General features: G+C 43.8%; 61 protein-coding genes (2 of these 61 only partly in view). 36 read left to right on the top strand and 25 right to left on the bottom strand.

The window, feature by feature from the left end:
• Together LEP1GSC050_RS14715 and LEP1GSC050_RS14710 are read left to right on the top strand one after the other, a co-directional pair.
• On the top strand, positions 1-652 hold the 3' portion of the coding sequence (locus tag LEP1GSC050_RS14715) for a class I SAM-dependent methyltransferase (protein WP_010571977.1). It extends 23 nt beyond the left edge of the window; 652 of the gene's 675 nt are visible here — the last part of the coding sequence; its start codon lies beyond the left edge, outside the window; it ends in the stop codon at positions 650-652.
• Between the two features lie 109 nt (positions 653-761).
• Positions 762-1,304: an HdeD family acid-resistance protein gene (locus LEP1GSC050_RS14710; RefSeq protein ID WP_010571976.1), complete on the top strand. Its 543-nt coding sequence runs from the start codon at positions 762-764 to the stop codon at positions 1,302-1,304.
• A gap of 29 nt (positions 1,305-1,333) precedes the next feature.
• On the opposite strand, the gene LEP1GSC050_RS14705 is transcribed toward LEP1GSC050_RS14710, so the two are convergent.
• Positions 1,334-2,980, bottom strand: a complete 1,647-nt coding sequence (locus tag LEP1GSC050_RS14705; RefSeq protein ID WP_010571975.1) for a helix-turn-helix domain-containing protein — start codon at positions 2,978-2,980, stop codon at positions 1,334-1,336.
• Between the two features lie 462 nt (positions 2,981-3,442).
• Between LEP1GSC050_RS14705 and LEP1GSC050_RS14700 the strand changes: the two genes are divergently transcribed.
• The 5 genes from LEP1GSC050_RS14700 to LEP1GSC050_RS14680 all read left to right on the top strand — a co-directional run bounded on the left by LEP1GSC050_RS14700 (position 3,443) and on the right by LEP1GSC050_RS14680 (position 10,444).
• Positions 3,443-3,775: a hypothetical protein gene (locus LEP1GSC050_RS14700; RefSeq protein WP_020987668.1), complete on the top strand. Its 333-nt coding sequence runs from the start codon at positions 3,443-3,445 to the stop codon at positions 3,773-3,775.
• Positions 3,776-3,909: 134 nt separating this feature from the next.
• Positions 3,910-7,131 carry an efflux RND transporter permease subunit gene (locus tag LEP1GSC050_RS14695; RefSeq protein ID WP_010571973.1) on the top strand — a complete coding sequence of 1,074 codons (3,222 nt, stop codon included), beginning with the start codon at positions 3,910-3,912 and terminating at the stop codon, positions 7,129-7,131.
• Between the two features lie 5 nt (positions 7,132-7,136).
• Complete coding sequence (locus LEP1GSC050_RS14690) at positions 7,137-8,495, top strand: TolC family protein (protein WP_010571972.1); 1,359 nt, start codon at positions 7,137-7,139, stop codon at positions 8,493-8,495.
• Positions 8,496-8,505: 10 nt separating this feature from the next.
• Positions 8,506-8,916, top strand: a complete 411-nt coding sequence (locus tag LEP1GSC050_RS14685) for a hypothetical protein (protein WP_010571971.1) — start codon at positions 8,506-8,508, stop codon at positions 8,914-8,916.
• Positions 8,917-8,977: 61 nt separating this feature from the next.
• On the top strand, positions 8,978-10,444 hold the full coding sequence (locus LEP1GSC050_RS14680; protein WP_010571970.1) for a porin: 1,467 nt from the start codon (positions 8,978-8,980) through the stop codon (positions 10,442-10,444).
• 160 nt (positions 10,445-10,604) lie between these two features.
• On the opposite strand, the gene LEP1GSC050_RS14675 is transcribed toward LEP1GSC050_RS14680, so the two are convergent.
• Both LEP1GSC050_RS14675 and LEP1GSC050_RS14670 read right to left on the bottom strand, forming a co-directional pair.
• Positions 10,605-11,120, bottom strand: coding sequence for a DUF4442 domain-containing protein (locus LEP1GSC050_RS14675; protein ID WP_010571969.1), 516 nt, complete (start codon positions 11,118-11,120; stop codon positions 10,605-10,607).
• The gene (locus LEP1GSC050_RS14670; protein ID WP_010571968.1) at positions 11,117-11,635 is read right to left on the bottom strand and encodes a MarR family winged helix-turn-helix transcriptional regulator; all 519 of its coding nucleotides are present in this window, start codon (positions 11,633-11,635) and stop codon (positions 11,117-11,119) included. Before LEP1GSC050_RS14670 ends, LEP1GSC050_RS14675 begins: the two co-directional genes overlap by 4 nt.
• A gap of 109 nt (positions 11,636-11,744) precedes the next feature.
• Between LEP1GSC050_RS14670 and LEP1GSC050_RS14665 the strand changes: the two genes are divergently transcribed.
• The 3 genes from LEP1GSC050_RS14665 (at position 11,745) to LEP1GSC050_RS14655 (ending at position 14,365) form a co-directional block, all read left to right on the top strand.
• Complete coding sequence (locus tag LEP1GSC050_RS14665; RefSeq protein ID WP_020987388.1) at positions 11,745-12,896, top strand: hypothetical protein; 1,152 nt, start codon at positions 11,745-11,747, stop codon at positions 12,894-12,896.
• Between the two features lie 156 nt (positions 12,897-13,052).
• Positions 13,053-13,769, top strand: coding sequence for an MIP/aquaporin family protein (locus LEP1GSC050_RS14660; protein WP_010571964.1), 717 nt, complete (start codon positions 13,053-13,055; stop codon positions 13,767-13,769).
• Between the two features lie 47 nt (positions 13,770-13,816).
• Positions 13,817-14,365: a DinB family protein gene (locus LEP1GSC050_RS14655; RefSeq protein ID WP_010571963.1), complete on the top strand. Its 549-nt coding sequence runs from the start codon at positions 13,817-13,819 to the stop codon at positions 14,363-14,365.
• A 4-nt stretch (positions 14,366-14,369) separates the two neighbouring features.
• Here LEP1GSC050_RS14655 and LEP1GSC050_RS14650 read toward each other — a convergent pair whose 3' ends face one another.
• Positions 14,370-14,549 carry a KTSC domain-containing protein gene (locus tag LEP1GSC050_RS14650; protein WP_232225732.1) on the bottom strand — a complete coding sequence of 60 codons (180 nt, stop codon included), beginning with the start codon at positions 14,547-14,549 and terminating at the stop codon, positions 14,370-14,372.
• A gap of 107 nt (positions 14,550-14,656) precedes the next feature.
• Here LEP1GSC050_RS14650 and LEP1GSC050_RS14645 point away from each other — a divergent pair, with 107 nt between their 5' ends.
• A complete protein-coding gene (locus LEP1GSC050_RS14645; RefSeq protein ID WP_010571961.1) occupies positions 14,657-16,690 on the top strand; it encodes a PP2C family protein-serine/threonine phosphatase in 2,034 nt (677 codons plus the stop codon).
• 115 nt (positions 16,691-16,805) lie between these two features.
• Positions 16,806-18,038 (top strand): TCR/Tet family MFS transporter, encoded by a 1,233-nt coding sequence (locus LEP1GSC050_RS14640; RefSeq protein ID WP_010571960.1) that lies wholly within the window; start codon positions 16,806-16,808, stop codon positions 18,036-18,038.
• A 58-nt stretch (positions 18,039-18,096) separates the two neighbouring features.
• Here LEP1GSC050_RS14640 and LEP1GSC050_RS14635 read toward each other — a convergent pair whose 3' ends face one another.
• Positions 18,097-18,747, bottom strand: a complete 651-nt coding sequence (locus tag LEP1GSC050_RS14635; protein WP_010571959.1) for a hypothetical protein — start codon at positions 18,745-18,747, stop codon at positions 18,097-18,099.
• A 143-nt stretch (positions 18,748-18,890) separates the two neighbouring features.
• Between LEP1GSC050_RS14635 and LEP1GSC050_RS14630 the strand changes: the two genes are divergently transcribed.
• The 10 genes from LEP1GSC050_RS14630 to LEP1GSC050_RS14585 all read left to right on the top strand — a co-directional run bounded on the left by LEP1GSC050_RS14630 (position 18,891) and on the right by LEP1GSC050_RS14585 (position 29,573).
• The gene (locus LEP1GSC050_RS14630; protein WP_010571958.1) at positions 18,891-19,895 is read left to right on the top strand and encodes a hypothetical protein; all 1,005 of its coding nucleotides are present in this window, start codon (positions 18,891-18,893) and stop codon (positions 19,893-19,895) included.
• 403 nt (positions 19,896-20,298) lie between these two features.
• Positions 20,299-21,699, top strand: a complete 1,401-nt coding sequence (locus LEP1GSC050_RS14625) for an imelysin family protein (RefSeq protein ID WP_010571957.1) — start codon at positions 20,299-20,301, stop codon at positions 21,697-21,699.
• A 46-nt stretch (positions 21,700-21,745) separates the two neighbouring features.
• Positions 21,746-23,341 carry a di-heme oxidoreductase family protein gene (locus LEP1GSC050_RS14620; protein WP_020987672.1) on the top strand — a complete coding sequence of 532 codons (1,596 nt, stop codon included), beginning with the start codon at positions 21,746-21,748 and terminating at the stop codon, positions 23,339-23,341.
• Positions 23,342-23,455: 114 nt separating this feature from the next.
• Entirely contained in the window at positions 23,456-24,586 is a 1,131-nt protein-coding gene (locus tag LEP1GSC050_RS14615) for an imelysin family protein (RefSeq protein ID WP_020987303.1), read from the top strand.
• Positions 24,587-24,693: 107 nt separating this feature from the next.
• Complete coding sequence (locus LEP1GSC050_RS14610; RefSeq protein WP_010571953.1) at positions 24,694-25,110, top strand: MAPEG family protein; 417 nt, start codon at positions 24,694-24,696, stop codon at positions 25,108-25,110.
• An 809-nt stretch (positions 25,111-25,919) separates the two neighbouring features.
• A complete protein-coding gene (locus LEP1GSC050_RS14605; RefSeq protein WP_040911376.1) occupies positions 25,920-26,642 on the top strand; it encodes a phosphate signaling complex PhoU family protein in 723 nt (240 codons plus the stop codon).
• 177 nt (positions 26,643-26,819) lie between these two features.
• A complete protein-coding gene (locus tag LEP1GSC050_RS14600; protein WP_010571950.1) occupies positions 26,820-27,299 on the top strand; it encodes a group II truncated hemoglobin in 480 nt (159 codons plus the stop codon).
• A gap of 1 nt (position 27,300) precedes the next feature.
• On the top strand, positions 27,301-28,311 hold the full coding sequence (locus LEP1GSC050_RS14595; RefSeq protein ID WP_010571949.1) for a bestrophin family protein: 1,011 nt from the start codon (positions 27,301-27,303) through the stop codon (positions 28,309-28,311).
• A 138-nt stretch (positions 28,312-28,449) separates the two neighbouring features.
• On the top strand, positions 28,450-29,079 hold the full coding sequence (locus LEP1GSC050_RS14590) for a CDGSH iron-sulfur domain-containing protein (protein ID WP_010571948.1): 630 nt from the start codon (positions 28,450-28,452) through the stop codon (positions 29,077-29,079).
• Between the two features lie 128 nt (positions 29,080-29,207).
• On the top strand, positions 29,208-29,573 hold the full coding sequence (locus LEP1GSC050_RS14585; RefSeq protein WP_040911374.1) for a winged helix-turn-helix transcriptional regulator: 366 nt from the start codon (positions 29,208-29,210) through the stop codon (positions 29,571-29,573).
• A gap of 29 nt (positions 29,574-29,602) precedes the next feature.
• On the opposite strand, the gene LEP1GSC050_RS14580 is transcribed toward LEP1GSC050_RS14585, so the two are convergent.
• Entirely contained in the window at positions 29,603-30,271 is a 669-nt protein-coding gene (locus LEP1GSC050_RS14580; protein WP_010571946.1) for a hypothetical protein, read from the bottom strand.
• Positions 30,268-30,969 (bottom strand): alpha/beta hydrolase, encoded by a 702-nt coding sequence (locus LEP1GSC050_RS14575; RefSeq protein WP_010571945.1) that lies wholly within the window; start codon positions 30,967-30,969, stop codon positions 30,268-30,270. The genes LEP1GSC050_RS14580 and LEP1GSC050_RS14575 overlap by 4 nt, the downstream gene beginning before the upstream one ends.
• Positions 30,970-31,319: 350 nt before the next feature.
• Between LEP1GSC050_RS14575 and LEP1GSC050_RS14570 the strand changes: the two genes are divergently transcribed.
• From LEP1GSC050_RS14570 to LEP1GSC050_RS14545, 6 genes are all read left to right on the top strand, one after another.
• Positions 31,320-32,087, top strand: coding sequence for a glucose 1-dehydrogenase (locus LEP1GSC050_RS14570; protein WP_010571944.1), 768 nt, complete (start codon positions 31,320-31,322; stop codon positions 32,085-32,087).
• 4 nt (positions 32,088-32,091) lie between these two features.
• Entirely contained in the window at positions 32,092-33,255 is a 1,164-nt protein-coding gene (locus tag LEP1GSC050_RS14565) for a thiolase domain-containing protein (RefSeq protein ID WP_010571943.1), read from the top strand.
• A gap of 1 nt (position 33,256) precedes the next feature.
• On the top strand, positions 33,257-33,616 hold the full coding sequence (locus LEP1GSC050_RS14560) for a Zn-ribbon domain-containing OB-fold protein (protein WP_010571942.1): 360 nt from the start codon (positions 33,257-33,259) through the stop codon (positions 33,614-33,616).
• A 184-nt stretch (positions 33,617-33,800) separates the two neighbouring features.
• Complete coding sequence (locus tag LEP1GSC050_RS14555) at positions 33,801-34,214, top strand: c-type cytochrome (protein ID WP_010571941.1); 414 nt, start codon at positions 33,801-33,803, stop codon at positions 34,212-34,214.
• 90 nt (positions 34,215-34,304) lie between these two features.
• Positions 34,305-34,514, top strand: a complete 210-nt coding sequence (locus LEP1GSC050_RS14550) for a hypothetical protein (RefSeq protein WP_010571940.1) — start codon at positions 34,305-34,307, stop codon at positions 34,512-34,514.
• A 96-nt stretch (positions 34,515-34,610) separates the two neighbouring features.
• On the top strand, positions 34,611-34,949 hold the full coding sequence (locus LEP1GSC050_RS14545) for an STAS domain-containing protein (RefSeq protein ID WP_010571939.1): 339 nt from the start codon (positions 34,611-34,613) through the stop codon (positions 34,947-34,949).
• 58 nt (positions 34,950-35,007) lie between these two features.
• Here LEP1GSC050_RS14545 and kdsB read toward each other — a convergent pair whose 3' ends face one another.
• Genes kdsB through LEP1GSC050_RS14510 form a run of 7 tightly spaced genes read right to left on the bottom strand, consistent with a single transcriptional unit; the run spans position 35,008 to position 40,121 of the window.
• Positions 35,008-35,748: a 3-deoxy-manno-octulosonate cytidylyltransferase gene (kdsB, locus tag LEP1GSC050_RS14540; protein ID WP_010571938.1), complete on the bottom strand. Its 741-nt coding sequence runs from the start codon at positions 35,746-35,748 to the stop codon at positions 35,008-35,010.
• The gene (locus tag LEP1GSC050_RS14535; RefSeq protein ID WP_010571937.1) at positions 35,748-36,272 is read right to left on the bottom strand and encodes a flagellar basal body-associated FliL family protein; all 525 of its coding nucleotides are present in this window, start codon (positions 36,270-36,272) and stop codon (positions 35,748-35,750) included. Before LEP1GSC050_RS14535 ends, kdsB begins: the two co-directional genes overlap by 1 nt.
• A gap of 23 nt (positions 36,273-36,295) precedes the next feature.
• A complete protein-coding gene (gene motB / locus LEP1GSC050_RS14530) occupies positions 36,296-37,123 on the bottom strand; it encodes a flagellar motor protein MotB (protein ID WP_020987212.1) in 828 nt (275 codons plus the stop codon).
• A 33-nt stretch (positions 37,124-37,156) separates the two neighbouring features.
• Positions 37,157-37,939, bottom strand: coding sequence for a motility protein A (locus LEP1GSC050_RS14525; RefSeq protein WP_010571936.1), 783 nt, complete (start codon positions 37,937-37,939; stop codon positions 37,157-37,159).
• A 6-nt stretch (positions 37,940-37,945) separates the two neighbouring features.
• Positions 37,946-38,170, bottom strand: a complete 225-nt coding sequence (locus LEP1GSC050_RS14520; protein WP_010571935.1) for a flagellar FlbD family protein — start codon at positions 38,168-38,170, stop codon at positions 37,946-37,948.
• Positions 38,167-39,270, bottom strand: coding sequence for a glycosyltransferase (locus LEP1GSC050_RS14515; protein ID WP_010571934.1), 1,104 nt, complete (start codon positions 39,268-39,270; stop codon positions 38,167-38,169). The genes LEP1GSC050_RS14520 and LEP1GSC050_RS14515 overlap by 4 nt, the downstream gene beginning before the upstream one ends.
• Before the next feature lie 47 nt (positions 39,271-39,317).
• Entirely contained in the window at positions 39,318-40,121 is an 804-nt protein-coding gene (locus LEP1GSC050_RS14510) for an MlaD family protein (RefSeq protein ID WP_040911738.1), read from the bottom strand.
• A 147-nt stretch (positions 40,122-40,268) separates the two neighbouring features.
• On the opposite strand from LEP1GSC050_RS14510, the gene LEP1GSC050_RS14505 reads away from it, so the two are divergent.
• Genes LEP1GSC050_RS14505 through ftsZ form a run of 3 tightly spaced genes read left to right on the top strand, consistent with a single transcriptional unit; the run spans position 40,269 to position 43,494 of the window.
• A complete protein-coding gene (locus LEP1GSC050_RS14505; protein ID WP_010571932.1) occupies positions 40,269-41,012 on the top strand; it encodes a cell division protein FtsQ/DivIB in 744 nt (247 codons plus the stop codon).
• A gap of 4 nt (positions 41,013-41,016) precedes the next feature.
• Positions 41,017-42,243 (top strand): cell division protein FtsA, encoded by a 1,227-nt coding sequence (gene ftsA / locus LEP1GSC050_RS14500; RefSeq protein WP_010571931.1) that lies wholly within the window; start codon positions 41,017-41,019, stop codon positions 42,241-42,243.
• Between the two features lie 48 nt (positions 42,244-42,291).
• Complete coding sequence (gene ftsZ / locus LEP1GSC050_RS14495) at positions 42,292-43,494, top strand: cell division protein FtsZ (protein WP_010571930.1); 1,203 nt, start codon at positions 42,292-42,294, stop codon at positions 43,492-43,494.
• Between the two features lie 8 nt (positions 43,495-43,502).
• On the opposite strand, the gene LEP1GSC050_RS14490 is transcribed toward ftsZ, so the two are convergent.
• From LEP1GSC050_RS14490 to LEP1GSC050_RS14470, 5 genes are all read right to left on the bottom strand, one after another.
• Positions 43,503-44,579 carry a lipoprotein LipL41 gene (locus tag LEP1GSC050_RS14490; RefSeq protein WP_010571929.1) on the bottom strand — a complete coding sequence of 359 codons (1,077 nt, stop codon included), beginning with the start codon at positions 44,577-44,579 and terminating at the stop codon, positions 43,503-43,505.
• A 184-nt stretch (positions 44,580-44,763) separates the two neighbouring features.
• The gene (locus LEP1GSC050_RS14485) at positions 44,764-45,594 is read right to left on the bottom strand and encodes a bile acid:sodium symporter (RefSeq protein ID WP_010571928.1); all 831 of its coding nucleotides are present in this window, start codon (positions 45,592-45,594) and stop codon (positions 44,764-44,766) included.
• A gap of 24 nt (positions 45,595-45,618) precedes the next feature.
• On the bottom strand, positions 45,619-46,155 hold the full coding sequence (locus tag LEP1GSC050_RS14480; RefSeq protein ID WP_020987293.1) for a hypothetical protein: 537 nt from the start codon (positions 46,153-46,155) through the stop codon (positions 45,619-45,621).
• 9 nt (positions 46,156-46,164) lie between these two features.
• Positions 46,165-46,914 (bottom strand): type I methionyl aminopeptidase, encoded by a 750-nt coding sequence (map, locus tag LEP1GSC050_RS14475; protein WP_020987747.1) that lies wholly within the window; start codon positions 46,912-46,914, stop codon positions 46,165-46,167.
• A 121-nt stretch (positions 46,915-47,035) separates the two neighbouring features.
• Positions 47,036-47,704, bottom strand: a complete 669-nt coding sequence (locus tag LEP1GSC050_RS14470; RefSeq protein ID WP_010571925.1) for a low molecular weight phosphatase family protein — start codon at positions 47,702-47,704, stop codon at positions 47,036-47,038.
• Between the two features lie 263 nt (positions 47,705-47,967).
• On the opposite strand from LEP1GSC050_RS14470, the gene LEP1GSC050_RS14465 reads away from it, so the two are divergent.
• Positions 47,968-48,798, top strand: a complete 831-nt coding sequence (locus LEP1GSC050_RS14465) for an SDR family NAD(P)-dependent oxidoreductase (protein WP_010571924.1) — start codon at positions 47,968-47,970, stop codon at positions 48,796-48,798.
• Here the strand turns inward: LEP1GSC050_RS14465 and LEP1GSC050_RS14460 are convergent.
• From LEP1GSC050_RS14460 to LEP1GSC050_RS14435, 6 genes are all read right to left on the bottom strand, one after another.
• Positions 48,795-49,547 carry an amidohydrolase family protein gene (locus LEP1GSC050_RS14460; protein ID WP_010571923.1) on the bottom strand — a complete coding sequence of 251 codons (753 nt, stop codon included), beginning with the start codon at positions 49,545-49,547 and terminating at the stop codon, positions 48,795-48,797. The two genes, LEP1GSC050_RS14465 and LEP1GSC050_RS14460, sit on opposite strands and share 4 nt — an antisense overlap.
• Positions 49,548-49,717: 170 nt before the next feature.
• Complete coding sequence (locus LEP1GSC050_RS14455) at positions 49,718-50,146, bottom strand: DUF3995 domain-containing protein (protein WP_010571922.1); 429 nt, start codon at positions 50,144-50,146, stop codon at positions 49,718-49,720.
• 96 nt (positions 50,147-50,242) lie between these two features.
• Complete coding sequence (gene bla, locus LEP1GSC050_RS14450) at positions 50,243-50,950, bottom strand: subclass B1 metallo-beta-lactamase (protein WP_010571921.1); 708 nt, start codon at positions 50,948-50,950, stop codon at positions 50,243-50,245.
• On the bottom strand, positions 50,947-51,303 hold the full coding sequence (locus tag LEP1GSC050_RS14445; RefSeq protein ID WP_010571920.1) for an MORN repeat-containing protein: 357 nt from the start codon (positions 51,301-51,303) through the stop codon (positions 50,947-50,949). The genes bla and LEP1GSC050_RS14445 overlap by 4 nt, the downstream gene beginning before the upstream one ends.
• Before the next feature lie 95 nt (positions 51,304-51,398).
• Entirely contained in the window at positions 51,399-51,857 is a 459-nt protein-coding gene (locus tag LEP1GSC050_RS14440; protein ID WP_010571919.1) for a hypothetical protein, read from the bottom strand.
• Positions 51,858-51,948: 91 nt separating this feature from the next.
• Positions 51,949-53,112, bottom strand: coding sequence for an Acg family FMN-binding oxidoreductase (locus LEP1GSC050_RS14435; RefSeq protein WP_010571918.1), 1,164 nt, complete (start codon positions 53,110-53,112; stop codon positions 51,949-51,951).
• A 137-nt stretch (positions 53,113-53,249) separates the two neighbouring features.
• Between LEP1GSC050_RS14435 and sppA the strand changes: the two genes are divergently transcribed.
• The 4 genes in view from sppA to LEP1GSC050_RS14415 are tightly spaced (at most 27 nt apart) and all read left to right on the top strand, a layout consistent with a single transcriptional unit that may run on beyond the window.
• The gene (sppA, locus tag LEP1GSC050_RS14430) at positions 53,250-54,212 is read left to right on the top strand and encodes a signal peptide peptidase SppA (protein WP_010571917.1); all 963 of its coding nucleotides are present in this window, start codon (positions 53,250-53,252) and stop codon (positions 54,210-54,212) included.
• A 6-nt stretch (positions 54,213-54,218) separates the two neighbouring features.
• Complete coding sequence (locus LEP1GSC050_RS14425; RefSeq protein ID WP_010571916.1) at positions 54,219-54,821, top strand: hypothetical protein; 603 nt, start codon at positions 54,219-54,221, stop codon at positions 54,819-54,821.
• Positions 54,822-54,848: 27 nt separating this feature from the next.
• A complete protein-coding gene (gene surE / locus LEP1GSC050_RS14420) occupies positions 54,849-55,601 on the top strand; it encodes a 5'/3'-nucleotidase SurE (RefSeq protein WP_010571915.1) in 753 nt (250 codons plus the stop codon).
• Between the two features lie 7 nt (positions 55,602-55,608).
• On the top strand, positions 55,609-56,035 hold the 5' portion of the coding sequence (locus LEP1GSC050_RS14415; RefSeq protein WP_010571914.1) for a tetratricopeptide repeat protein. The gene runs 290 nt beyond the window's last position; only the first 427 of its 717 coding nucleotides appear in the window; the start codon lies at positions 55,609-55,611; its stop codon lies off the right edge, out of view.

Genomic DNA, 56,035 nt, shown 5'->3' with positions numbered 1-56,035 from the left:
ACGTGAACGAGCAAAGGCCTACGACGAGCGAATCGTAAGAATGATCCCGTTTTACGACGAGGTTAAGGAATTAGTGGCAACGCTTCTTTTAGAATTCGTAAAGGAAAATTCTAAGATACTTTGTGCAGGATGCGGAACAGGAGCGGACTTTCAAAAATTATTGGAAGTCGCGCCCGATCGATATTCTATTACCGGCGTAGATCCTTCTCCGGAAATGATTTCCCAAGCCAAAGTAAAATACCCTTCTCTGCACTTAGAATGTTGCACCGTTCAGAATCTGCCGATTAATATCTCTTATTCGGGAGCAACATTGTTGTTCGTCCTGCATTTTCTTTCCGACGATGGGACCAAACTTTCCCTATTGCAAGAAATTGCTAAAAGACTTACGCCGGGAAGTTTATTTGTATTATTCGACCTCTACGACCCTATACCTCATAATGGAGATTTCATTTTCCGAACCGTAGAATCTTATTTAAAAAATTTTAAAGAATGGAAATCGAGCGAGCTAAAATTGTATATGAAACGAGTCAAACAACTACCTAGAATTTCCGGACCTCGTTATCAGGAATTATTGCATGAGGCGGGATTCTCAAATGCACAACAAGTCTTTCAAGTAATGCACGTTTGTGGCTGGGTTGCTTTCAAGAGTTAGAGTGACAATTATCAACCATTCAATTATATCGTAACACCGAAATTATAATAGCCTCGACATTAATATTTGGAATGATTCAATCATTCTAAATTCATATAGGAAGGTAAGGATGAATTCCTTAAAACCGAAAGCAGCTAAGCATTGGTGGATTCATGTAATAGTAGGAATCCTTTGGATAGGCGTCGGCATTGTTACTTTATTTTTTCCGATCCAAAGTTATTTTGGCTTGAGCATGGCATTTTCAATGATACTAGCGATGACAGGCCTATTTCAGATTTCCTTCGCAATATCAAACCGAAATCGGTTCTCCGGCTGGGGTTGGAGTCTCGCATTAGGAATTCTAGATATAATTGTCGGATCCGTCCTGCTCTTCCACCCCGAAATAACCGCGATCACGCTTCCTTTTATTCTAGGTTTTTGGTTGGTGTTCCGGGGAGTCACTTTAATTTCTTTTGCTCTCGAAGTGCGCTCCATTCAATCCTATCCTTGGGGCTGGCTATTATTTAGCGGAATCGCAACCATTCTGTTTGCATTAGGAATACTCTTCTTTCCGCTGCTCGGGATGTTCACGATCCTCATATGGGCAGGCGCAGGGTTCATGATTGCAGGTTTCGGAAATATGTATCTAGGATGGAAGGAGTGGAAAGCATAACTCTTCGAACGAGTCCTATCAACGTTTTATTATGACGGTTCTTTAAGTGAATCTTCCCGATTAATTCTTTGTCCATTGAACTGACGATATCCGTTAGGGCTAAAGCCGGTTAATTTTTTAAATTCTAGATTAAATGCCGATTTGGAGCTAAAACCGGACTTAACGCGAACTTCCGTAATCGACAATTTCGGGGCGAGAAGGAGTAATTTTTTCGCCTCTTCTATTCTATATTGGTTCATTAAAGTCGGAAAATTCGTCTTAAATTCCACGTTTATGATTTCGGAAAGTTGATGGATTCCGATTCCTAATTCCTTGGCTAAATGTTCTTCCTTCAGCGAATTTTTTAAAAATATTTTATCCTCTTGAATCATCGTGAGAATACGGGAAACTAAACTACCCACTTCTAACGAGGAAACCGTACTCTTTCGATTTCCGGACTTGGCAGGTTCGGAATAAAAGTATCCCTCTGCACTGAACGAATATAGACAAAAACTCGAAAGAAGCGAGTGAAAAGGGGCGAAGAAAACGACCGAGAATATCGCGATTTCGTTATAAGGATAAAAATCGAAATGGTAAAGCGATTTAGCCAGATTTAACAGAAAGAAAATGACCCAAGAAAATAAATAAACGATTACTGTCGGTTTTCCTGAACCAAATATCGATCTATGCGATTTTATAAAAAAATAAATCGCAAGAGTCGAAGAGCCTGCTAAAATTAAAATTCGATATTCGAATACCGGCTCCGATAAAGGAATCAGTAAGAAAGAAAGCCCGAAGAGTAGACCCAATAAAGAGATCCAATTTGCCTTTTGTTTTCCGTCCCAAATTCTTTCAACCGACAGAAGAAACGGAAATAAGGAAATATAGGAGGCGGTCTGAAAAAGAAAATATGGATATTCTACTATTCTTCCGCTTACTCCCCAAAATAAAGCGAACGATTTTATATGCAAAAAGTAAAAGAAGAATATGGAGATTAGAATATGCATGTGAAGGGCAGGGAAAACCGCCTTTTTACGTCTAAGCCAATAAACCGTTCCTAAAACCAAAGCCAATATTGTTAAAAGAAAAATGAAAATCACCGAGGTGCCGCGTACCGACTCCTCCTTTTCCATCCTACTTTGATCCAACACTTTAACTGGAAAGTTTGCATAGGTAATGTCCTCAGTAGAATAGAAATAGTAGTAAAATGTCTTAGTTTCTCCCGATCGCAAGTGAATCGGAAAAGAAGGAAAACTTGGAATAAAGTACCCTTGAAAATTCTTATCTTCGCTCTGAAGATAGAAGTCTCGTTCGAATTGGCCTTCGGACGAAAAAGCGCAGAATTCGATTCGAGAAAGATTGGTGGAGAAAAAAGTTAGTTGTTTATCGACGTCATTGCCCGTTTCATTTTTAAAAGTAAACCTCAGCCAATTCCCGAAATTAGTTCTGCGCACTCTTAGGGTATTAGGAATCGGATTCGTGTGCCATTCCAATTTACGTACTTTTTCCAATCCTCGATCGGAACAACCGACTACTGTAGTCCCTCTATATCTGTACTCCGCTTGAGAACTTATATTCAACGTGTCGGGAGTACTTGCAGTAATAGAAATCGGATCTGCCGTTATTATCTTAGGAAACAGCAATGAAAGAAGTGCGGAAACGAGTATAAGAGAAGGGGAATAGTTTCGAATCTTCATATTTTATTTGGCTCTATTAAAAGCGATAAACTCAAACCATTAGGACATCCGGAAAAACCCGAAAAAATCGGAATAATATTGCTCTCTTGATATTTAAAGCGGAACGGACGTCAAACAAAAATGCACATTTCGGTTATGGAGATGTCGCTTAGCAAAATAAAGAAAGAAAAGAGAGCCGAAAATACGTTTTTGATAAAAATTCCATCGGCGTACAACTAACTCGCAAAGATCAAACTGAATTTTTCTTCTCTCTATATCTAAAGACCGATCGAAATCTGAATATTCCTTATTAGAAAACGTGATATATAATGAGAGATCGATAGAATATAAAATCTTATTAATATATCAGGTCCAACTTTTTAAATATGGACAACTTTTTCGACGGTTTTGGGCATGAAAATACAAACTCACTTGACATTAGGAGAATCAAATAAAACGAAGATGCTAAGGTTCGACAAGTCGATGGAAAAATTTATTGGCAGGCTATTGAGATGCAGCGCGGTTACGCTAGTCTTATGCCTATCGATTAATATCGCTCTCGCAAAACCGTTTGCTCAAAAAGAGAAATTTCGTGCCGAAACTGAAACGGAAGATTCTATAGAAGTACGCGAAGAACATCCCGAACAGGAGCAGTCTAGTTTTTCTCTGTCAGGCTTGGTTCCGGCGGAGTACATCAATTATCCGATTTTAATCTACGAATTTTCATATATAATAGACGCCTCTTCATCTTCCATATATACCGTTCTTCTTTTCCCTTCCCTATTAAATATCCCTCCACCTTCCTACAAAGCATAAAAGATTCAAGTATAACGCGTAGAGCGCTTCGAAACTTTATTCTAATTTAGAATTAAGATTTACTGGCTTAGCTTTCCACATTCAAGAGAAGCTCGAAGCATATAAAAATACGAGATCATGGGACGAGGTACCCGATGAGCCAAAAGAATAAAAATATTCAAACCCTTCATATAGGGAATGAAAGCTTGCCTGTCAATGACATCGCTCCCGATTCCTATGCGGATGCCGTTAAGCAGGTTAATCAGGCAGGTATTGCCGCATTTTCGGTAAAGAATCCTCACTTAATGATCGTGGGTTGCATTATCGTTCTCGTTTTAGGAGTTTTAGCCTTATTTCAGATGCCGCGGGATCTCCTACCCCCATCCAAACAGCCTGCGGTTCAAATACTAGACGTTTATTGGGGCATGCCGACTTCCAGTACTGAAACTATTTTAACTTGGAAGTTCGAGAGATATACGGGTCAGGCCCCCGGATTGATCCACCAAGAATCGAAGTCTTATCCGGGCGTAAGCGTGGTTAATAATTTCTTCGACGAAGATTCCACATCGAGACCGGAAGCCATGGGCTCCACGGTGGGTTATATTATGTCGGTGCTTCGGAGACTTCCGCCGGGCGCGATGCCTCCGATCGTTCTGCCGTTCGACCCGATGGGTTCTACTCCGGTTTGTCTTGTAGCGGTGAGCGGAGATTTCGAAGTTAACGAACTTTATGATAGAGGTCAATACGACGTTCGCCGTGCCTTGCAAGGAACTCCAGGAACCATAGCTCCTACCGTCATGGGCGGAGCCGAAAAGCAGGTCATCATCGAATTAGATCCGCTTAAACTCAAACAGTACGATATGTCTGCGGCAGAAGCGATGGATAAGATCGGACGATTAAATACGTTTATTCCTGCCGGTGACGTTAAGATCGGCGACTTCGATTATCCGATCTATACTAACGGGGTTGCAGACAGCATCCAAGCCTTCGATGACTTCCCTCTCCGAAGCAGAGAGGGTGTATCCGTTTTCGTCAAAGACGTTGGCAAAACCAAGGAATCTAGCATTGTTCAAACCGAAATGGTCACATTGAATGGCAAGGAAATCGTCTACGTTCCTGTCTTGCGCCAACAAGGAGCCAACACGTTAGCCGTCGTTGATTCGGCGAGAGAAGCGATGAAAAATCTGGAAAAGGAAATTAAAGGCCTTAAATTGAACATCGTCGCCGACACTACCGTCTTCATTCGTAAAGCGGTCGAAACCGTGGGCGAAGAAGCCATGTTCGGAGGTGGCTTGGCTGCCTTGATGGTCTTTCTTTTTCTTGGCAATCCTCGTGCGACCTTCGCAACGCTACTTTCTCTTCCTTTTTCCACTCTGTTCGTGTTGATGGGCTTAAAAGCTACCGGATCAACTATCAATATAATGACGTTAGGAGGGATGGCCCTTTCTATAGGTTTGCTAGTAGACAACTCGATCGTCGCAATCGAAAACATTATGCGGCATCTTGCGGAAGATAAGGATCCGAATAGGATTCGAGTAGTCGTTAAGGCGGCACAGGAAGTTACTCCACCGATCATTGCGGTAACTCTTTGCAATGTTGTCGTACTATTTCCGATCCTACTTACAAAGGGAGTAGTAAACGTTCTCTTCGGAGCGATTGCAAAAACCGTAATGCTTGCGATAACGGGTTCCTTACTCTCCGAAACGGCAATCATTCCCCTCTTTGCAAGTCGCTTCCTTACAGGAGAAGCGCCCAAACTTCCGAAGTTTTTCCAAGTAATCCAGGACTTAATAGCCGGCTTAACTGAAATTTATGGAAGAGCGCTTGAAAAAGTAATGACTAAGACTAGGGCAGTCGTAATCGGAATTTGCATTTTGTTCACGATAGGCGCCGCGGCGTTACCGTTTATTGGAACGGAACTTTTTCCGCGAGCCGATGCTGGTAGCTTCGTTTTACACCTAAGATTTCCATCCGGACTTCGAATCGAGGAAACAAGTGAGAAAGCCAAGCAGGTTGAAGCGAAACTCAAGGAATGGATCAAAGGGGACTTGGAAATGGTGCTTTCCGATTCAGGATTGTATCAGGGATTTCCGGCCGCCTTTTCACAAAACGGCGGAACACAAGACGTTACGATGACCGTGGAGCTAAAGGAAAATCGAAAAAAAACTTCTCAGTACTATGCGCGAATTCTTAGGGAAAAACTGCCGCATGAATTTCCAAACGTCGATCTAGGCATAGAATTGGGCGGACTTCTTTCTTCTTCCTTGAATGGAGGAGCGCAGGCACCGATAAACGTTCAAGTTAAAGGCTCAAATGCCGGAAAAGCATATGAAATCGCCAAAAGCTTACTGCCGGACATCAAGACCGTCAAAGGAGCAACCGATGTCCGTATTTTAGAAAGTTTTGATACTCCCTCGATCGAAGTGAACATAAATAGAAAGAAGGCTGACGCGCAAGGAGTCCTTACCGACGAAATCGTTCAGAATATCGTAAGCGCCCTAGCGGGAAGTATCGTTTACAAGCCTACGATCTGGGTCGATCCGAAAAGCGGTATCGACTATGCGTTAGGAGTCCGTTTCCCTGAAGAAAAATTTCAAACGATGAAGGACTTTGAAAGCATTCCGGTAACCGGCAAATTTCAAGAGAGAGCAATCCCGCTTTCTCAACTTTCCGACATCGAGCAAACCAAAGGCCCGACCGTCTTAAGTCGAGTAAATATGAAACGAACCGTAAACATCATGCTGGATTCTCAGGACCGTGATGTTGGAAACGTTTCTTCCGATATTGAAAATATCATAAGAAACGTTAAAGTACCGGACGGATATAAGATCGCAATCACTGGAGAAATCGAGAAGATGCGGGACGCTCTTTCTCAGCTCGGAGGCGGATTCTTTCTTTCTGCATTCCTAGTTTACATGATTCTCGTAGTGCAATTTAGATCCTTCATGCTTCCGGGGATCATGATGCTCACGGTACCGTTAGGAATGGTCGGAATCGTCTTAATGTTCTCCATTACGGGAACATACTATAGTCTTCAAGCTGGGATCGGTACTATTTTTCTCATCGGTATCGCAGTCTCCAACGGAGTTCTCTTAATCGAGTTCATTCTCCACATGATTGAGCACGAAAAGATGAATCTTGACGAAGGAATTATAGCCGGAGCAAAGGCACGATTACGGCCCATTATGATGACTTCGTTGGCTTCAATGTTAGGCTTAACTCCTATGGCAATCGGTTTCGGAAAAGGAGCAGAAGCGAATATCCCTCTCGGTAGAGCGGTTATCGGAGGTCAATTTCTTGCAACTCTGCTTACGCTATTCGTTTTACCGACCGTCTTCAGATATCTTTATCGAAAATTTTATGTGAACGGAAATTAACTCCTATGAAATTTTCAGGGGGAAATATGGATTTTATATCAAAAAAAGTAATAAAAATAATAATAATATTCACTCTCTTCTTTTCTTCAGTTCTATACTCCGAGTCCGAAACAATACTTTCGATCGAAGATCTGATGTTAAAGGCCGAGAAAACCAGTCCCGATGTGGCGGCCAAGATTTTCCAAGCCAAGCAGGCGGAGGAGACAATCGGCGTCGCAAAATCCGCGTATATGCCGACTGCATATGCTTCGGGTATGATCACTTCCGGTCTACCCGGCTCGTTCGGAGAGCCGGGGGTTATGGTACCGAGAGGCGTAATGGTTTCTCCATTTCATGCAGGTCCGTCTGCCGGTATTTGGGGACAATACACTCTCTATGATTGGGGCAGAAGAGCAAATGACGTAAAGTTCGCGGAAAGCCAGGCAAAAGAACGAAAAGAAGAGATTCGACTGACTCGAATAGAAGTGTTGGATACATCAGTCAGAAGTTACTACTCCTGCGCTAGAAATAGAAGCATGATGGAATTATGGTCCGGCCTAACCGAGGATTTGGAAACGATCCGCCGGGAAGTCCTAAGATTCGTAAGAAACGGACAAAAATCAATAGTTGATAGATACTTAATAGAATCACAAGTCGAACAAATCAAAACGCAAACTAGCGACTATGAGCTAAGATTAAAAAAGGGAAGAGAGGAGTTAGGTTTATTAGTCCAGGAAGATTGGAATAATTTTTCCTGTCCGCCGATTCTTTCTATCAACCTAGGTAAATTACCCGAACAAGAATCCTCTGCTGCAAGACTTTCCGATCCCGCATTAGGAATAGGAAACGAATACGATAGCTCGCCGATCGTAAGCAGGGCAAAATTGGAACTGATTTCCGCCGAAGCAAAATTAGATCGTTCAAAAGCCGACTTTATGCCCGAACTTAAATCATCCTATTCGGTCGGCTCGTTCAAGGAAGCTCGTCTTGTTCCTTATCAAAATTATTCGGCCAACCTTTCCTTCGTCGTCCCAGTATTCGAAGGATTAAAGACGGTTAAGGAAGTGAAAGCCGCAGAGCACGACGTTTCCGCGAAGAGAAAAGAATTGGAGGCAGCAAGAAAGAAAGTCGCCGAATTAAACGTAGGTTTAGGAAAAACGATAGATTCTTCGGCGTTGAGAATCAAGCACCTCCGCACCGAGGTTGATCTTGCAAAGACCGCATATGAAGTCGCGAGAAGTCGCTACGCGAATTATCAAGGAACTTTGGTCGATTTTCGAGAAGCGTTTCGAAATCTTTTGCGAACCCAGGGCGAATTGATCGATGCTTACGCCGAGTATTTAATTTATACCAAGGCGAAAGACCTGGTTAACGGAAAAATATAAGGGAATACTGATGAATCATATTAGAATTATCGCTACTTTCAGTTTGATCCTCTTCTCATTGAATTTCGCTAATTGCATGAACGGAAATTCGGCTTATACAAACCAAAAGAATGCCAAAAAAATAATATTTCAAGTCGGAATGCTCAAATGCTTATCTTCGGGAGGACAAGCGAACGATTTAGCGAATGTCCAATCTTTAGTGACGGAAGTAATTTCACAAAATCCGACTCTCTCGCCTTCCGACGAATCGGATCAATATTTTAAAACTAGCGCAGTTCATAATTGCGAACTAGCAATACTAGCCGCATCGATCACAAGCTGCGACTTTAAGGATTTTATCGCGACGGATTACTTTTCGGGACACAGGATCTGCCACTTAACGCCGAGCAGGGAGTTTAGAATCGATCGAATGAACCATTAATGAATTCAAGATAGACGGGTTCTGCCCGTTTCTAATCGAAATCTTTTCGGAGTTTTTCGTTATGCGGAAATGGACGATTTTATTTTTTTTCTCGGCAATCTATATCGTATTATTCGTATCACCTCGATCGGCTCAAGAAACTCCTGCCGAAACTAAAACGAATTTATCCGGAAGAACGGAGTCAAAACTGGCGGAAACTTTCCTACCTGGAAAACTCCGAATTCAAGGAATGATACAAGTACGCGGTATTTCCGCTCAAAGAGATTCCAGTTTCTCGAACGGACACCGTGATTTCAATTCTGTTGATACTAATTTTCGGCGGGTTCGCCTTGGGACGGACTACCGAGCGCAAAATTGGGGATTTGCCTTAAATCTTCGTTTGGAAGATTTAATCAATTCCCCAAGCACGAAGGAACAGAAAAGTGCGAACGGAAATGTGACCGATGTATCGGTAAAGACCGACGGAGGCATTTTGCAGTCCGGATATTTTTGGTTTCAATTTCCCGCATCCTGGGTAAGAGGAACAATCGGACAATTTAAAACTCCGTTTCAAAGAGAACAATTGGCGAGCGCAAATCGGTTAGCAATACCCGAACGGGCATACGGAACATACCTTCTTCCCCGTTACGATATCGGAGGAATGATCGAGTTCGAACCCTTAAAGATGATATCGCAGGAACATTCAAAATATATAATTCTCTCCTTGGCAGCAACGAATGGAAAGGGTTCCAGCCTAAATGGAGTCGGAAATAAACAAGTTCTTACTTCCTATAATTCCACGGATACACCGCTATTAATTTCCCCTCAACTCTCCTGGAGAATCGAATTCAACCCGTTCGGTGGAATCGTTAAGGACGGTAAAGATACGGGCTGGACGGAGGGGGAGGAAATTTTTTACCGGGAAACGAAGCTATCCATCGGGTTCGCGGGAGTTAAAACGAAAGAGTTAGCGACGTTAAACCAATTAAACCCGCAGATTCGCGGAGTCTCGTCTCTTAATTTAGAAATTCAACAAACTACGCCTTCAAACGGGACTGGAATCGGCCCGCCTACAAAACCGATCGGGATTACGGGAGTTCCTTTAGATCAGACCGGAACCTTTCGTCCTTCCTTCGGATTCGGCGCTCACACTCTCGATTTCACATTCACCTCGCATGGATTTTATTCCTCAGGCGCCTATACTAGTAGCTATGGAGCCGCTTCTCTCGGCACAGTTTCTTACGTGGGAACACTGGGTTATTCCATACCGATAGGTGATACAATTCTTTTGCCGCTCGTACGATATGATCGCATCTGGGGTGATTTTAACGACGATCAAAAATTAGAGCCGTATGAAAACTTGCAAGCTTGGTGGTTTGGATTCGATTTATTCTTAAAAAGAAACGATCTCAAGATTCAAGTATTCTATAAGGAACAGCATGATTCGCTGGGAAAACATATATATACCGGCACACCGTACGACTCGCATGATGGTACATTATATCTACAATTTCAAGGAACCTTCGATGCTGAAATATCGACGAAATAATTTCAGCTTGAAATCATTATGCAAGCGTCCGAAATGCCGCGACTCTCAGGAACGAGCAATACCGCCGTGTAATTTCCAGTCTCGATCCATGTTTCCGCGAAAGCCTCGACAAAGTTTGCAAATTTCTCGTCGCTATTTCCGTTCGGAAGGTCTCTAATCCTTAACGATCTTTTTTTCGGGCTGCCAGTTTTTGTTCGTAAAATTCTTTACTCGCAGCATAAATCGATTTTTCGAATGTGGCAAAGACGGTCCCGTTTTCGTTCTCGTATTTTAGAGGAAGATCGAACGTCGTCTCTCCGTTCTGCGAAATCTTTTCCTTTGTTTCGGTGATTAGTTCTTCCGGTATAAGAAAGCGAGTCCTAATTTTTTCGGTGATAGGTCGAATAAACTTAATCTTTGCGGCCTTGTCCCAAACCACATAATCTTTTCCTAAAATCCACATCATCAAAAGCATAAAATAAGGATCGACCGAGCTATAAATGCTTCCCCCATAAACTGTACCGACCCTATTTAAAGTCCGCAACTTTAGGGAAAGCCCGACGTGTAATTCCTTGAAATCGGAGGATATAAATTCGATTTTACCCCCCGTGCACCAAATACAAGGCCAATAGTTCAATTTAAATCGAAGCCAACGGGACTCCCAAGATTCTTTACGGTCTGTTGGAAATAATTTCATGAAGAGATATTCTCCCTCTGTTCAAGTTTTAAAAGAAGCTTCTTTAACAATCTAGATAACTCGCCCTTCTCCTTCTCGGTCAATACGGTTAAGAGATCGGTTTCGGATTTCACATGTTCCTGAATGGCGCGGGAAATCGCCTCCTTTCCTTGATGCGTTAATCGAATCAAAACTCCTCTTCTATCGTCCGGGTCGAGATCCCTTACGACTAAACCCGAAGACTCCAAACGATCGATACGGTTGGTCATCGTTCCCGAGGTTATCATCAATGTAGAAAGAAGTTCCCCCGGAGATTTCCGGTAAGGTTTTCCACTGCGTAATAGTGCGGCTAAGACATCGAAGTCTTGGTACGTTAATCCATGTTTGTCAAAAATAGGTTTGTGAACGTCGGTAAAAATAATTTGCGATAACCGGTGTACACGGCCGATCAAAGCGATCGCGTCAACGTCTAAATCCGGTCGTTCCCTATTCCATTGTGCTCGGATAGTATCAACATGGTCCGTTTTTCCGCTCATTTTTCCTTTTTAGGGCAAAAGTATCTTGACGTCAAGGTAATTGAGCATTAAATCCCCCATATATCTTGATGTAAAGATACTTTATCTGAAGACAAATGAGGGATGAAAAATGAAACTCAGCGTTATTTTAAGCTTAGTCGGAACGATCCTTTGCATATTTTTAGCACCGATACAATCCTATATTTGGAACGGGGACCATTCCCCTACCGCCATCTTGAATATCCGATCCAATCTCAAAACTTTCTTAGATTTAGGAAAGATCCTATTTCCTAAATCCTCGGAATATTACATTTTTGGAAAACTTTTCCTGCCGGTATACGCGGGTATACTTTATGGACTTTATCGACTACATGCGATAAGAAGAATTTCCGAATCATCCGAACGAATTTATCGCGTACTCATGGTTTTATTCTGTATAGCCGCTTTCGGAAATTCTCTCGCCTATTGGGCCGCAGAATTTTGGGGGGAAATCTTTAGAACGATCGGATTCAGATGGATCGAAGCGCCTGCCATTTTCCTGTCTTTAGCTTGCTTTATTTTTTTAGGAAATTCTATAGGGAAAAAAGATAAGCTTCTCGGCATCTCGTTTCTGCTTCTTCCGATCTTTATGATAGGATCTACGTTTTTTTTCCGCTATCTTCCCCACGGCGCAATCCTGCCGGTTAGCCTACTCATTTCCGGATTACTTCTCTCCTCAAGCGAGGCTCCCTGGCTTATTAAGCTCCGAACCTTACTCCTTCATTTAAGTTCGAACCGATCGATTTTTCTACTCGTTTTAGCTGCACTCGTTTGCGCCGGCGCAATGCAACTATTGGAAAGAATGATCCCGATATCTGAGGGTAATAATCTGCCTGTTAAAATGGATTTTCGGCCCTTCTCCACAGTCGACGACGCTTTAACGGTCTTCACCGCGTACGGTCGAACGGGCATGCTTTTATATTTCTGGATCGATATGGTCGATATGATTTTTCCGATCCCCTTATTTTTAGCGATCGGAGCAATTACGTTCAGATTTTGTGCCGAAGCAGGGCTTACGACTTCCTTAAGTTTGATCCCCCTCGGATTTTTGGTTTTTGACCTATTGGAAAATTCCATAATACTGCTAGTTATATTCGAATTCCCGAATATAACTCCGGTAATTGCGGCCTTGGGCGGAACGATCACCGCTTACAAACTCGGATTCTTGTTCGCATCTTTTTTTCTTTTCGTAATTTCCCTTGTAGGTTTGAGTTTCTTTCGTGTTGGAAAAATCGATCCGTAAGCGATCATTTCCGCAACGAGCCGTCCGATTAAGGATCGACCTTGAACCGAGTATCGTGATTGTAAAAGATTATGGGATGGAAAGTAATGAAAACCAAATAATCCTGTTGCAGTATTGATTTACCTCTCCAAATTTGTATTCCTTCGGGGGACAAATATGCTCACTCCTTTTTTTGGGGAATTCTTAGGAACATTCGTTTTAATCCTGCTGGGCGACGGCGTCGTCGCAGGCGCCCTATTGGAACATTCCAAATCAAAAGATAGCGGTTGGATAGTGATCACAGCCGGATGGGCTTTTGCAGTGCTTTTGGGAATCTTAACCGCAAACGCCTTCGGTAGCGTCGACGCGCACTTGAACCCGGCAGTAACGTTGGCATTCGCCGTTCAATCGGGAGATTTCTCTAAGTTGATTACGTATGTTCCAGCTCAGGTGTTAGGCGCCTTCCTTGGATCAGTATTCGTATACGTTCATTATCTGCCGCATTGGAAAGAAACGAAAGACCCCATGCGGATTTTAGCCGTATTCTCGACTGAGCCCGCCATTAGACACAGGGTTGCGAATTTCACGAGCGAGTTTTTGGGCACATTCATATTAATCTTAGGCGTATACGCGATTTTCTCTCCGCAAATCAAAGGATTAACGTCTCATTTAGGAGCGTTCTTAGTTGGACTTTTAGTTTGGAGTATCGGACTTTCCATGGGCGGCACGACCGGATACGCAATCAATCCCGCCCGGGATTTCGGACCGAGGCTTGCGCATTTTCTACTACCAATTCCAGGAAAGGGTTCTTCAAGATGGGAATATGCGTGGTTACCCGTAGTCGCTCCACTCTGCGGCGGAGCTTTTGCGGGATTCCTACTTCGGCTTTTATGAACTCTGCCGCTCTTTATTTTTGATTATCTTCGATAGGGAAATTACTCATGTTGTTTCATAAAAATCTTATTAGTCTTTCTGAATATAACTTATGGATGAACGATAATATTTACGAATCAGCGGAAAAATTAAGCGACGAAATTCGGAAAAAGGATATGGGGGCTTTCTTCGGCTCCATTCATGGTACGTTAAATCATATTCTTTGGGCGGATAAAAATTGGTTGGGTAGATTCGTCGATGGAGGCTATGGGTCCGCGATTTTGGACCAGAACATCGCGTTCAAAGAACAATCTCAAAGTTCGAATCCTCACTATGAAATCTATTCGGATTTTTCAAAGCTCAAATCGGAAAGAAAGAGTTTAGACGAGAAATTGATTCGTTGGGTAAAGGAAGGTCTTTCCGAGGAAATTATCCGACAAGATCTCGAATACAAAAGTACGAAAGGCGTTCCGTTTTCCACTCCGATTTACGAAGTTCTAACCCATTTCTTTAATCATCAAACTCATCATCGAGGGCAGATCACTACTCTCTTGTTTCAAAACGGTATAGACCCGGGAATCACCGATTTCATATATTTCACTCGAATCAAAGGTTGATTCTCTATTTTATATATTGCCGCCAGAACTCCGCTTTGGACGGAGAAGACATGAACGCAACATACAGATCGAAAGAAATTTCCGAATAAATTAGAATCTCATTCGTGTGAAACTCGATTTCCAGAATCCGGGAATCCTTATCGTAACCGATTGCTTTAATTAATGGTGAAGTAACGAAATGCATTTCCAATGTTTGGTTCGCCGCCGAATATTCCGATTTTGATTCGCAAAGTTTTTTGCCTTAAAAAGAGTTAGACATCCTTTTAAAAACTCTGTACTTTGCGTAGTCTGGTGAACGTTTTTTTTATTATTTTTTCCATCTTTATTTTATTTCAAGGGAATACGTATGCCTCTCCTTCGCAAAGCGCGATCTTTGAAATGTCCGGTAGCGAAGATGAAGTCGTATCTTTAGAAGGAAATTGGCAGTTCGTTTACGGAAGTTTCGTCGATCCGAAGCAAGCGGCGGATTTTACGTCTTGGGGAACTCTCTCAATTCCGGAATCGTGGCAAGGCAAAACCGTCGGTAATAAAATCCTTCCTCGTGAAGGAATCGCAACCCTCAGATTGGTTCTCCATTTCTCTCCGAATTCTCTCGGAAAAGATTATCAATTGTTTCTACCCGATTTTGCTTCGGCGTACCGCCTCTATATCGACGGAAAATTGACGTATTCGTCCGGCTTACCAAGCGCTGAAGCGAAGCAAGAAATTCCTCGTCTGAAACCGACCTACATCTCGATTCGTCCGAATTCACACTCTGTCGAAATTCTTTTACAAGGTTCGAATTGGGTAAATAATTTCGGAGGTTTTTGGCAAGTGCCAAAAATCGGATCTGCGTCCGCAATGGAGCTGGAAAAAACGTTCGTTCAGTCAAGAGAAGCGTTTCTTTTCGGAGGTTTGCTTTTAATCGGCCTATATCATATAGGGTTGTTCCTGTTTCGACGCAAAGAATTGTCGATTTTATATTTCGCGATCTTCTGCTTTCTTTTATCGCTTCGAATCATCCTCGTAGGGAACAGACTTCTCCTGGATATTCTCCCCGAATTCGCCTGGGATTCCCTTTTCAGATTGGAATTTTTTTCATTTTATACCGCCGTCCCGATATTTCTTCTGTTCTTACATTCGTTGTTTCCGTTAAACACGCATCGATCGATCGTAATAGGTAGCATTGTTTTATCAGGAATTTATAATATTTCATTATTATTCCCAGTTTCTTTCTTTACGAAGATAATCGATCCTTTCCAGATCATAACGGCTTTTTGCATCGTATATACGATTGTAGCGGCAGGTATCGCCGCATACCGCAAGCAAGAGGATGCTATTCTTTTCTTAGGCGGATTTATTGCTTTCGGTATAACCGTCGGTGCGGATTTGATTTGGGATCGATTGAATATCCGAGGAGCGAATTTATCTCCGTACGGCTTACTGCTGTTTACTCTTTGCCAATCCTTAGTTTTATCCAGAAGAATAGCGAGAGCCTTCAGGAAATCGGAAGAATTGACCGAAAACCTTCAGATCTCCAACAACGCGCTAAATATACTAAAGGATAATCTGGAAGCATTGGTCCTCGAAAAAACCTCCGAACTTAATCGCTCATTAGATCATATTCGTAAAGATTTACTGGTCGCTCAAAGCATACAGAAAAAACTCTTCCCGGAAAATTCGGAAGCTTTCCGTGAAATAAGGTACTCGGTAAAATATCTTCCTAAAGACGAAGTAGGCGGCGATTTTTACGACTTATTCGAAATTTCTCCCGGAATCTTTCGCGTTTTCTTGGCCGACGCCACTGGCCACGGGGTCCAAGCCGCGTTAGTCACAATGGCAATCAAGGCGGAATACGAAGGAATTAAATATGGAGCAAAAGACCCGGCCTTTTGCCTGTATCTTTTGGATGATAAATTCCAAAGAAAATTCTCCTCTCTGGGAACGATTTTTTCTTCATTTATCGTGGATATTTATGCGAAGGAAGATCGTATCGTGTATGCGTCGGCCGGTCACCCCGATCAGATACTTCTGGTGTCGTCCGAGCTATCGCCTTTGCGCCGGACCGGACCGATCATCGGGCTTCGAAACAATAAAGGTTATGAAAACGCCGAGAGGTCGTTTCGCTCGGGAGACAGGCTATTTCTATTTTCCGACGGAGTTTTCGAGCAATTTAATTCTCAGAGAGAAGCCTGGGGAGAGCGCAGATTGCAACTTCGATTAAAGGAACTGTCGAAAGAGCCCATAGAAACTATTCCCGATATCGTTCTTCAAGATATCGAGGCTTGGTTAGGACAGACGCTTCCCCAAGACGATATCAGCCTCATAGCCGTTGAAAGAGTGTAGCGTGTTCGAAAATAGAATAAATGGCTTTACGAAAAACGAATGCGAAATTCTCCTTATGTCGGAATTCCCATTTAACATCTCGAAATGATTTCAAATTTAGTTTAAGGATCCATCCATGACAGTCGCCAAAACGGGCGCCCTCCGCTTTATTCTAATCACTCTACTGATCGATTTCACCGGATTCGGCATCATAATCCCGGTGGTTCCAAAGCTCATCGAACAATTAATCGGCGGGGATCTGAGTCAGGCCTCTCTCCATGGAGGTTGGCTTACGTTCGCGTATGCATTTACTCAATTTATTTTTGCGCCGATTTTAGGCGGTCTAAGCGATCGTTTTGGAAGACGACCGGTATTACTCGCCTCTCTATTAGGATTAGGAATAGATTATGTATTTTTGGCTTTTGCCCCGGACATTTGGTGGTTGTTCATCGGACGAATCGTAGCCGGACTCACCGGAGCTAGTTTCAGCACGGCAACGGCTTATATTGCTGACATCAGCACTCCGGAAAAACGTTCCCAAAATTTCGGCTTAATCGGAGCGGCCTTCGGAATCGGATTTATTATAGGACCGGTCATCGGAGGAATCTTCAGCAAGTTCGGGCCAAGAGCACCGTTCTTAGTCGCAGCCGCCTTATCTCTTTTAAATTGGATTTACGGATATTTCGTACTTCCCGAGTCTTTGTCGAAGGAAAACAGAAGGGAATTTGAATGGAAACGAGCCAATCCGATCGGCTCGCTGGTTCAAATGAATAAACTCCCGGGGGCGCTCTCCGGACTATTGCTTTCCATCGCTCTTCTATTCATCGCAAACCATTCTTCCGAATCGACCTGGACGTATTTTACGATGGAGAAATTTCAATGGAACGAGGAATTGGTAGGATACTCTCTTGGAGTTGTAGGAATCACGATCGTATTCGTGCAGGGATTCTTACTCCGAGTTATCATTCCGAAGCTGGGTCAAAAGAACGCAGCGTATTTGGGAATCTTTGTCAGAATTTTCGTGAGCATTCTCTTCGCCTTATCGACCCAAGGATGGATGATGTACGCGCTATTGGTTCCATTTGCGTTCAGCTTTCTCGCGACACCTGCAATTCAAGGTTACGTTTCCAACCATATACCGGCTAACGCGCAAGGTGAATTACAGGGAATGATGGGAAGTATCATGAGTCTTACTTCCATCATAGGTCCGGTGATCATGACGAACCTATTCTCCTATTTTACGAAATCCGGCTCGATTCTTTATTTTCCCGGAGCCCCGTTTATTATGAGCTCTTGCTTGGCGATCATGAGCGGAATTATTTGCGTTGCCTGTTTCCGGGCGGAAAAAGAGAGAATTACGACAAACTAATTCGTTTATCCATTAGAAAATATCGCCGAAGGAAATTCCCCGATCTATTTAGGAATTATTATTCTTCCGCATCCTCTTCCAGCCCTAGATAAAAAAGGGCCCAGAGAGTATCGAAAAGAATCTGCATCAGAAGCGCGAATCGCTCCTCCTGATCCTCGATCGATTTATAATCTTCCAAGAGAAAGGAGACGAACGGTTCCAATATGCTTCTTTCCTCTTCGTCGGAAATCCCCTTCAAACTGTCCAAACTGAAGCTTTCGTCTACGGAAATTTCGTATAAAGCGAGTCGAGTATTCAAAATGCGAATAGCCACTTCGATAAGATCGGAATCCGCCATCGTTTGGATCCCTGCATCCTTAAGACCGCCTAAGATTCCGGAAATCGCCTCATCGGTCACGGCTTCGGCGCGTTCTTCGTCTTCTTCGTTGTATGCTTCCGAAATCGCGACCAGGATTTCCGTAGATTGATCAAGAACGTTTGATAGAGCTTCGTCAAAACGATACTCGTCTTCTTCCGTTAATTCTCTCGTGAATCCGGCATCCAAATCGTCATAAAAAGATTCGGGATCATCCGCTTCGCAAGCGGCCGATGCAAACGTTCTGACTATTAGCCAAAACGGAGATTTTTCATGACCGATCCGGCGAATTTCTCCAGCGTAACTGGCCACTGCGTTCTGCCAAGCTTCGGGGGAATAACGGGCGATTTCCATAATAAACTACCCTACTTAATTCTTCGCCCCCGTCGAGCCGGAAATTCGGATAAGCTTCAAGAATTCTTAATCGATAACCGGTATAAACGAACCGACCAGTATTCTGCTTGCGCAGTACGCAATTTCGCGTAACCTCAATCCGCATGAATCAGATTCGAACAAACTTTGACCAGCCTCGCTTTAATAGAAATTCTACAAGCGGACATTATGAAAGTTGGTTCGTGCGAGCCAATCATCCGCATCGTCCCTTGGCTTTCTGGATTCGATATACTATATTCTCCCCTCGTTTACATTCGACCTCAGCAATAGGAGAGGTTTGGGCGATTTATTTCGACGGAGAAGCCGATTCGCACATTAGCTTCAAATCCGAATTTCCCATTCAAGAATGTGAATTCAACGCGGATCCTTTTATTGTCAGAATCGGAGCTTCCTATCTCACAAAGGAAAAAACGATAGGACATGCCGATTCGAAGGATCGGTCTCAAAAAATAGAATGGGATTTATCATTGAGTGGAGGAAGTTCTCCGGTATTTTTATTTCCCGAAAAATACTACGATTCGAACTTTCCCAAGGCGAAAGTCTTAGTAGGTCGACCTTTAGCCATATTTAACGGAGTCTTAAAATTACACGGTAAAGAACTCCCGATAGAAAATTGGAAAGGATCTCATAATCACAATTGGGGGAGCCGACATACGGATCGATATGCTTGGGGACAGGTTTGCGGATTCGACGGCGAACCTGACTCGTTTTTAGAATTGGCGACTGCAAAACTGAAATTCGGTCCTTTTTGGACTCCTGGAATTACTCCTATCGTTCTTCGATTTAGAAATCTTGAATATACCCTGAATGAGCCGATAAAGTCGCTTTTCAGAGGCTCTTATTCCTACTTCGATTGGAAATTTTCCGCATCGTCTCCAAAAATTCGAATCGAAGGAAGGATTCATGCGAATCGATCCGACTTTGCATGCTTACGGTACAATAATCCTCCCGGCGGTTGGAAGTACTGTTTAAATACAAAGCTCGCAAGAGCGGAACTTTTAGTCACCAGAAGCGGGGAAACATCGCCTTTACGACTTATCTCTTCCCGGTCGGCGGCATTTGAGATATTGACCGATGACCCGTCCCATCGGTTACAACCGGAAGTTTAATCCTCGTAGAATTCTACAACTCTTAAGGTCGAAACGGAGTTTCTCCATTACCGAGATTGAACAAATTGTGTTGACAATTTAAGTTCCTAAATATTTCTGAGAATCATCCTCAGTATCAAATTTTAAAAAACGCCTCTCCTTTTCTCTGTACAGGATTTCTTCAATGAATAGATCTAAACAGGAAAGATCCGCGATTATTGGTAAAATTGGGGGGGTTTCAGGGAATACCGGGAGATAAAATTTTCTTGACTTTTATGAGATTGATTCTCATCTGCATTATCAATCTGGTTCCCAATCGGTGCCGGAGGGAGTCATCCCCACAGTTCATCTCTGGCCCCGTTAGGCGAGCTACCTCACGGGGATTTTTCCGGAGAGATTTGAAATTATTTTAGGAGCGAAATCTATGCGTCGGACAATTAACTCTGGAATTCTGGTTATCTTTACCGGAATCCTTTTATCCTGCACGAACGGAAAGAAAGGCGATTCTTCCATGGCGTTAGCGGCGATTCTAGGAAATCAACCGTCGGCCTCGAGAGAACAAGTTGTGAGTCGTTATGCCGATTTGGCGTATGAATCTTATAATAAAAACTATCAGGACCTAGTCGTTTTACAGACCGCAGTAAACGCACTCGTAACGACTCCCAGCGCAGCAAATCTAACTGCCGCCAAGAACGCTTGGATCAAGGCAAGGGCAAGCTACTTACTGACCGAAGCGTTTCGATTTGCCGGAGGGCCCATCGACGTGGCCAGCATTTCAAGTATCAACTGGCAAGGTTGCGGAGCCGGAACGAATTATGCCGGTGACACGACCTATGCTTGTGAGAGTCTGATCAACTCTTGGCCGTTAGACGAAATTGCAATCGACAATTACATTCAGGGGGGAAACAACACTACGAGCTTTGCCTCAATTCTCGGTAAAAACGGGGATATTTCCATTGCATCGGGCGGAAATACGGACTCTACAACGATCATTCTAACCGGATGGCACGCTATCGAATATCTTCTCTGGGGTCAGGATAATTCAGGAAGCCCGCAATCATACAATCAAGTGGCCGGTCTTGGCGATTATACTTGTTTTACGGGTTCTCCAGGCACTTGTAATAGTAATGGACAAGGCGGAACTAACGGTGGAACGGGGAGCAACCGAGGAAATTATCTTAAAACGGTCACTGACGCGTTAGTCGGTCATTTAAAATTAGTCAGAGATTCATGGGGAACGGCGGCAGCACCGGGCGCCTATAGACAAACTTTCCTGGCAGATCCGAACACTTCGCTTACTCAGGTATTTAGAGGATTAGGAAAATTTATCGCCGGAGAATGGGGAGGAGACCGCTTAAAAGGAATTTACGCCCATGATCAGGAAGACGAACACTCTTGCTTTAGCGACAATACCAAATCGGACTTTTACTACGACGCCCAAAGCGTTTTGAATCTTTGGACAGGAAGTTATACATTAGTAAAAGGTAATCCATCGAGTTCCGGACCGGGCCTTTCCGCATTATTGGGCATCCTAGGCCAAGGAAATATACAGTCAGAAATCACTCAGGCAAGGGATACTTTTTGCGTCAATAACGCCGAGAGTATTGCGGATCCGAATTATACCTCTTCCTGCCCGTCCGGATCGATATCAGGGCGTTACGACCAGATCATTATGAACGGGTTCAACGGTTTCCCCGGATCCCAAAGTCCGGATTACCCGACTCTTCAAAACGCTCAAGTTCTGATCGGGGACCGATTGAAACGGGATTTCGTGTCGGCCGCAACAGCTCTGGGCATTACGATCACCGATTTTACTAATAAGTAATATTCCAAGGAACCGAAATCAAGACATAGCTTGAGACTTAAAAAAAATGAACTGTAATCTTAAATCACTCTCTTCGGCCAAATTCGGAAAATTTTTATTTAAGCCGATTCGGCTTTTTTCCGGATTCGGAATCGTTACTCTTTTTTTTGTTTCGCCTTTCTATTCCTGCAAACACGAGTCGAAAAGCAATGTTACAGAAATGGCGCTCATTTTGTTGAATCTAAATCAAGATCCTGGCGAAGCCTATTCCGGAGGTTGGACGACGGTATTCGATAATACGGTAAACGCGTTTAGCCTACCGGCCTTTAATCTACGCTTGGGCGGTTCGACTCAATTCAATACGGGACATGCGTTTTTTAATACGAACTGGTCTCAAGAAGGAAATAGCGCACTTTCCGGTAAAGGGCCCACATTCAATACGAGTTCCTGCCAAGCCTGCCACAAAAAGGACGGTCGGGGAGCTCCCCCGAATAACGGCGCGTCTCCCCCGACGTACGGAGGTTCCTTCGATATAGCGGTGAGTATGCTGATGCGATTGTCCAAGGACGGCGCCAATGCAACGACCGGGGGACCGATCCCGACCGACAACTACGGACTTCAATTAAATCAACAAGGAATTGCAAGTTTTACGAATCTTCATCCCACATCACATACCGTTTCTGCAACTCCGGAAGAAGGGCACGCATCCGTAACGTACAGCTCGGTTGCAGCACCTGTTTGCTCGACTTGTTCCGGCACCACATACTCCGACGGAACTTCCGTTACGCTTTCGCAACCGACGTATTCTTTTTCCGGATGGAACTTCGGAGATCCGACCGTCGCGGCTGGCGGATTCCATTATTCACCCAGAGTAGCTCCGATGATTGCCGGACTAGGATTATTAGAGGCAATACCTGAAAGTACGATTTTATCCTGGGCGGATCCGAACGATGCGGATGGAGATGGAATTTCAGGAAAACCTAATTATGTTTGGGATACTGCCGCAGGAAAAAAAGCCCTCGGTCGGTTCGGTTGGAAAGCGAATGAACCTAGTCTATCTCAGCAGAACCAGGATGCCTTTCTGGGCGATATAGGCATAACGAGTCCCTTAAACCCGACGGATAATTGTCCGGCAATTCAAACAATTTGTTTGGATGCGGCAAACGGCTCGGGCGATCCGGAAATTACTTCTAGCATCGTAGATCCAATAAATTTTTACGGACAACTCGTAGGGGCCCCTGGCAGACGATCCGTCAATGACCCGCAAGTCGTGCATGGAAAACAGTTGTTCATCTCGATCGGTTGTGCTTCGTGTCACAAACCTTTGGTCGTGACAGGTTTCGTACCTGATTTTCCGGAAAATTCTTCTCAGTATATAAAACCTTATACGGATTTACTTTTGCATGATATGGGATCCGGGTTAGCCGATGGAAGAGCCGACTTTGACGCGACCGGAAGCGAATGGAGAACCCCACCTCTTTGGGGATTAGGTTTAATTCAGAATGTTAATGGGCATCAAAGGCTGCTCCATGACGGAAGAGCCAACGGACCGGAAGAAGCGATCCTATGGCATGGAGGAGAGGCGGCAGCGGCAAGATCGAATTTTCAACTACTGTCCGCATCCGATAGAAACGACTTACTTAAATTCCTAAATTCACTGTAAAGCAGGGTAACAATGAAATATCATCGTAACTTCAATTCGACCACCTCAGCTATATTACTTGCGGGTTTCTTTATATTCTTTTCATTTTCTTGCCAACCGAATAAAGGAACAGATATGTCCACAATTGCGTTCTTGCTCGCAGCACAGCCGTCCTATACGGAATTTCTGACTTATTCGGGAAACAGTCTGATCCTGCCTACGCTGCAGGATCTGGAAAATAAAACTTTAAGTCTGACCACTTCTGCCCAAAACTACTGCGCGGATCCGACCAATACGACTAAGCTTGCAAACCTGCAACAAGCTTGGAAAACCGCGAGAAGTTCGTTAAAAAAATCCGAAGTTTTTTATTTCGGCCCCGCCGAAAATCCTCCCGGATACTATTTCACTAATTTAGACGGATTTGAAAAATTACAACGACCCAAATGGAACAATATATCCGCGGTCCTCACAAATACTGCAAGCTTTCCTACGATCAATGAAAGTAGCGTATTAACGTACAGCACAGTTCGAAGAGGTTTTGAAGCGTTAGAAATGTTGATCTTCAGTTCCGATGGGAATGATGCAAATATTTCAAGTACCGCAAATATCATTACCGCCAATAGTTCTAATTCGGGTTATCAGAGAAGACTGGATTATATTCAGGCCGTCGCGCAGGTTATCTATGACGACTCGAGGAACTTGAACACTCAATGGAAATCAACCGGCGGAAATTTTATCGGGAACTACGTCGGCGGTAACGGATATTTTCAATCTTCTAAAGAGGCCTTCGATACATATGTTACGAAAATTGCAAGTTTGGCCGAGGTAGCCCGGGATCAAAAAACGGGAACTCCCGCCGGTTTAAGTCTTAGCTCCGCAGGCACGGCTCATTCGAACTTAACGGAAACAATTTTTTCCAGAAACGCGTATCAAGACTTGTTAGATAACGTTTACGGAATCGAGTTCGCCTATATCGGAAATTCCGGAGATTCTCAAGCGAAATCGCTTTCCTTAATGGTTCAAGCCCAAAATCCTTCGGTAGACACGAACATGAAGAATGCGATTGCGGATTTAAAAACTACTTTGCAGGCAAAAATCACGGGAGCCTCCGACCTGTATGCAGATATAAGCGCCGGATCATCCACGATTAACGCGCAAGTTTCCCCGCTTTGGATAAAATTGAAAACTCTAAGAACGCTTACCGGAACCGATTTGCTTTCGGTATTAGGAGTACCTGCTATGCCGTCTAATGCTGACGGAGATTAGAGATCGGATGACTCGTTATCAAAAGAAGGTTATCAATGATTTTCGTCATAATGGTACTGTTAAATTATTCTTGCCAGAGAAGCGACTTCACTTTCTATTAAAGAACGATGTATAGTTCCCTACATGCTCTCTTATCATTCACTAGCTGGACCTTACTCCTCGGTTTCGGAGTTATTTTATTTCGAGTAACTCAAGTACTTACCGGAAAGAAAAAATCGAACGAATTTCCGGCATGGATCCAACACGGCAGCGACTTCTATTGGAGATTACATAGAGCCCACCTAAATTGTTTAGAGAATCTGCCTATTTTTGCGGTTTTAGTTTTTGCCGGAGCATTATTGGATCCTAATCCGGCTATGTTTGACTTATTCGCTTGGATAGTATTTGCTTCTAGGATTCTCCAAACGTCCGCTCACTTGAGCGGAGGCGGTGTATGGCCGGTAAATATCCGATTTACAGGATTCCTTCTTCAATATGCTTCCTTTGTCTCGATGCTTTACCTTCTGTTACAAAGCTTACCATAATACCTGATCAGATAATATCGGCCTTCTGTAGTGCAAAGGGCATGCGACAACCGTGCCCGCTTTTTCTCACCGCGGTTATGCGAATAGAGTAAAAAGCCGTCGATACTATATTCGTCGTTTAAGTCATCGAACTAATAATCCTGGACCAAAATCTAAAATCATGATTTTTCTTTCCGCCCCTTCTCCTTTCCGAAGTTTCTCTAAATATTTTGGTCACTCCGTTCTAGGAAAATCGAGGAGAAAATTCGGGAATTCTAATAGATAAGATATATTCCAAGAGAAATTTCGACGGTATCATTATCTTGAAGCGATTTCGCAGAATCTTTATCGGTATGGAACATTTCAGAATCGAGTTTTACGAACGTCTATTGTTAAAGATAGATCTTGGACAAATCCTTTTGGAATGCGTGTGTACGTTAGAAATGGAAAATTCATAGGTAAAGTCCGCAACGTTCATTCAACCCCTGGAACAAATCGCCTCTTGAAAATGATTACGCACCAAACAATGATTATTCGATTTAACCAAATCTACCCCAACCGAATCCCGACTTCCGGAAAGAGTTTAATACTAAAGATTGCAAATGAAATAGGGAGCTGATTCGATTACTTCGTACGATACATTAGGTTAAGAAGCTGTAAATCCGGAAGGTCAACTTCTTGGAATAATCGTAATACTGAGTGCGAATCGTAACATAAAGAAGATTCTCGCTTCTGAAATTCGAGAGATGGGTTACAAAGTTCGCCTAAAGAAAAAATCATCTTGACCGTGATTCGAATCCAGATTACATTCTGATTGGTTCAATTATCAGATGGCTTCTAAATTCGATTATCTCAGACGCAACCTGTATGCAATGGCAGAATTATGTCTGGAGCAAATCTTAATTTTAGACGATGCGATCGAACAGGAAAACCCGGACTTAGCTAAGCAAGTAATAGAACGAGACGATCTGATCGATAGTTTAGAAAAACAGAATGATAACCTTTCGCAAAATGCGATTTTAGAAGCGGTTGCCAATCGTAATTTATTGGGAATGGATCAAGTAGACGGCGAGGTCGTTCTAAAAAAAGACCCGCTTCGATTTGCGCTCTCTGCAATAAGAATCAACCGCAATTTGGAAAGAATGGGCGATCAGATCGTGAACTGCGCGACGTGCTACAGGAGAGGGCTATTGCCTAAGGGATTCTTCAGACAAGAAGAAATCCTGGATAAAATGCTCTCCCGAGTCGTAACTTTAGTCGGAATGGCGGTAGAATCTCTCGTGGAAGAAAAAAATCGGTTCTACGGTTCTGTCCATACCGTTGAAGAAGAATTGAACAACCTGTGCAACGGCGCCTTTCTAAAGTTCGTTATGGATCCTAGACTGGATAAAAACCAATTCGCCGATTTATACAGGATGATCTTGGGAATCGAACGGGCCGGCGACTATGCAGTAAATATTGCCGAAGAGCTGGTGCGTCTTAATACAGGAATGGATATACGACATTTATCCGATCCGGTCCAGATCACCGAAAAAGTAAAAACACCCTCTTAAATAAGAACCCCCTGCTCCGTAAAATTCCATTTTTTTCCTATATAGAAATCGACTTATTCCAGTTGACGAATGCCGAAACCGAGGCTCGATGTTCCTATAAATCGAAAGTTTAATAAAATGGGCTAACTTTTTGGTAAGTCCGTTTTATTAAACTTAATATTTATTTAAACTACTACTATGAACGAAAAAAAGAAAATCCCGTCCTTATATGAATGGGCAGGCGGAATGCAGACCTTCGAAAGACTAACGAAACTTTTCTATCAAAAAGTCTTGCAGGATGATTTATTAGAACCTGTCTTTAAGCATATGTCTCCGGAGCATCAACAAAGAGTGGCACATTTCATCGCCGAAGTTTTTGGAGGTCCCAAAACGTACAGTTCGGAAGATGGAAGTCATTACGCCATGATTCAAAAGCATCTTTCAAAACGTTTAACGGAAGATCAAAGAAAACGATGGATCCGACTACTTTTGGAAACCGCCGACGAGATTAATCTTCCCGATGATCCCGAATTTCGATCCGCTTTCGTCGCCTACATCGAATGGGGAACACGAATCGCGGTAAATAACTCGAACACCGACGAGCTGCTCATGAATCCGAATGAACCGATGCCGAAATGGGGATGGGGAGTGCCGGGCGGCCCGTATTTACCGGAGTAAAATGTACACCTCTCGTTCCATAAAACCCGCAATCATGTTCCACTATGCCTGGAAAATGCTTTTGATTTATGCAGCCATCTCCGGTTCCGTTTATTTATTAGTGAATTATTTCGGATTTAAAACCGCAGCTCTTCCTTTCTTGCCGATCAGCCTAATCGGAATGGTGGTCGCGTTTTTCTTAGGATTTAAGAATAACTCGTCCTATGGTCGCCTCTGGGAAGCTCAGCAAATATGGGGCCGAATCGTAAATAACAGTCGTAATTGGGCTTCGATGGTTTTGCATCAGATACGGAATCAGCTTCCGGAAAATTCCTTACGCGAATCGGAGTTTCATCGAATAAGGAAAGAGCTGATATATCGGCAAATAGCTTTTGCAAACGCTTTACGATATCAATTAAGAATGTCTAATACGCGTAGCAAGTCCGATACTGCAAGGAAACTGGTCACACTATCACATCCGGAAGCGGAGAAGAGCGTACGCAAGGAATTAATTCCTTTTTTAGACGAGTCCGAAATTTCATTTCTCGAAACGAAAACAAATCCGGCTGCACACATACTGAACCTACAATACTCGCGATTAACGGAATTACACGATTTGGGAATTTTAGATCCGACGGCAAAATTAGAGATGGCCCGAGTAATCGCCGAGAATTATCAATGTCAAGGAGAATGCGAAAGCATCAAATTATTCCCTTTGCCTCGACAATATTCGTATTTCAGTAAAGTATTCGTATGGATTTTCATACTTCTACTTCCCTTCGGTCTTTTGAGCGAATTCGAAAAAGCGGGCGATACCCTGGTATGGCTTATGATTCCCGCACATATTCTTATCTCCTGGGTTTTTATGGTTACAGAACAGATCGGCGACGATAGCGAAAATCCTTTTGAAAACGCCATTAACGATATCCCAATGACGGCAATCTGCCGAAATATTGAAATTGACTTACGCGAATTTTTGGGCGAAACTGAACTTCCTTCGAAATTAGAACCGATAAACGACATCTTACTATGAAATGATACGAGTTTCAGGCAACGGAACGGTATTTATTTATAATTATTATATATAAATAATATACAATATCAGAATGGGATCTTTTTAAGAAAAAACCGAATTTATTGGAGATGATTTAAAAGCAAGAGGCGGTTTCCTATGGACACGATAAAAGGCAAAAACGTAACTATCTTTTTTGACGGGAACAAATGCATCCATTCTCGTAATTGCGTGCTGAATCGACCCGATGTATTCGTCCCAAACGTCGATGGAGATTGGATTTATCCGGACCGAGCATCGGAAGAGGAAATCAAGCAATTGGCGCTTAATTGTCCTTCCGGAGCAATTAAATTCGAAGCGAATTCAAGTGTATCCGAATCCGCACCTAACGTAAACGTAGTTCGCGTTCGTGAAAACGGGCCCCTCGCATTTAACGCCGATATGGATATTGTCGGGCACGGATTGGAGTTTAGAGCCACTCTTTGTCGATGCGGGGCGTCTAAGAATAAACCGTTCTGCGATAGCAGCCATACCACCATCGAATTCCTTGCGACCGGAGAGCCTACCGCCGAGTCAGAACCGAAAACACTTGCCGCTCGGAATGGTAAGTTGCTGATCACTCCTACCGAAAATGGTCCGTTAAAGGTCCAAGGAAATCTAGAAATTTGTACCGGCACAGGCCACATGATCAATCGTATCGATAAAACGTACCTGTGCAGATGCGGCGGCTCTTCAAATAAGCCTTATTGCGATGGAACGCATAAAAAAATTAAGTTCTCTTCGGAATGATTAATTTCCGGGATTTCGCAACGTCGCAAGAGTCGGCGTAATCCTTACAAGCATTTCATTTAATTCAAAATCGCGATAACGATTTGGAGAGAAATAATTTTTTTCATATTACGAAAACGGTCGGAGCCATGATTGAACTGAATAATAAAACCTTTACCTGTCCTGTCGACGTATCTCTCAGTTTCTTCGTCGGAAAATGGAAGATACTGATACTATCTCATCTTTATCACTTTAAACATAAAAGTTACAAAGATATAAAGGTGAACCTACCCGGAATTTCGGAAAAAATATTAGTTCAGCAACTGAAGGAGTTGGAAGGAAACAAACTTCTGAACAGAGAAATCAAATCCGAAAGGCCGTTACGAGTGGAATATTCTCTGACCGATTTCGGCAGATCGTTGGCGCCGTTATTCGAATTTTTAAGCGAATGGGGAATCGATTACTTAAAGAAAAACGGAATCGATTATATTCAGGATCAACATTTATACAAATAATAGAATAGGGATTTTAAGATCATATTTAACTAAGGTATTTTCTCTCCCTGTTCCAAGTAGCTGGCGAGTTCTTCCTTCAGTCCAAGAGGTAACTGAAGCCCGGAACTCTCGATTCTTTCGTTGTACTTGTTAAACGAAAAACGGTGTCTGGATGTGCCTAGATACGATTGTAAAGCCTCCGAACCCCATTCTAAAATTTCCTTAATGTATTCTTCGTTTTCTTCCAATTTTTCGCAATACGGGATAAATAGCGGCCGATTGACAGGACGGCCTATCGTTCTATAAAATAGAAGTCTTCGTAAAACTTCGTGTTCCTTTAAATGTCCCGATTCAAGGGCTCTTTCAACCATTCTTAAATTGATACAGTCCAAAAATTCCACTTTCAGATTCTCGTCTTTTAAACGTTTGCGAAGACTCGTTTTAATCTCTTCGGCTTCGTAAAGAAAGTTAGGGCAATATTCCGGACATTCATCTTTATGTAGATCGCAATAATGGAGAAGAATACAATCGATATCCGAAGAAGGTTCCACGATACCGAAATTGATCGAACCGAGGATTTCCACGCCCGTCCGAAATCCTTTATCTTCCAGCTCCTTCAACGCGATCCGAAAAGCCTGCATTCTCTTGAGGGCTTCCTTAGTATCGTAGTTCCGATACTTGTTTTTGAGCGCGATATACTTTTCGATAAGATAAGTCATTGGAAGAGATCTTTTAAATAACGGTTCATACCGAGGAGTACTACCTCCGGGATTTCATGTCCACCAGGAAACGCCAGCATCTCCCCTTTCCAGCCCGCTTCTTTTAATAAAGTTTCCAGTTTCTTTGCCGCAGGGTAACCCAGGACAGGATCCATCCGACCATGACTTTGAAAAAAAGGATAGCCTGGAGTCTTTTTGGCTAACAAGGACCATTCCGGTTCATCGATTAGAGTACCCGAAAGTATGACTAATCCTTTCGGCTTCGCTTCCGCTCTGAGAACGATATCGGTGGCGAGCATCGAACCTTGACTAAACCCTCCTAAGACGATTCGATCCATCGGAACATTTAGGGCCTCGATCATTTGCACGGCCTTCTCTCTCGCTTCCTCTAACCCTTTCGGATAACGATCCGAAAAGTCCCGATATCCGCCGGTCATCATTGCCCGTTGCAATGCTTCCATATCGATCGGAAACCAAGCTCGTCCGTTATAACCGGGCATTAAGGGAATTTCCAAGATACCATCAGGAAAAATAAAATTCGTGCCTTTGGGAACATCCATATAAGAATAAAGCGGGAGAAGATCGTAAGCGTTCGCGCCATACCCGTGAAAAAAAATCACGTAAGGTGCATTTGGATCGCCTTTGACCCGAGCGGCCTTCAAAGGACCGATCTGTTCTAATGGAATATTAAGAGACATCTTTTCCTTTCTGAACGATGCACCCCGTCATGGCAATAGGTTTTAAATGCAACAAAATATGGGGGAAATGGAATCGTATTGAACCTATATCGATTCGGGAATTTCTTTCAATTTATCGGCTTTGAAAGCCGAGTCGAAATAATCGTTACGATTAAGATAATCAAATGCGAACAAACGTTCAAATCAACCGAACAGCGTTTTATCAGAAAACTAGTAGTGGAATTTTCCTTGTCGGGATGAGCGTATAAAATGAAGTTTAGCCAGAACAATCGTTCTATTAAGAAAGAAAAACGGTTTCATACCCTTTCCGGGAACGGATCTAATTCGAGACTATTAAGAGGAATCCAATAATGGCAAAACAATTCGAAGGCAAAGTTGCATTAATCACCGGCGCCGCTTCTCCCAGAGGATTAGGAAGAGCGATTGCAAATACGATCGCAAAGGAAGGCGGAGATATCGTCGTCGCCGATTTAAATAAGGAACATATAGAACAGGCTGCCGCAGAGATCGCTAAAGAGTTCGGAGTGAAAGCCATCGGAGTAGCTGCAAACGTTACTAAACCGGAAGATTGCGATGCAGTTATCGCCGCAGTGAAAGACAAATTCGGCAAATTGGACTTCTTGGTAAACAATGCAGGAGTTTTAAAAGACAATTTGTTCATCCGCATGACGGAGCAAGAGTTTGACTTCGTTATGGACGTAAATGCAAAAGGCGTTTTCCTTATGACCAAGTCCGCCTCAAAATTACTTTTGAAAGCGCCTTCCGCTCGAATCGTAAATATTTCTTCCCTCTCCGGTCTAACCGGACAACCCGGCCAAGCGAACTATTCGTCTTCCAAGGCCGCCGTCATTGCGTTAACAAAAGTGGCAGCAAGAGAATTCTCCGGTCGCGGGGTATTGGTAAATGCGGTATGCCCGGGCTATGTTCAAACGGATATGACGTCATCCCTTTCGGAGGAAGTTCAAAAGAAACTAACGGATCCTTCTTTCATTCCGTTAAAGAGACCGGGAACGCAGCAAGAAATCGCTAACGCGGTGGAATTCTTCCTGTCGGATAAGGCTTCATATATCACCGGTACGTATCTCCGCGTGGACGGCGGAGCAGGGATCGGGTTATAATTCCATGAGAGAAGTCGCGATCGTAGGAGCCTACGAAACGCTCCATGGAAATCATAAAGACAGAACGCTTAGGGATTTGGTAACCGAAGCCGGAAACGGAGCCGTTCGGGACTCCGGAATCGATCGAAAAGAAATTCAAGCCGTCTATGTGGGAAATTACGCAGGTAACGAATTCAACGCTCAGAACACGATGGGTTCTTACGCAGCCAACTTACTAGGATTAGGCGACAGACCGGCAATACGAACCGAAGGGGCTTGTGCCTCCGGAGGAATCGCAATGAGACAAGGATTTCTTGCCGTAGCATCGGGGCTGTACGATACGGTCCTAGTTTTAGGAGTAGAGAAGATGAACGGCCTGGACCCGGAATCGACGATGGAAATCGTCGCACGCGGTCAGGACCAAGACGTAGAAGGCGGGTACTGTATTTCCGGACCATCCGGCTTTGCGCTCAACGCGACTCGACACATGCACGAATTCGGCACGACCAAGGAAATGCTCTCTAAGGTTGCCGAAAAAAACTATTATCATGGAAGTTTAAATCCTTTCGCTCATAAACAAAAAGAGATTTCGTTTAATAATATAATGAAGGCAAGAATGGTTACGACTCCATTCGGATTTCATGATGTTTCTCTAGTAACGGATGCAGCTGCCGCTGTAATCATTACGACAAAAGAAAAAGCGAAATCGATTAGAAAAGATTACGTTTTAGTAAAAGGGTCCGGAATCGGCGGAGATTACTTTAATGTGACCCTAAAGAAAGATTCGGTCAGTTTTCCAGCTTCGCTTCAAGCCGCTGCCGAAGCGTTTAAGATGTCGGGCCTAGAAAGAAAAGAGATCGACGTACTGGAATGCCATGACTGTTTTACGATCACCGAGATCATAAATATAGAGGATCTAGGATTCGTGGAAAAAGGAAAAGGCGGCCCATTTACTTTGGAAGGCCATACTCGTCTTGGCGGAAAACTGCCTGTCAATACTTCGGGAGGCCTAAAAGCAAAAGGCCACCCTGTCGGCGCGACCGGAGTTGGACAAGTCGTAGAAATGACATTTCAGTTAAGGAACCAAGCCGAAAAACGGCAGGTTACAAATGCTCGAACCGCACTGACCCATGTTTTGGGCGGTCCCGGTGCCGTTAGTATCGTACATATTCTGCAGAGAGGCGACTAAAATGGAGACCGTAGAAATAAACGTGCTCAAGGGAAAGAAATGTACCTCCTGCGGATTTGAAATGACCGAGCCGGCAGTCGCTTGCACTCGTTGCGGAAGCGATTCCTTACAGGAAAAAGTCTTTAGTGGAAAGGGAAAAGTCTATACCTACACGGTCGTTCATGTAGGCTTCGGTCATCTAGCGTCGAAAGCTCCTTATGTTCTTGCAGTCATCGATCTAGAGGAAGGGGCAAAGACGATGGGTATCCTGGAAGGTCTATCGGAAGGGAAGCCCGTCACTGAATCCGTCAGGATCGATATGCCTGTCATATTCGATAGGACGGAGCCTAAAACCGGGTCCTTCTTTAAACCGATCAAATAAACAAACGCAGCCGGATTCGATACCGGAACCGGTTGCAAATTTCTTTAATATCGATCGATCCCCTTTTGGAAAATTGTTTTCTCATTGATATACGTCAAGTTCCCCGGACGTTTCTGTGACAAAAAAATTCCTTTGCTTTCCAATCCTAGCGAAGAAAGATGGAATCATGAAAAAGGAGAAGTCCATGAAAAATAGGGCTCTATTAATTTCCGCCTCCGCGACAATGATCGCTTTGGCTCTGGTTTTGAATTGTGGTGATAAAAACGAATCTAAAAAGGAAGCGGCTGCGCCTGCTGCTACCGCGGCTCCTGCACTCACTCCTGAATTGGAGCAGGGAAAAGAAATCTTTGCTGCGAACTGTGCATCTTGCCACGGTGAAAAAGGTGCAGGGGATGGACTCGCAGCGGCGAACCTAAATCCTAAACCGCGTAATTATAAAGCTCCGGCTAAAGAATGGAAGAACGGACCGACGGAAGCCGGTATTCTAAAAACGTTAAATAACGGAATTCCCGGCGGCACGATGGTGGCCTTTAAGTATCTAGGCGACGATAAACTTAAATTAGTCGCAAAATACGTAATCCACCTCACGCAAAACTAATCCCTAAAAGGGTGGGTTTTCCCCCACCCTTTTCTCCGCTATTCGGGCTTTTCTTCTGGAACTTTTCCGCCCTCCCCTAATGCTGGAAATGTGAACGGATCTCCAGCGCCTCATTGCCAAACTTGCGGAACTACTCGAAATTCTCCCTTAGTGAAAGAGTTAAAGACCTATTCTAAATCCGCCTGGTTCTTAATTCTATTCGGCATTTCCTCCAAACCGAAAGAAGTCAGCTTTCAATGCACTAAGTGCGGTGAAATATTCGACAAACTTTCTCCGCAGGAGCTTGAACATTATACCTAATCTTGGTCGGCAAAATGGCAGTCCTACCTTTCAAAAACCCCATGAAACGGGGTTGACTGCGGTTTCGAGAGAGGGTCTTTGTGATAAATAAGGCATATGTCTGACGAATTCAAAATAACCGTGGACTTGGAGCCGTCTGTACCGGTGTTACATATCTCAGGCGAGATCACTTCCGATGCCGACGAAGACATCATCAACAAATATCATTCTATTCCGGAATTGCGTAGAGCTCGAGTAATTCTGAATTTTCACGGCACATCTTATATCAATTCTGCGGGATTGGCAACGTTGATCAGTTTGATTACAAAGGCCGCGGAATCTTCCGCAAAGATCGAGTTTGCGGGTTTAAACGATCATTTCCGTAAAGTGATGGATATAGTCGGATTGACTGACTTCGTATTGATCCATAATACTCTTCAAGAAGCTTTAGGTTAAGCGATCGACTTCTATCTTGGAAGTCGAAGCGGTTAAATTTGCAAATAGTCGTCCGACTCTATATCAGGCCTTTGGCTTGAAAATCCTGGATTACTAATTTTAAATCATTCGGGGTGTCCACGCTCAATGCAGCGCGTTCCGTTATATGTACTCCGATCGAATAGCCTGCTTCCAGAGCCCGTAGCTGTTCCAAAGATTCCGAATCCTCCAACGGGCTCGCAGGAAGATCGGGATAACTTAACAAGAAATCACGATCGTAAGCGTAGATCCCGAGATGCCGAAACGCAGGAACGTTTTTCTTGAACTGGCTGGGAATCGGGGAACGGGAAAAATACAAGGCTTTACCCTTCGAATCCATCACGACTTTAACCCGATTCGGATCGGTGATCTCGACAGGGTCCATCGGAGCTGCCGCGGTAGTCATGGCCCAATCGTTTCGATCTATTTTAAGGCGAGCCACACCGTCGATCAATTCGGCCTCTATCCCCGGTTCGTCGCCTTGTATATTTACAACCACGCCGAAGTGCGGAAATCGTAAGGCGACCTCCCGGATTCTATCCGTTCCGGACGGATGATCGGGAGATGTCATTACGGCGTTCCCCCCGTTGTCCAGAACGACCATCAGAATTCGCTCATCGTCGGTGGCGACTACAAGCTCATTCACTAAAGAAGACTTTAGTGAATTCTTATATGTCCAAAGAATCATAGGAAAATCCCCTATATTAACAAGGGGCTTTCCCGGAAACCTTGAACTTCCGAACCTTGCCGGGATGACTCCGAGTACTTTGGAATTTGTCATTAGTTCACTATGAATTCCGTAAAGTAGACTTCCTGAATCTTTCCTTCCGAGAGTATATGGTTAATTTGAGCTTTGATTTCCTCGCGAAGATCCAATTGATCTTCCACGTCGATTAGATCGTCCTTGGTCTTACGACCTACGATCAAGTTCACCAAATCCCGCATCTGAGCGATCCGTTCCGCCAATTCGTTCGTTATCTTCGTATCGTCTTTCGCAACACCGAAAGAGAGTTTCATTTTGACGAAGTGAGTTTCACCCTTATCGGCCGTATTGATCCTAAATTCTTCCTGGAATGCGAACGTAACTAAAGGAGGAGGAGGTTTCACCAAGGAAACGTTTTTCATTTCCCGAAACGTACTCGTGGCGGCCTGCTTTGCGACAAACATAGATACAAGCACAACGATGATAATTCCAAATACGGCTCCCGCAATATAGATGAGCCATTTTATAAGTGGAGAAGAACCGGCTCCGCCGTCCGCGGCAGGGACGCCGCCTTCTTCTTCGTCTATTTCGGGATCACCCATGGGTTACTTCTCCTTTTTCTCTTTTAAAATCCACTTTCGGTGGAAGTTTCCGAACCTGGTACTCGGCTCTTCGGCAGACCGTAATTGGATTCATGCGGTCCTCTCTTCGTGGATTTATCGGTTAAGATTACGATATCTATCCTTCGATTGAATGCTTTTGCCTCTGGTGTGCCTTCGTATTCTACGGCCAAAGGTCGATAGGACCCGAAACTTACGGCCTGAAACCAACTCGGATCAAGCCTACCGACACCGACTAAATAATCGGTGGAATTAATCGCCCTTGCACCTGCCAGATCCCAATTATTAAGATAGGCACGTTCTTCCCGATTCGGATTAGCCCCGGGAACGACAGCGTCCGCATCGCAATGTCCTTCCACCCTTACGAAACGCTCTAAGTCTTTTATTAATCCGCTCGCTTTCTTAAGCGTCGATTTAATAGGATCATTAAGAATCGCCGAGCCGGGTCCGAAATAATCGGCGCCTACCAAGCTAATGACGAGTCCACGTTCATCTTCCGTTACGCGAACCTTGCCCGCTTCGATCTCCGGTTTGAATAGTTCGGTCGCGGTCTTCTTGGATTTGGATAGAGCCTTGCCGGTGGTCATCGAAGGAAGACTTTCGATATTCATCCCCATCTCTTCCAACTTACCTTTTGATAGGGTCTGTCCCCCGTCAAAGAATCCGGTCGTCGTTTTAAATGCGGATAAAATGATCTGCATCTCGATCGCATTCGTCTTACCGGTCTTATAAAGCATGATAAAAAAACATAGTAGAAGGGTCACCATGTCCCCGTACGTAAGCATGTATTCGGGGATGTTCTGAATGCATTCTGGACATTTTTGCTGCGCCATAAGTCTTCCAACCGTACGGGATTCGTTCCCGGATTAATCCCCTTCTTCCTTCAAGACGCCTCGTTCGGACGGCGGCAGGAAGCTGGCAAGTTTGTCTTTCACGATCCGAGGGTTGTCTCCGGATTGAATGGAAAGAGTTCCCTCTATCATAATTTGCTTTATTAGTAATTCATCTTCCGATTTACGAATTAATTTTTTCATAATGGGAATGGCGAACATATTCGCACCCATCGATCCGTAAAGAGTGGTGATCAAAGCCGCAGCCATCCCGGTTCCGATCGCACTCGGATCCCCGGAACCGAGGTTTTTAAGCATCTGCACGAGTCCGATTAGCGTTCCGATCATCCCGAATGCGGGAGCAAGAGCGCCCCAGTTTTCCCACCAAGCTTTTCCCTGCGAATGGCGGGTGGCGATATTTCCCATTTCGGTTTCCATAATATTTCGTACTAATTCAGGATCCGTTCCGTCCACGACTAAGGTAATTCCTTTTCGTAGGAACTCCTCCGGTAATTCGTTAACGTCGTCTTCCAGAGCGAGGAGACCTTCCCGTCTTGCCTTCTCGGAAAAGGAAACTAGAGTCTTAATCAGTTCCACCAAGTCGCTCTTTTCTTCACGAAACGCCTTACGAGTAATTTTACCGACGTCTAGAGTCGACTGCCAGGGAACCGCCATAATCGTACAGGCGGTAGCGCCCCCGAACGTAATCAAAACCGAGGGAATATCCACGATATCAATCGGGTTCAACCCTGCGGAAAGAATACCGAAGGCCACAACGACTAAAGCGGAACCCAAACCGATGAGTGATGCTATATCCATGATCGCTTAATCTACCTTCTTAAATTGGTCGGGAGTAGAGCCTATCGGAAAGACTAATACCCTCTTTTTGAACTCGATAATCTTTTCGATCACTTGCGGAACGCTCTCCTGCACAACATACTTTCGATCATTCGAAAGAGTGATCGTCGTATCAGGATTAGCCTCGATACATTCTATATGAGTAGCGTTCAGGACGAATTCCGTCCCCTTTAAACGGTGCAGGGTAATCAATTGCCCTTCCTCGAGCGGGAGTTCTTGTTTATAGAATCGACCGCCTTCGAGATTTGGATAATGAATTTTTCCTCAGTAAATCGATTCACGGAGGTCTGAAAATTTTTAGGCTTCCATTCGATCGAATCCGACCGGATTAAAGCTGAATTTAGCGCATCCGCCGTCTGTTCTCCGAAAAATACGCCTGTTTTTCCGCCTACCACGGTTTCCAAAGCGCCACCTTTACCGTATGCAATCACGGGAGTGCAATATCCTTGAGCTTCCACAGGCGCGATCCCGAAATCCTCCATCCCGGGAAAAACAAAGACTTTTGCCCTCGATAGATACTCGATCACTTCGGAACGAGGGCGATGAGGGAGTATTTCCACGTTCGGGGGGAGAAGTTTAACCAGATTCTTATATTCTTGGCCGCTTCCCAGGATCTTTAATCGACGACCGTTTTTCCGGTATGCCTCGATCGCCAGATCTATCCTTTTATAAGGAGCAAAGGCGGAAACAATCAAATCAAATTCCTCTTTTTGAATCCTCTTTACTTTAAATCCTTCCGGAAGACAAGGGGGATGGATGATTGTAGAGTCTCGTCGATAGAATTTTTTAATTCTCCTTCCTACAAACGCGGAATTCGCCAAAAAAGAATCCACTCTATTTGCCGAAGCCGCATCCCACATTCTAAGGTAATTCGATATCGCTTGGAACGCAAAAAACTTCAGCCCTTTTCGAGCCGGAAAATAATCGTAATATAGATCCCAAACATAACGCATCGGGGAATGCACATAACTAATATGAATCGCATCCGGATCCGGAATCACCCCCTTAGCCACACAATGCGAGGAGGAAAATACCAAGTCATAGCCGCGAAGATCCAAAGATTCTATCGCAGTCGGAAACAGAGGAAGATACCACCTGTACTTGGATTTAAACGGAAGTCTATCGGTGAAAGCTGTCGTGATTTTACGAGTTTCGATTCTTTCGTTGAGTTTGCCCGGTTCGTAAAACAAGGTAAATAGGTCGGCATTCGGAAATATCTTGAGAAGGGAGTCCAAAACGACTTCCCCTCCGCGCATTCCGTTTAACCAATCATGAATGACGGCGACTTTCATATCCTCCCAATCGGCAAGAAACGGCGAATCGCCACGGTTTTTTCAACCTATAGTCTGTTAAGGTAGAAATCGGAGGATATGCTACCGATAAGGGTGGTTCTACGATACAAGTTAACTGAAAAAGGAATGAGAGAAGAACGCTCCAATTTTCGGTACCCTTCCGTATAGCGTCGAGTATCGTCTCCGAATAAACGCATATCCACCATCGTCTCGGCGATATTATCATGAATATCGTTATCGTTTAATATTCTAGGAATACTGCCCTTACTACCCTTTAGTTTTTCGGAAACTTCCAGTAAGTTCCTAAACGTAACGTGAATATCGTTTTGATTTTCCCGGATGATTCCTGTGGAAGCTGCAAAGAAATCATCGTAATATTTCGCGGAAGGTGCAAAATCAGGAACTTTTTCCTCTTCCTCTTTATATGTCGGCTTAAAAAATCCCAGGTTCGCTTGGTGTTCCGCATTACCTGGATCGATGTCTATGGTTCTACCGGACAGAACCGTCGCAGTCCGAAAACTGATATTGTAATTCGCATATAATGTGATCGGGTCGGCCAGTCGTATCGTAATTTCGACGGCTTTCTTACGAAGCGGATCTAAAAACCGTTTATCCGGAACTTCTTCGATCGGAACCACGTCCACGTCCCGAACTAAGCCCTTCTCAACCCCGAGAATACTCACGGAAGTTCCCGGCCGAATTCCCTGAGATTTTGGATAATAGATTTTGAGAGTGTACGGATAGATATCTTTCGTCCCGGCTCTCTCCAGAACGGAATGATAGAGCAGCAAAAAGAATACGAAAAAGAATGCTAATCCCAAATGAACGGGAGACGGTCTCGGAAATTTCATCGATTCGGAACGTTTCTCACCTAGAGTATGTCGGTATTCGGTAGATAGCAACTAAAACGTTCTCGGAAAATCGAAAATCAAACGGGAAACTCCGATTTTTCCCGATAAGATACTTAGGAAGGAAGAAAAAGGTTCTTAGAAAGCTTTATGAGACATAATCTAATTGACTTTCTGAAAGATTCCATTCAAAAAAGAACAAGTTGGTGGCTCCTGGCCATTCTGGCTCTGCTCGTCGCTAGCCTAGGATGGGGATTCCGAAAGGGGTCCCTTCCCCAGGAGTTGAACAAACTTATCCTGACCGGACACGAGACGCTCAAGACGGAAGAAATCGTTCAAATCATGGGAATCCAACCGGGAACTTCTTTCGAAAATTACGACCTGAGTCTCATGGAAAGCCGCCTAACGTCTCACCCTCGAATCAAAAAAGCCAGACTTGAAAAAAAGTCCGAGGATCAGCTATTGGTCGAGATTACCGAACGAAAACCAGTCTATCTCGTCAATTCCGACGGTCATCTATTCGAGATAGACTCAGAATTGAAAGTTCTATCCAAAGACGACGTTCGAACACCCGGATTGACTGTGCTCTCGGGAACCTTCCCTCGGGAAGGTGGATTCGTCAGTGGTGCCGCGTTCAGAGATTTATATACCTCGGTTGAGAACGCATTTCGCACATATCCGGCATTAAAGACAAGAGTCTCCGAAGTTTCGCTTCACGAGGACGGAGAGATCTTCGTTTATACGGATGCACCGATCCCGGTAAGAGTGCAAGTAGGCACTCTATTCCAAATCGAACAAGTTCGTAAGTTATATGCGGTCCTTGCATATCTCGAAAAAGAAAAAGTCAAACCACGATTAGTGGATATCCGCGGGGAGGACGCGGTCTATCATTAAGCGAATGGAAGCTTCGGAAAGAACAATCGTAGCGTTAGATTTAGGAACTTCGCTTACTAAAGTCGTCGTTGGCCGCCCCATTTCGGAGTACGAAACCGAAATCATCGGCACAGGCTCTTTCCCGTCTTCGGGGATCAAGAGCGGAGCGATCGTAAATATAGAGGCGACTACTCGTTCCATTGTGGAAGCGGTCAGCGAGGCCGAATTGATGTGCGGACAGGAAATCACGTCAGTCGTCGTGAATGTCACAGGGAAGTCCGTAAGAGCCGATAACTCCAAAGGAGTCGTGGCGATAACCAATCGAGACCGAGCAGTAACGGAACCGGACGTGGTTAGAGTCATAGAAGCCGCGCAAGCCATACGAGTTCCTGCAGACCAGGAAATCATACACGTATTGTCCAAGGAATTTTCCGTGGACGATCAAACTTCCATTAAAGACCCGATCGGAATGACCGGAGTCAGACTAGAGGCGGAAGTTCACATCGTCACCGCGGGAATTACAGCACTTCATAATTTAGAAAAGTGTGTTGAAGCTGCAGGATTAGTGGAAGAGGCTCGTGTTCTTTCTAGTCTTGCTTCCTCCGAGGCGGTATTGACATCCGGAGAGAAAGACCTCGGAACCGCTGTATTGGATATCGGGGCGGGGATTTGCGACTTGATCATTTACATAGACGGAGGAATCGCTTACTCTGCGATAATTCCTTTCGGAGGTTATAATGTAACCTCCGATCTTTCCATAGGCCTAAAAACAACCATTGAAACCGCAGAACTATTAAAAAAACGATATGGACATTGCACTCTCGACGAGATGGATCCGACGGAGACCGTGGAAATTCCTCCGATTAGCGGACGCCCTGCTCGCTCCGTTTTACGGGAAGAATTAGTTAATATTATCGAACCGCGCATGAGAGAAATATTCGAAATGGTGGATGCGGAATTGGTGAAATCGGGAAAAAAATCGTTTCTTGCGGGTGGAGCGATTCTTACCGGCGGCGGAAGTCTTTTGGAAGGAATCGAATCTTTGGCCGAGGACGTCTTTCATCTAACGGTCACTCGAGCTCGACCCGCCGGACTTTCCGGTTTGGCCGAAAGAGTTTCTTCGCCCGAATTTTCGACGGCAGTAGGGCTCATTAAATATGCGTCTCGCTTAGGTGAGATGGAGCAGAGATCCCAGGATCGTACCGAGTCCTGGGGTAAAAAACTCCGTAGATGGATCGAAGAGAATTTATAGATTTCCGGAAATTTCGGAATCGTTTGTAAGACCTAAGGAAGGTGAAATATGTTGCGTTTCGAAGAAGAAGCAGATAAGACAAGCCCGGCCATAATTAAAGTCCTCGGTATAGGTGGAGGAGGCATGAATGCGGTCGCGCGCATGGCTCACTCCAGTTTGAGAGGAGTGGAATACGTCATCATGAATACCGACGAGCAAGTATTGCGCCGCTCGGATATAGAAAATCGAATCACTCTCGGATCCAAAATCACCAGGGGAATGGGGGCAGGAGGAGATCCCGAACTCGGTGCAAAAGCGGCGGAGGAAGATCGAGACAGAATTCAATCAATTATCCAAGGAGCCGACATGGTTTTCGTTACCGCGGGAATGGGAGGCGGAACGGGAACCGGTGCGGCTCCCATAGTTGCAAAAATTGCAAAAGAAATGAAATGCCTCGTAGTCGGGGTAGTCACAATTCCTTTTTCATTTGAAGGTCGACGCAGAATGGAGTTAGCCAAACGCGGTATCGATCAATTGCGAAACTACGTGGACACTCTCATTTTAGTAAATAACGAATCGATTTTTCAAGTTGTGGACAGAGACACTCCGATCGATCAGGCCTTCCGAGTCATCGATGATATTCTATTAAACGCAGTCAGAGGAATCAGCGACATCGTGAACAATCCCGGTATTATCAACGTGGATTTTGCGGACGTAAAAGTCATTATGAGAGACACCGGCGACGCAGTCATGGGTGTGGGCGAAGGTAGCGGCGAAAAGAAAGTTTCCGAAGCTGTGAATTATGCGATCGATAATGCGCTTTTAGATTCTCGTTCAATCGCCGGGGCAACATCTCTTCTGATCAATGTAACCGGGGGAACGGATCTTACGATTTCGGATTGGAACGAAGTGTCTCAGATTATCACCTCTCAAGTCGATCCTAACGCGAATATTATCGTCGGATTAACCGAAGACCCTGAATTAGAAAAAAGGATCCGTGTAACGGTAATTGCAACCGGATTCAATAAACGTCCTGCAAGCTTACCGACGAATTCAAGCGTTAAGTATCCGGCAGGACAACTGCAAAGAAAGGTCGTAGGTTTGGCGGAACAGACTCCTGTAGAAGAGCAACGTCCATCCTATCGTACGGAGCCAGAGAGAATAACGGATACTGAAACTTATCGGTCCCTAAAAACTCGCTCAGGACAGTCGTCAGCTCGGGAAGATTATGATATTCCGGCTTTTATGCGCAGAAGCGAAAAAGGAAAATAAATTAAGGTCTATTCTTCGATCGCTTCCGCCGCAGAGGAAGCGATCTTACTTAAATCTTTTAGATAGCCTTTTTTATTACTTCCGAGTTTGACCGCGGATTCATATAATTCCGCCGCCTTTTCAAAATCTCCTTGAGAGAAGTAATATGTGGCGAGATTCGCCTTGGCAGCCCAGCTTTTTCCGGAGGATTTTGCATCCGCTTTTTCCCAAGCTAACTTTGCTCGATTAAAACTGGGAGTGTCGCCTTTAATCTCTTCGTATCCTTCCGAAAGATAAGAAGCTATCTCTGGATCGTCATCGTCGGTAAAAATTCGAATGCTTTTCGTTTCCGCTTTCGGCGATAGCCTAATTTCCATTTCCGGAATCACTTCCGTCAATGCTTGAGATAATGATTCCAACATAGCAGGGCAGGAGGTGGCTCCGACGCTATTATAAATCGTGGTAGGTTTGGAGATAACGGCTTTTTTAGATTCTCCAGTATCGACTCGCACTAAAGTCGCTTCTATCGGTAAAAGCAACTTTCGAACGCCTGTCGGCTTCATTACCGGATCATTATTAGGCCGAATCGGAGCGGACGAACGATGATGTCCCCGCCTATTGTTAGAATTAGCGTTTGCAGCAGCTTGTAAAATCAACATTCCCATAGCCATATAGTCTGCACGCATTTCCAAACTACATTCATAAACAGGCTTTGCGACACTGATATAAAGAATCGCCTCCGCTCCGAGTAATTCGCCTAATTTGGCTCGACCATTCGTTATTCCGGCGAGAGATAAGCTCGCCTGGTCTATAATGTCCGCTCGTTTACTAAGATCGACCATCTTAAAATAGGAATCCTCCGAAAACGCTTGGAAAATCTTTGCAGGTACAATTCGAATAAAGGCTTGGCTGACGTCGGCATCTTGTCCCCAGACATCGGCAGTCGGCGACTCGACTGCCAAAGCAACGACTCGGACTCCTTTCAAAAAATGTCGAAGTTCTCGGCCTTCTTTGGTTTGAGGAAATGAAGGATATTCGACTGAAACCCTCTGACAAGAAAGCCAAAGCATCGCTCCAACCAAGAGTCCAAGTAGTATTCTTCTCATTTTACGTCCGACCTATTATTCTTCAGGATTGTACATCGTTAACAAGAGCCTTCCACATAATTTTTAGCGTTAAGATGAATCCGTAAAAAATTCTTTCGAACTCTCTCCATCTTCAAAATTGGATTCCGTTTTTATGCTTCAAAAGTTCAGCACTTCATTCCTAACTCTTAGAGAATGAACAACGCTAGTCGCTCTTTTTATTTTTCCATAATACGGAGGCGATTCCGACCGAAAGATACATCAGTAATCCATACATTAAAATCGTAAGTAAGGTTTCCGATTGTCGAACATGGAGTTCAGCCAATAATAATGCCAAAGAAAGACTTCGAACGCCTGATACGACAGAAACGGAAGCTCGAGTCGAAAGATCGGCCCAAAAAAAGAAAGGGGGAACCGCTAAAGAAACGACAATAATGGCAAATCCTCCTATCCAGGCAGGGGGTCCAAGAGTTACCGCTTTTTCGCCGTACTGAAAAATAAGTAGAATCACCGAGAGTAAAAGAGCTAACGTGCTGATTCGTTCTACGAAAGGTAGAGAACGCGCCGCTAATTTCGGTCGGTAGTCGCGACCGATCAAGCCGATCAAAAGAGGTAGGCCCTGTAAGAAAAAACCGATCGCAAGTAACTTTAAAAAAAGGTCCCATTCGAACGCAGGACCTCCCCTAAAAAAGGAAAAAAGGAAGGGAGTCAAAATCGTATTTGCGCCGTTTAACAATGCGATAAGAAGTCCACCGACTGCCGGGTTTCCGCCGGCTCTTAATACGAATAAACCTCCAGAGGCTCCACCGGGGGAAGAAGCGCATAAAAATAGACCGATTAAAGTCGCGTCCGATAAATCCAACCATCTCGATGAAAAAACGGCAACAACAGGTAAAAGTCCGAAATTAACTATGAATGCCATTCCGATCGTAGATGCGGACTCGCGAGCGGAACCCAGTTCGCCTCGATGAATCTTTAACCCCAGGCCCAACATAGAAGAAAGAGAAAGGAGTATCAAAACGGCTTTAATCAGCATAAAGTTAATTCAATATAATTCAATTTACCCTTCGCATATTTTTCTGAATTCGTTTTTTTCTTTTTTTACTTGAGAAACGAAAGTTGAGATCGAAAAGAAAAAAGCGAATCCTAAAAAGAAGAACGGTAGAATCGAAGCTCGATCCGAAGAAATGTTGCTCTGTACTAGAAGTCCGAACGAAACTACTACGGCTAATGCCGCCGGCACGGTAAGAAGAGAACCCAGGTTCACATATAAATGAAATTTAACGACAGACTCGGACTTTTCCATTTTGCCGTAGGACCAAAGCCAACTTCTTCTTTTTTGAAGACTGGAAGCGTTTTGAAAAAGAATCGTTTCTTCCAATCGTTTCGTAAGATAACCGATTGCTTCTAATTTTCGAATCGCTAAATCTAGGTCGACGCTTGCCGGGAAATTTCCTTCCATTATGCGCGGGAAAGAATTTGTCGCATCGGAAAATTGAAATTCCTCTTTCTTCTTTCTATCCCTAAGCGAATAAAAAAATATAAGAACGAAAACCAAAAACGGAATCGATGCGGTAACAATCGAATTTAAATCCATTTTTTCCTCTTAGGCGGCTGTAAGAATTAAAGGACCGGAATCCGTTACAATAACAGAATGCTCGAATTGTGCCACAAAGGAACCGTCAGGAGTTCGAAGAGTCCAACCGTCCTTGTCTTCTCTAAAATCTTCGGCACCGGTCGAGACGAAGGTTTCTATCGCTATTACCTGGCCCGATTGCAATTTTCTCCGATCCCTCGGTTCATAATAATTCAAAATATCAAAAGGTTCTTCGTGCAAAGCGCTACCAACTCCATGACCGCAAAGTGAGCGGATCACCTTGAACCCGTTTTGCCTCGCCGTGTATTCGACGGCCTTGCCGATATCATTCATTCTATTTCCAGAATAAACATTGCTTAACGCGTTCTTCAGGGCAAGAGCAGAAGTTTCGAGTAAGAGTGCTAACTTCTCGGATTTGGATGATCCTATTAGAAAACTTGCACCTGTGTCGGCAAAATACCCGTCCAATTCGAGAGAGACATCTATGTTTATGAGATCACCATCTTTTAAACGCCTTTCGCCCGGAATACCGTGAGCGATTTCATCGCCAACACTGATACATGTATAACCCGGAAATTTATAGGACAGCATAGGGGCGCTTCTTGCTCCGAAGCTTGAAAAAAAACCGAATCCAATGCGGTCCAGTTCGGCAGTACTAATTCCGACTACTGCAGCTTTCCTCATATAATTTAAAGTTTCGGCAACGACCTTACCGACTCGCCGAAGCGCTTCCAGATCCTCTTTAGTTCTCACAGTCATAAAAGAAACTATTTCTAAAGAAAGAAAAGGATGCAAACGATTTCACAAATCTTGCCTTCCATTAAATAATAATCACTTTAGGAAAGTGAAATCGGTTCTTGCTAAGTTATCGCTATGAAATTCAGATTTTATTCTTTACTAGTTGGAACGTAAAGAGTAGCTCTCTGGCGATTCTTTCGCAGGTTTCCGTATATTTAGAAATGACCTCCGGAGTGTCGTCGGCGGATTTTGGGTCCTCAAACGGCAGACTAATCCTTGCCTCCGCTCCGGCAACATAAGGGCAAGCCTCATCAGCCGTCGAGCAAACCATAATCACAATAAAATCGCGATGCGGATTGGGGGGATCGGAAAATTTCTTGGAAAAGGCAATAAGTGCAGGCGTGCCATCGGCCCAGCGAATCGAATATTTCGGATTTCGGGGAGGTCCCTCGTTTTCTATTCGAAAACCGATGCTTTCCAATGCCGTAATTGCATTCGGATGAAATGCGGAAATTTCCGTCCCGCCCGAAAAGGCTTTGATCCCCGGAATACCGAGAAATTGCGGAATGGCTGCTCCAAAAATCTGTGAAATTTGACTCCGTCTCGAATTCTGGGTGCATACAAATAGAATCGTAGCCTTACTTCTATTTTCAAATGATTCCAAAATCGATTCGGAAAGCTGGGTCAGTATTCTCTTCCGATCCGGCAAGATGCTTTCCGTTTCAGTTTGTCTTTCGTTTAAGAAATTTCTAAGATTTTGAAATAATGGCGACATGGAAGAGGATTCTAGGGACTTCATTTCCTCGAGCAAGCTAGTTTCTTTGAGTCGTACGGGATTATTTTGGTTAGCCCCGCCCTTCCTGGGCGGGGGCCGGTGCGGTGGAAGTACCGCGACCCGCATAACATTTTATCTTTTTTTGCACAACACTTTTATACGGGATCGGTATTGTATGAGCTCCCACATAAATTCTATAAAGCATATGATTGACAGTCGGTATTATTTCAGATACAGAATTCCGATCGTTACCGTTCGTCCTTGTGTTCATTTAGGCTTGTGAATCGATTAAAATTGAAATGAAATCTCAAACATATTCCATAAAATCCTCTCAAAAAACCGTCTTAATCACGGGCGGATCCTCCGGAATCGGTAAGGAACTTGCTCTTCATTTTCATACTGCAGGCTATAGGGTTTTGATCGTCAGTCTTTTCAAAAAGGAATTGGTAAAGGCTCGCCAAGACTTATATGCAAATTCGCCTTATGGGCAAATCGACGTACTCGAATGGGATCTAACTTCGGCCGACTCTTCGAAAAAAATCCTAGCCTGGGCAAAGTCATTGGGAGTACAGATCGATGTTCTGATCAATAATGCGGGATTTGGGCTTTGGGGAGAATCGACCGAACTTTCTACCGAAAAAGTCGAATCAATGTTATTATTAAACGTAAACGCGATTACGTCCCTTTCTTCCGCTTTCGGAAAACAAATGAAAGAACGAGGTCACGGGATTATCATGAATGTCGCGTCTACTGCTTCTCTTCAAGCCCTTCCTTTCATGGCGGCTTATGCTGCAAGTAAATCATACGTGGTTCGATTTTCGGAAGCGATTGCGGAAGAACTGGCGCAGTACGGAGTAAAGGTCTGCATACTTTATCCAGGCACGACTCGTACTAATTTTCTGAGTGTGGCGGGAATTCAAAAAAATGATACGAAAGGCTCGTTAGGCAAAATGGCAGACCGGATTGCGATGGATCCGAAAGAAGTGGCAAAAATTGCATTCGAAGGTTTATTGTCCGGTAAGAAGAGAATTATTCCAGGTACATTAAACAAGCTGCATTTTCTTTCCGCAAAAATTTTCCCGAATTGGGCGGTGCGAAAAATCGCCGCAAGAATATTCGGTAAGGATTAGGATGAAATCCCGTAAAACTTTCTAGCATTCTTAGAAAGAATTTTAGTAAGTAGGTCGCCGTCGAAGGTATCTCGAATCAAATTTAAATCCTTTTCGGTAAAAGGAAATGCTGCGCGAGTGGATGGAAGATCAGTGCCGAAAAGTAAACTTTCCGGGTTCGCATCCGCGATACTTCTCAATGCGGATTGTACATCGAAATCAACTCGCCCAAAACCGGTGGCTTTAACTCGAACACCTTTCTTCGCCAATTTCAAAACTGTAGGAAGCCCTTCCTTCGAGAGACCCATATGATCTATCGAAACTTTCGGTAAAGAAAGCAAGACCCCTTCTAAAAAGTCGTCGATCTCTTTAGCATCTATATAAAGTTCAACGTGCCAACCGGCCAAATCGTATACTCTGGCTCCCATCTCCTTAATTTTCGATAACTCCTCGGACCCTCCTCTCCTTACATTAAATCTAATCGCCCTTACGCCTGCGTCCGAAAGTAAAAGTATCTCTTGGTCTGATGTGATGGCCGGCAATTGAGTAACGCCTACGAATTTTTTCCCAAGAACGCTTAATGCATGTAGCAAATATGTTTGATCGAATGCCTGAAAAGATCCCGAGACTATCGCTCCTCCACCGATCCCGAGTGGATAAGCCTTGGACTTGTAATCAGTGACGGTAAAAGGTTCCGGTAAAAACCCGTGATTCGGCACTAGCGGGAATTGCGGATCAATAATATGAAAATGTGCATCGAACAAGGACATGTCTTAGTATAACTCACCGAAGAATAATGGTCAAGAGTTAAGAACAAGATAAGTTGGATATGTGAAATTTAAAGTAATAGTATAATAGAAATCAATAATTTATCTGATCCAGCATGACGACAATCTCTGCCGCGAAATCAGTCGGAACCGCAAGCAATATCAGAAATCGCTTATTGAGTGATTGCTAAATACGAAGTCAAAATTCCTATTAAAAGGCAAAGAGGGGAATATACGCGAGTGTCCCAGTATGAGAATTTCGTTCCTCTAACTTTTTTAAAGAAACCTACATAACGCAAATCACCGAATGCTCTAAGAAAAAAAATCGCAGATATTGCGGCAATGGACCACCGATATATTTTACGCTCGATCGGCGTTTGAAAGAATCCGGAAAAGGCTAAAATAAGGGCAGCCATCGACCAAAAAATCAACACCAGCAGAAATGTAATACCAACTCCAGGTATAAAAGCCGGTCGACCTTCCAATTCCAACTGAGGCACGACCGAATCCGACCCCCAATTACCGCCAAAGACCCAATACAAATGGATGCATCCTAGGAACAGGAAAATTGCTGTTAGGCTAAGAGAAATAAAATCCGGCATAATGAGAGCTTACACCCGAGCTTTAATAATATCGAGAATTTTTCCATTTAGAGGAGGCTTTAATGAAGAAAGGATACTGCGTATCCGGATTCAAAATCAGTTGCCGGACAATAATTCTAAAGTTCTTCCAAACGCCTCCGGACCACCCCAAGCTTCATGTCCCGGTATTAAGAATTTCGCGTTTGAAAAAGACCTCTCCAAGAACCGTATTGTTTTAGGCCATTCGACCAGATTTGCATCTTTAATATTTCCTAGGCTTTTTGCTTGGGGACTCTTGACTAAACAACCGCCAAAAAAGACCTTCGACATGGGAAACCAAACTACAATATTGTCTTCGCTATGACCTGGACCCGGATAAAGAACTTTGAATACGAGATCGTCCATCCGGAAGTCCATTTCATCCTTCAATAGTCGGTCGGGAACGGGTAAGTTGAGCGATTTCATCTTATGAATTGTCCTTCGATTTGCGTAACTTGGAATATTCCTGTTCTTTAATTCTTGAATTCCCCCGGATCGATCGTCATGGAAATGAGTTAGAATGGCAAAACGAACAGGCATTTTTAAATTCTCTTTAATCCAAAGTAAAATCTGGACCGTCTGTTCATTTCCCCAAGCGGTATCGATGAGAATCGCTCCCGATTTCGTCGAAACGATTAAACCGTTGGAAGGAAAGGGTACGTTGTCGATTATATGATACGAAGTATGAACGTAAAAATTCTCGGTCAACGGAATCATACTGATTTTCAAATCGCTGGATCCTAGTTGCCAGGGCAACAATAAGGCAATCGCGACGATGATCTTCATTCTACCGCATTTCCGGTATTCCATCGTCCCTTATACAGAACGACTCCTTCCAAATCGTAAAGTATACCTTCCCCATCGGGCTTATTCGATTTCCAAGAACCGACATATCGGTTCCCGTTTATGTAAACATAAGTCCCCGTACCTTCTTTATTACCGCGAACCCATTCGCCATCATAAGATTCACCCGATTCCAAAACGAGTTTACCCTTACCCTCCGCAAGTCCGTTCTTAAAATTACCCTCGTATCTGTACTGGCCGGATAAGTATTTAATTCCGAAACCTTCCCTACAGTTTCCTTTTAAGCAACTAGGAGAAAGATAATAATAGGCCCCGGCAGCAGCTATAACGACCATGAGAAATGAAAAATATCCTTTTTGCATGCGACAAAATCAGTAAACAGTGAATATTTTAATAACGGAAAGAAAAATCATTCATGCAGTTGCTGGAATCAAAGTCGACTAGCCTTATAAATTTTATAGGGAGCGACCGCCAAAGACGATAAAGGAATCGCTATCAATAAAGCAAAAGACCGTGAAAATACTCCGTTAAACGCTTCTTTAGCCGCAATCAAATTCGATTTTCCTATATATAAGTCCTGCAACAATATATCGCATAGGCCGTAATTCCCGAATGTGGAAAAATATAAATAAACGGGAACGTAGGCGATATAAAAATATACGCCCAAAAGGGCAGGAATGGAGGCCAACCAAAGACTTAGAATTCCACTCGTCGGCGATCCGAAAGAAACGGTTAAGAGGCAAAAGACGGCAATCACACAAGCTATCTCGGTGTAAAATAAATACATCGACTCGTCCCCGTTAACGCAGGCCCCGGCTTCGGCTAATGGTAGGGTAAACGGGATCAAAATCGAAAAAAGCACACCTATCCAAAATACAATTTTCCTCATTCTCTCCTCGTCAATTTAATTCCGGCAAATGATCGATCGACTCATCAGGAACTCGAAAGCGTTCTTATAAAGTCTATACGCTTTTTATAAATTATCCGGCGATCATATTTTTCAAATTTCTTCTGGGACTGAAAAACTCGTAATCGCTTTTTCCGATTCGAACTAGCATTTGGATTTTCTCCCCTTTCTTTGATTGCATTTCGTTTTCAAACCGTTCTCGAAGAGTATTCATTTCCGAATATTCTTGAAGAATCTGACTCAAAGGATGAACCACGAATCCGTATTTAGTGGCTGCTAATTGCAGTCGCACGTAATCTCTTCCAACGAGAATCCAATCCAAAATCCTGTTCTGAGACGTCTTTAAATAGATAAAGCCTTTCGAACTATTTACTTGTTCGGAAAATATGTCGAGACCGGCTTTCCGATTACTCTCGGAATGCCAGCTATCCTTACCGGGTTTCAGAAAAAAATTTCTTACGGCGAAATATTTAAATCCTGAGACCCCGGAGCCTCGTAAAGATAAACCGTCCCTCTTCGAATTGATCTCATCGTCGTTGTAGCGGAACCAAATTCTGGATTCTTCATACGTATTGTAAGTATTCGTTTCGATTTCCATGGCCGAAATCGTCGACTTTCTAAGTTCCGCAGACTCCTTTTCTTTCACGAAATGAGCTTGAGAGAATCGTAATTTAGCATCGACGATAAGATTTGAAAAATCATTTTCATTCAGAGAATCTCCGAAATAAACGCTCCGATTTGTCGCTCGCTTCGGAATGTAATCGGCGAGAGGGTCGACGGGAAGGTTCGCAGTTTTTTCCAGGCGTATTTTTGCGATCGGTTTCTTTCCTATATCCCCGGCAGTATATTTGCCGTTCGGAAAAATAATGAATTCGGCTTTATATCCAAATCGACTAGCTCCGATAGCTAACGTTTCTAAGAAGGTACCTTGTCCGATGTGAATTTGTCTTGATGGCGGATCGGTATCTTTTAATAACCTACGTTCATCGACATATAAATTCGCCGATTGATCGTCTAAGATTTCGAATTTCCACGGCTGAACATTATGCGGGTTCGGGGCAGTGATTCCAATATTAAGGGCGTTTAAAATGGGCTTACTAAAACCCATCGCTTCGGAATTCTTGAACGGATTATTTCCTTCCGGTCCGAAATTTCGATCCGAAAGAGAAGAGCAATATCCTAAGAACTCGGGAACAGTTAAAACTATTCCCAAACCAATTGATTGACGAAGAAACATCTTACGCGAAAGCCGAGTCATTCCCGAAATTTAGGGCTTGAATCGAAATGGTCAAACCAATATCTACCCGACTACCGATCCAAGAATGCGATAGCTAATTCATTGACAATCCGCAGGTACTAAGTTTCCATCTATTCGTGGATCGAAATCGTCTCGCTTTAGCTGTAACATTCGTCATAACCGTCCTGGCTTTATTCGTAGGCTTAATTAATCTTGTATCGAGCATCAGCCCGTCGAAACTTACTCGCATCGATGGCGGCGGAGGATTCGGAACCGAACGAATCGGAGCCGCTTTAATTAAGATAGAGGGCGAAATTCATTCGGGGCATTCCGGCTATGATAGCGCCGGAGCTCAAACTATACTCCAACAACTCCGCTCGATCGAAGAAGATCCTAATATCGTCGGCATCTTGGTAGAAATAAATTCTCCAGGAGGAAGCGTAGGAGCTTCACAGGAAATTTATCGGGAATTGATGCATCTCCGAAAAGAGAAAAATAAGAAGGTCGTCGTTTCGATGAAAGACATCGCGGCTTCCGGCGGTTATTACATAGCTGCTGCAGCGGATAAGATCTTTGCCCTAGGCGGGACTTTAACGGGATCGATCGGAGTCATTGCGATTGCCCCCAACATTAAAGGATTGTTGGATCGATACGGAGTTAAAGTGAGAACCTTTAAGGAAGGAAAATATAAGGATTCATTATCTTTATTCCGGGACAATACTGCGGAAGAGGACGCGATGATTCAGAAAATGCTCTCCGATACGTACGAGGAATTTATTGAAGACGTTTCCAAAGGGAGAAATCAGACCGTTAAATTCGTTCAGTCGTTAGCGGAAGGAAGGATCTATTCCGGGCAAGACGCATTTCGAAATAAGCTTATCGATGATATCGGCGGTCGTCGAGAAGCAGTAGCGGAACTTTCTAAATTATGCAATTACGACGGCACCATCCCGCTTTACGAAGAGGAGCCCAACCCTCTTGATCGATTCTTCCAATTATTTCAGGCAAAGACCGGAGTTTTCTCCGGAGAAAAAGCGCTCTTAGAAGAATTAAAACGATCTCCGATCTTGGTTTTATACCCTCAAGCCATGGCATGGTGAAAATCTATGCTTAAAGTATATTACACAAAATTTATAGATCTACTTGACGCGACCTTGTTCGAGCCGTTTCGATTGGAAAGTACCTTATCAGGCTGGGATTCCCGATTTTTAAAAATCGTTACGACTCTCATATTGAGTCTTTCGTCGTTAAGTGCGGCAACCGGATTTATCTTAGTTTGTCCACCTTATACTCACCGAAGTTTCGGGCTTTTAATTTCAGGTTTTTTGGGTCATTTGACTTTTTTCGCCTTACTTCCTTACCCGCTCGCTTTCATTCTCGACGGGCTGGCTCAGAGAAAGGATAGAAGGAGTAACTCGAAAGTGATGTTTATATTCGCACAATTATCCATCTCGATATTTCTTTCCCTGGGAGCCTGGGCCGTCCTCTTCGCTCAACTCGGACTTTCCGGCGGAATCGGCATCATAATTTTATATCTGATTCATTACGGTTTTTTTATAATTGTTTTAATTCGAGGAACGATGTATCTTTACGAACTTAAATTTCGGGATGCACTTTCATTCAATGTAAGCACGTTTCTCGTTTCCTTTTTCTTTCCGTTAACGATGTATTTCGCGATAGGCTCTTCCTTTGGACCGGCCTTTCAATAGGAGAAAAACGAAAACTCTATCACCTGCATGAATATTCTAATAACAAACGATGATGGAATTTCTTCCAATGGCATCTTAGCGCTAGAAAAGATTTTGGGCGAAGATCATACGACTTACTTGATCGCGCCTTTAAAAGAGAAATCGGCCAAATCGATGGCCTTGAGTATCTACGACTCTCTTCGTGTGGAGAAGATCAACGACAATCATTACATAGTGGACGGCTACCCCGTCGACTGCGTCAATATCGGGATCCACGGAAAAATTTTTCCCCCCATCGATATCGTGATTTCGGGGATCAATCGCGGCGTTAATATGGGCCACGATATCCATTATTCAGGAACAGTCGGAGCCGCAAGGCACGGAGCGATTCATAAGATTCTGAGTTTAGCGGTAAGTTCCGGCAACCTGAACAAATCCCATGATTATATTCGAGAAGCCGAACTGGTGCGCGATTTACTTAAAGCTTGGAAGGAAGCTTTAGTCCCGGAAATCGTCTATAATATTAACATTCCTGCCGAATTCGAACATTCTTTGGCTTCAATCGAAGTCGTTCGATTGGGAAAAAGAACGTATGTGGACACGTATCATAATAATCTAATTGTTAACGGGATCTCCGAATTCTATTTAGGAGGATCAGAATTAGGTTATGTTCGGGAAACGGGAACCGATTTCGATACATTCTATCGAAATAAGGTTTCGCTTACCCCTTTAAGCTTGGATCAAACAGATTTAGAACAACTAAGAGATTTTAAAAATAAAATTCGACTCCCTTTTCAATAATCGTCATATGGAAAAGAAGAATGCTCCTCGAAAAATTCCGAATAAAAGAAAGATCTTCACGGAGATCCTAAAGGAAAATTATACGTTCGCGTTGACTCTCATTGATCGGGAACTTTCGGAGCATGGAAAAGATCCTGAACTATTATATAATTTCGCCGTATGTTGCTCTAGAACCGGCAATCACAAGAAGTGCGTTTCCGTTTTGGAAAATCTTCTGGAGGAATTCCCTCGATTCAGTGAAAGAGACAATGCATTCCGGATGATCATATTTTCCTTAATTTCCATCGGAAAGTATAAGGAAGCTCTCGGTAAGACCGAAGAAAGATTAAAGCTCGCAGTCGATGATATTCTTTTGCTTTCGTTAAAAGCATCTGCTCAGGAAAAATCCGGCGATATAAAATCCGCAATCGAAACACATTTAAGAATTCTGCGAT

The sequence above is a fragment of the Leptospira broomii serovar Hurstbridge str. 5399 genome (genome assembly GCF_000243715.2).
Taxonomy (GTDB): domain Bacteria; phylum Spirochaetota; class Leptospiria; order Leptospirales; family Leptospiraceae; genus Leptospira_B; species Leptospira_B broomii.
This window is presented reverse-complemented; position numbering and strand designations above follow the sequence as displayed.

What these genes read in the sequence shown, in the direction of transcription:
- LEP1GSC050_RS14710 (WP_010571976.1), top strand. Translation starts at nt 762, where the DNA reads ATGAATTCCTTAAAACCGAAAGCAGCTAAGCATTGGTGGATTCATGTA.
- LEP1GSC050_RS14705 (WP_010571975.1), bottom strand. Translation starts at nt 2,980, where the DNA reads ATGAAGATTCGAAACTATTCCCCTTCTCTTATACTCGTTTCCGCACTT.
- LEP1GSC050_RS14700 (WP_020987668.1), top strand. Translation starts at nt 3,443, where the DNA reads ATGGAAAAATTTATTGGCAGGCTATTGAGATGCAGCGCGGTTACGCTA.
- LEP1GSC050_RS14695 (WP_010571973.1), top strand. Translation starts at nt 3,910, where the DNA reads ATGAGCCAAAAGAATAAAAATATTCAAACCCTTCATATAGGGAATGAA.
- LEP1GSC050_RS14690 (WP_010571972.1), top strand. Translation starts at nt 7,137, where the DNA reads ATGAAATTTTCAGGGGGAAATATGGATTTTATATCAAAAAAAGTAATA.
- LEP1GSC050_RS14685 (WP_010571971.1), top strand. Translation starts at nt 8,506, where the DNA reads ATGAATCATATTAGAATTATCGCTACTTTCAGTTTGATCCTCTTCTCA.
- LEP1GSC050_RS14680 (WP_010571970.1), top strand. Translation starts at nt 8,978, where the DNA reads ATGCGGAAATGGACGATTTTATTTTTTTTCTCGGCAATCTATATCGTA.
- LEP1GSC050_RS14675 (WP_010571969.1), bottom strand. Translation starts at nt 11,120, where the DNA reads ATGAAATTATTTCCAACAGACCGTAAAGAATCTTGGGAGTCCCGTTGG.
- LEP1GSC050_RS14670 (WP_010571968.1), bottom strand. Translation starts at nt 11,635, where the DNA reads ATGAGCGGAAAAACGGACCATGTTGATACTATCCGAGCACAATGGAAT.
- LEP1GSC050_RS14665 (WP_020987388.1), top strand. Translation starts at nt 11,745, where the DNA reads ATGAAACTCAGCGTTATTTTAAGCTTAGTCGGAACGATCCTTTGCATA.
- LEP1GSC050_RS14660 (WP_010571964.1), top strand. Translation starts at nt 13,053, where the DNA reads ATGCTCACTCCTTTTTTTGGGGAATTCTTAGGAACATTCGTTTTAATC.
- LEP1GSC050_RS14655 (WP_010571963.1), top strand. Translation starts at nt 13,817, where the DNA reads ATGTTGTTTCATAAAAATCTTATTAGTCTTTCTGAATATAACTTATGG.
- LEP1GSC050_RS14650 (WP_232225732.1), bottom strand. Translation starts at nt 14,549, where the DNA reads ATGCATTTCGTTACTTCACCATTAATTAAAGCAATCGGTTACGATAAG.
- LEP1GSC050_RS14640 (WP_010571960.1), top strand. Translation starts at nt 16,806, where the DNA reads ATGACAGTCGCCAAAACGGGCGCCCTCCGCTTTATTCTAATCACTCTA.
- LEP1GSC050_RS14635 (WP_010571959.1), bottom strand. Translation starts at nt 18,747, where the DNA reads ATGGAAATCGCCCGTTATTCCCCCGAAGCTTGGCAGAACGCAGTGGCC.
- LEP1GSC050_RS14630 (WP_010571958.1), top strand. Translation starts at nt 18,891, where the DNA reads ATGAATCAGATTCGAACAAACTTTGACCAGCCTCGCTTTAATAGAAAT.
- LEP1GSC050_RS14625 (WP_010571957.1), top strand. Translation starts at nt 20,299, where the DNA reads ATGCGTCGGACAATTAACTCTGGAATTCTGGTTATCTTTACCGGAATC.
- LEP1GSC050_RS14620 (WP_020987672.1), top strand. Translation starts at nt 21,746, where the DNA reads ATGAACTGTAATCTTAAATCACTCTCTTCGGCCAAATTCGGAAAATTT.
- LEP1GSC050_RS14615 (WP_020987303.1), top strand. Translation starts at nt 23,456, where the DNA reads ATGTCCACAATTGCGTTCTTGCTCGCAGCACAGCCGTCCTATACGGAA.
- LEP1GSC050_RS14610 (WP_010571953.1), top strand. Translation starts at nt 24,694, where the DNA reads ATGTATAGTTCCCTACATGCTCTCTTATCATTCACTAGCTGGACCTTA.
- LEP1GSC050_RS14605 (WP_040911376.1), top strand. Translation starts at nt 25,920, where the DNA reads ATGGCTTCTAAATTCGATTATCTCAGACGCAACCTGTATGCAATGGCA.
- LEP1GSC050_RS14600 (WP_010571950.1), top strand. Translation starts at nt 26,820, where the DNA reads ATGAACGAAAAAAAGAAAATCCCGTCCTTATATGAATGGGCAGGCGGA.
- LEP1GSC050_RS14595 (WP_010571949.1), top strand. Translation starts at nt 27,301, where the DNA reads ATGTACACCTCTCGTTCCATAAAACCCGCAATCATGTTCCACTATGCC.
- LEP1GSC050_RS14590 (WP_010571948.1), top strand. Translation starts at nt 28,450, where the DNA reads ATGGACACGATAAAAGGCAAAAACGTAACTATCTTTTTTGACGGGAAC.
- LEP1GSC050_RS14585 (WP_040911374.1), top strand. Translation starts at nt 29,208, where the DNA reads ATGATTGAACTGAATAATAAAACCTTTACCTGTCCTGTCGACGTATCT.
- LEP1GSC050_RS14580 (WP_010571946.1), bottom strand. Translation starts at nt 30,271, where the DNA reads ATGACTTATCTTATCGAAAAGTATATCGCGCTCAAAAACAAGTATCGG.
- LEP1GSC050_RS14575 (WP_010571945.1), bottom strand. Translation starts at nt 30,969, where the DNA reads ATGTCTCTTAATATTCCATTAGAACAGATCGGTCCTTTGAAGGCCGCT.
- LEP1GSC050_RS14570 (WP_010571944.1), top strand. Translation starts at nt 31,320, where the DNA reads ATGGCAAAACAATTCGAAGGCAAAGTTGCATTAATCACCGGCGCCGCT.
- LEP1GSC050_RS14565 (WP_010571943.1), top strand. Translation starts at nt 32,092, where the DNA reads ATGAGAGAAGTCGCGATCGTAGGAGCCTACGAAACGCTCCATGGAAAT.
- LEP1GSC050_RS14560 (WP_010571942.1), top strand. Translation starts at nt 33,257, where the DNA reads ATGGAGACCGTAGAAATAAACGTGCTCAAGGGAAAGAAATGTACCTCC.
- LEP1GSC050_RS14555 (WP_010571941.1), top strand. Translation starts at nt 33,801, where the DNA reads ATGAAAAATAGGGCTCTATTAATTTCCGCCTCCGCGACAATGATCGCT.
- LEP1GSC050_RS14545 (WP_010571939.1), top strand. Translation starts at nt 34,611, where the DNA reads ATGTCTGACGAATTCAAAATAACCGTGGACTTGGAGCCGTCTGTACCG.
- kdsB (WP_010571938.1), bottom strand. Translation starts at nt 35,748, where the DNA reads ATGACAAATTCCAAAGTACTCGGAGTCATCCCGGCAAGGTTCGGAAGT.
- LEP1GSC050_RS14535 (WP_010571937.1), bottom strand. Translation starts at nt 36,272, where the DNA reads ATGGGTGATCCCGAAATAGACGAAGAAGAAGGCGGCGTCCCTGCCGCG.
- motB (WP_020987212.1), bottom strand. Translation starts at nt 37,123, where the DNA reads ATGGCGCAGCAAAAATGTCCAGAATGCATTCAGAACATCCCCGAATAC.
- LEP1GSC050_RS14525 (WP_010571936.1), bottom strand. Translation starts at nt 37,939, where the DNA reads ATGGATATAGCATCACTCATCGGTTTGGGTTCCGCTTTAGTCGTTGTG.
- LEP1GSC050_RS14515 (WP_010571934.1), bottom strand. Translation starts at nt 39,270, where the DNA reads ATGAAAGTCGCCGTCATTCATGATTGGTTAAACGGAATGCGCGGAGGG.
- LEP1GSC050_RS14510 (WP_040911738.1), bottom strand. Translation starts at nt 40,121, where the DNA reads ATGAAATTTCCGAGACCGTCTCCCGTTCATTTGGGATTAGCATTCTTT.
- LEP1GSC050_RS14505 (WP_010571932.1), top strand. Translation starts at nt 40,269, where the DNA reads ATGAGACATAATCTAATTGACTTTCTGAAAGATTCCATTCAAAAAAGA.
- ftsA (WP_010571931.1), top strand. Translation starts at nt 41,017, where the DNA reads ATGGAAGCTTCGGAAAGAACAATCGTAGCGTTAGATTTAGGAACTTCG.
- ftsZ (WP_010571930.1), top strand. Translation starts at nt 42,292, where the DNA reads ATGTTGCGTTTCGAAGAAGAAGCAGATAAGACAAGCCCGGCCATAATT.
- LEP1GSC050_RS14490 (WP_010571929.1), bottom strand. Translation starts at nt 44,579, where the DNA reads ATGAGAAGAATACTACTTGGACTCTTGGTTGGAGCGATGCTTTGGCTT.
- LEP1GSC050_RS14485 (WP_010571928.1), bottom strand. Translation starts at nt 45,594, where the DNA reads ATGCTGATTAAAGCCGTTTTGATACTCCTTTCTCTTTCTTCTATGTTG.
- LEP1GSC050_RS14480 (WP_020987293.1), bottom strand. Translation starts at nt 46,155, where the DNA reads ATGGATTTAAATTCGATTGTTACCGCATCGATTCCGTTTTTGGTTTTC.
- map (WP_020987747.1), bottom strand. Translation starts at nt 46,914, where the DNA reads ATGACTGTGAGAACTAAAGAGGATCTGGAAGCGCTTCGGCGAGTCGGT.
- LEP1GSC050_RS14465 (WP_010571924.1), top strand. Translation starts at nt 47,968, where the DNA reads ATGAAATCTCAAACATATTCCATAAAATCCTCTCAAAAAACCGTCTTA.
- LEP1GSC050_RS14460 (WP_010571923.1), bottom strand. Translation starts at nt 49,547, where the DNA reads ATGTCCTTGTTCGATGCACATTTTCATATTATTGATCCGCAATTCCCG.
- LEP1GSC050_RS14455 (WP_010571922.1), bottom strand. Translation starts at nt 50,146, where the DNA reads ATGCCGGATTTTATTTCTCTTAGCCTAACAGCAATTTTCCTGTTCCTA.
- bla (WP_010571921.1), bottom strand. Translation starts at nt 50,950, where the DNA reads ATGAAGATCATCGTCGCGATTGCCTTATTGTTGCCCTGGCAACTAGGA.
- LEP1GSC050_RS14445 (WP_010571920.1), bottom strand. Translation starts at nt 51,303, where the DNA reads ATGGTCGTTATAGCTGCTGCCGGGGCCTATTATTATCTTTCTCCTAGT.
- LEP1GSC050_RS14440 (WP_010571919.1), bottom strand. Translation starts at nt 51,857, where the DNA reads ATGAGGAAAATTGTATTTTGGATAGGTGTGCTTTTTTCGATTTTGATC.
- LEP1GSC050_RS14435 (WP_010571918.1), bottom strand. Translation starts at nt 53,112, where the DNA reads ATGTTTCTTCGTCAATCAATTGGTTTGGGAATAGTTTTAACTGTTCCC.
- LEP1GSC050_RS14425 (WP_010571916.1), top strand. Translation starts at nt 54,219, where the DNA reads ATGCTTAAAGTATATTACACAAAATTTATAGATCTACTTGACGCGACC.
- surE (WP_010571915.1), top strand. Translation starts at nt 54,849, where the DNA reads ATGAATATTCTAATAACAAACGATGATGGAATTTCTTCCAATGGCATC.